Annotated in this window: 40 protein-coding genes, 1 tRNA gene, 1 pseudogene and 1 riboswitch (1 of these 43 only partly in view); of the genes and pseudogenes, 13 read left to right on the forward strand and 29 right to left on the reverse strand. The window is 47.1% G+C overall.

Features of this window, described 5'->3' with window-relative positions; genetic code table 11:
- A protein-coding gene (locus BEL05_RS15245; RefSeq protein ID WP_069671683.1) for a cobalamin-binding protein crosses the window boundary here: on the reverse strand, positions 1–622 show its 5' portion. Its footprint begins 191 nt before the window's first position; only the first 622 of its 813 coding nucleotides appear in the window; it begins with the start codon at positions 620–622; its stop codon lies beyond the left edge, outside the window.
- A 236-nt stretch (positions 623–858) separates the two neighbouring features.
- On the opposite strand from BEL05_RS15245, the gene BEL05_RS15250 reads away from it, so the two are divergent.
- The 3 genes from BEL05_RS15250 (at position 859) to BEL05_RS15260 (ending at position 4,010) form a co-directional block, all read left to right on the forward strand.
- A complete protein-coding gene (locus BEL05_RS15250) occupies positions 859–2,412 on the forward strand; it encodes a DUF3369 domain-containing protein (RefSeq protein ID WP_069671684.1) in 1,554 nt (517 codons plus the stop codon).
- Positions 2,413–2,457: 45 nt separating this feature from the next.
- Positions 2,458–3,801, forward strand: a complete 1,344-nt coding sequence (locus BEL05_RS15255; RefSeq protein WP_069671685.1) for a sensor histidine kinase — start codon at positions 2,458–2,460, stop codon at positions 3,799–3,801.
- Between the two features lie 122 nt (positions 3,802–3,923).
- A tRNA-Leu gene (locus BEL05_RS15260) sits at positions 3,924–4,010 on the forward strand.
- A gap of 41 nt (positions 4,011–4,051) precedes the next feature.
- On the opposite strand, the gene cobO is transcribed toward BEL05_RS15260, so the two are convergent.
- From cobO to BEL05_RS15300, 8 genes are all read right to left on the reverse strand, one after another.
- Positions 4,052–4,684 carry a cob(I)yrinic acid a,c-diamide adenosyltransferase gene (gene cobO, locus BEL05_RS15265; protein WP_069671686.1) on the reverse strand — a complete coding sequence of 211 codons (633 nt, stop codon included), beginning with the start codon at positions 4,682–4,684 and terminating at the stop codon, positions 4,052–4,054.
- A gap of 97 nt (positions 4,685–4,781) precedes the next feature.
- Positions 4,782–6,314, reverse strand: coding sequence for a cobyric acid synthase (locus BEL05_RS15270; RefSeq protein ID WP_069671687.1), 1,533 nt, complete (start codon positions 6,312–6,314; stop codon positions 4,782–4,784).
- A 108-nt stretch (positions 6,315–6,422) separates the two neighbouring features.
- Entirely contained in the window at positions 6,423–6,950 is a 528-nt protein-coding gene (gene cobU / locus BEL05_RS15275) for a bifunctional adenosylcobinamide kinase/adenosylcobinamide-phosphate guanylyltransferase (protein ID WP_069671688.1), read from the reverse strand.
- Complete coding sequence (locus BEL05_RS15280) at positions 6,947–7,714, reverse strand: adenosylcobinamide-GDP ribazoletransferase (RefSeq protein WP_069671689.1); 768 nt, start codon at positions 7,712–7,714, stop codon at positions 6,947–6,949. The genes cobU and BEL05_RS15280 overlap by 4 nt, the downstream gene beginning before the upstream one ends.
- Positions 7,715–7,761: 47 nt before the next feature.
- Positions 7,762–8,790, reverse strand: coding sequence for a nicotinate-nucleotide--dimethylbenzimidazole phosphoribosyltransferase (gene cobT / locus BEL05_RS15285; RefSeq protein ID WP_069671690.1), 1,029 nt, complete (start codon positions 8,788–8,790; stop codon positions 7,762–7,764).
- A gap of 42 nt (positions 8,791–8,832) precedes the next feature.
- Complete coding sequence (locus BEL05_RS15290; RefSeq protein WP_083250371.1) at positions 8,833–9,861, reverse strand: FecCD family ABC transporter permease; 1,029 nt, start codon at positions 9,859–9,861, stop codon at positions 8,833–8,835.
- A gap of 20 nt (positions 9,862–9,881) precedes the next feature.
- Positions 9,882–10,706 (reverse strand): ABC transporter ATP-binding protein, encoded by an 825-nt coding sequence (locus tag BEL05_RS15295; RefSeq protein ID WP_069671692.1) that lies wholly within the window; start codon positions 10,704–10,706, stop codon positions 9,882–9,884.
- Positions 10,707–10,816: 110 nt separating this feature from the next.
- A riboswitch (cobalamin riboswitch) is annotated at positions 10,817–11,009 on the reverse strand.
- An 80-nt stretch (positions 11,010–11,089) separates the two neighbouring features.
- A complete protein-coding gene (locus BEL05_RS15300; RefSeq protein WP_245687006.1) occupies positions 11,090–11,719 on the reverse strand; it encodes a histidine phosphatase family protein in 630 nt (209 codons plus the stop codon).
- A 364-nt stretch (positions 11,720–12,083) separates the two neighbouring features.
- Between BEL05_RS15300 and metH the strand changes: the two genes are divergently transcribed.
- The gene (metH, locus tag BEL05_RS15305) at positions 12,084–15,809 is read left to right on the forward strand and encodes a methionine synthase (protein ID WP_069671694.1); all 3,726 of its coding nucleotides are present in this window, start codon (positions 12,084–12,086) and stop codon (positions 15,807–15,809) included.
- A 416-nt stretch (positions 15,810–16,225) separates the two neighbouring features.
- Positions 16,226–16,888 carry an SDR family NAD(P)-dependent oxidoreductase gene (locus BEL05_RS15310; RefSeq protein ID WP_069671695.1) on the forward strand — a complete coding sequence of 221 codons (663 nt, stop codon included), beginning with the start codon at positions 16,226–16,228 and terminating at the stop codon, positions 16,886–16,888.
- A gap of 77 nt (positions 16,889–16,965) precedes the next feature.
- Here BEL05_RS15310 and BEL05_RS15315 read toward each other — a convergent pair whose 3' ends face one another.
- From BEL05_RS15315 to BEL05_RS15340, 6 genes are all read right to left on the reverse strand, one after another.
- Complete coding sequence (locus BEL05_RS15315) at positions 16,966–17,334, reverse strand: response regulator (RefSeq protein WP_028763106.1); 369 nt, start codon at positions 17,332–17,334, stop codon at positions 16,966–16,968.
- A 168-nt stretch (positions 17,335–17,502) separates the two neighbouring features.
- Positions 17,503–18,984 carry a protein adenylyltransferase SelO gene (locus BEL05_RS15320; protein ID WP_069671696.1) on the reverse strand — a complete coding sequence of 494 codons (1,482 nt, stop codon included), beginning with the start codon at positions 18,982–18,984 and terminating at the stop codon, positions 17,503–17,505.
- 162 nt (positions 18,985–19,146) lie between these two features.
- The gene (locus tag BEL05_RS15325) at positions 19,147–19,458 is read right to left on the reverse strand and encodes a ribbon-helix-helix domain-containing protein (protein WP_028763104.1); all 312 of its coding nucleotides are present in this window, start codon (positions 19,456–19,458) and stop codon (positions 19,147–19,149) included.
- An 86-nt stretch (positions 19,459–19,544) separates the two neighbouring features.
- Positions 19,545–20,102: a DJ-1/PfpI family protein gene (locus tag BEL05_RS15330; protein WP_028763103.1), complete on the reverse strand. Its 558-nt coding sequence runs from the start codon at positions 20,100–20,102 to the stop codon at positions 19,545–19,547.
- 145 nt (positions 20,103–20,247) lie between these two features.
- A complete protein-coding gene (locus BEL05_RS15335; RefSeq protein ID WP_069671697.1) occupies positions 20,248–21,330 on the reverse strand; it encodes a rhomboid family intramembrane serine protease in 1,083 nt (360 codons plus the stop codon).
- 66 nt (positions 21,331–21,396) lie between these two features.
- Positions 21,397–21,984 (reverse strand): hypothetical protein, encoded by a 588-nt coding sequence (locus BEL05_RS15340; protein WP_028763101.1) that lies wholly within the window; start codon positions 21,982–21,984, stop codon positions 21,397–21,399.
- A gap of 302 nt (positions 21,985–22,286) precedes the next feature.
- On the opposite strand from BEL05_RS15340, the gene BEL05_RS15345 reads away from it, so the two are divergent.
- Positions 22,287–23,138, forward strand: coding sequence for a pirin family protein (locus BEL05_RS15345; RefSeq protein WP_069671698.1), 852 nt, complete (start codon positions 22,287–22,289; stop codon positions 23,136–23,138).
- A 212-nt stretch (positions 23,139–23,350) separates the two neighbouring features.
- Positions 23,351–24,823: a sodium:proton antiporter NhaD gene (nhaD, locus tag BEL05_RS15350; RefSeq protein ID WP_069671699.1), complete on the forward strand. Its 1,473-nt coding sequence runs from the start codon at positions 23,351–23,353 to the stop codon at positions 24,821–24,823.
- 109 nt (positions 24,824–24,932) lie between these two features.
- On the opposite strand, the gene BEL05_RS15355 is transcribed toward nhaD, so the two are convergent.
- Positions 24,933–26,315 (reverse strand): Na+/H+ antiporter NhaC family protein, encoded by a 1,383-nt coding sequence (locus BEL05_RS15355; protein WP_069671700.1) that lies wholly within the window; start codon positions 26,313–26,315, stop codon positions 24,933–24,935.
- A gap of 882 nt (positions 26,316–27,197) precedes the next feature.
- On the opposite strand from BEL05_RS15355, the gene rihA reads away from it, so the two are divergent.
- Positions 27,198–28,190: a pyrimidine-specific ribonucleoside hydrolase RihA gene (rihA, locus tag BEL05_RS15360; protein ID WP_069671701.1), complete on the forward strand. Its 993-nt coding sequence runs from the start codon at positions 27,198–27,200 to the stop codon at positions 28,188–28,190.
- Positions 28,191–28,245: 55 nt separating this feature from the next.
- Positions 28,246–29,166, forward strand: coding sequence for a ribokinase (rbsK, locus tag BEL05_RS15365; protein ID WP_069671702.1), 921 nt, complete (start codon positions 28,246–28,248; stop codon positions 29,164–29,166).
- Between the two features lie 6 nt (positions 29,167–29,172).
- On the opposite strand, the gene BEL05_RS15370 is transcribed toward rbsK, so the two are convergent.
- Positions 29,173–29,694 (reverse strand): hypothetical protein, encoded by a 522-nt coding sequence (locus BEL05_RS15370; protein ID WP_069671703.1) that lies wholly within the window; start codon positions 29,692–29,694, stop codon positions 29,173–29,175.
- A 126-nt stretch (positions 29,695–29,820) separates the two neighbouring features.
- Positions 29,821–30,282 (reverse strand): hypothetical protein, encoded by a 462-nt coding sequence (locus BEL05_RS15375; RefSeq protein WP_069671704.1) that lies wholly within the window; start codon positions 30,280–30,282, stop codon positions 29,821–29,823.
- 213 nt (positions 30,283–30,495) lie between these two features.
- Here BEL05_RS15375 and BEL05_RS15380 point away from each other — a divergent pair, with 213 nt between their 5' ends.
- Positions 30,496–30,720, forward strand: a complete 225-nt coding sequence (locus BEL05_RS15380; RefSeq protein ID WP_028763093.1) for a ribosome alternative rescue factor ArfA — start codon at positions 30,496–30,498, stop codon at positions 30,718–30,720.
- Positions 30,721–30,842: 122 nt separating this feature from the next.
- Positions 30,843–31,763, forward strand: coding sequence for a DMT family transporter (locus tag BEL05_RS15385; RefSeq protein ID WP_069671705.1), 921 nt, complete (start codon positions 30,843–30,845; stop codon positions 31,761–31,763).
- A gap of 2 nt (positions 31,764–31,765) precedes the next feature.
- On the opposite strand, the gene BEL05_RS15390 is transcribed toward BEL05_RS15385, so the two are convergent.
- From BEL05_RS15390 to BEL05_RS15425, 8 genes are all read right to left on the reverse strand, one after another.
- Positions 31,766–31,993, reverse strand: coding sequence for a hypothetical protein (locus BEL05_RS15390; protein ID WP_069671706.1), 228 nt, complete (start codon positions 31,991–31,993; stop codon positions 31,766–31,768).
- A 232-nt stretch (positions 31,994–32,225) separates the two neighbouring features.
- Positions 32,226–33,116 (reverse strand): hypothetical protein, encoded by an 891-nt coding sequence (locus BEL05_RS15395; protein ID WP_069671707.1) that lies wholly within the window; start codon positions 33,114–33,116, stop codon positions 32,226–32,228.
- A 61-nt stretch (positions 33,117–33,177) separates the two neighbouring features.
- Positions 33,178–34,305, reverse strand: a complete 1,128-nt coding sequence (locus tag BEL05_RS15400; RefSeq protein ID WP_069671708.1) for an AI-2E family transporter — start codon at positions 34,303–34,305, stop codon at positions 33,178–33,180.
- A gap of 1 nt (position 34,306) precedes the next feature.
- Entirely contained in the window at positions 34,307–34,981 is a 675-nt protein-coding gene (locus BEL05_RS15405) for a potassium channel family protein (protein WP_069671709.1), read from the reverse strand.
- 36 nt (positions 34,982–35,017) lie between these two features.
- The gene (locus BEL05_RS15410; RefSeq protein ID WP_245687007.1) at positions 35,018–36,340 is read right to left on the reverse strand and encodes a BamA/TamA family outer membrane protein; all 1,323 of its coding nucleotides are present in this window, start codon (positions 36,338–36,340) and stop codon (positions 35,018–35,020) included.
- A gap of 94 nt (positions 36,341–36,434) precedes the next feature.
- The gene (locus BEL05_RS15415; protein WP_069671710.1) at positions 36,435–37,475 is read right to left on the reverse strand and encodes an endonuclease/exonuclease/phosphatase family protein; all 1,041 of its coding nucleotides are present in this window, start codon (positions 37,473–37,475) and stop codon (positions 36,435–36,437) included.
- Positions 37,476–37,535: 60 nt separating this feature from the next.
- Positions 37,536–39,131, reverse strand: a complete 1,596-nt coding sequence (locus tag BEL05_RS15420; protein ID WP_069671711.1) for a diguanylate cyclase domain-containing protein — start codon at positions 39,129–39,131, stop codon at positions 37,536–37,538.
- 70 nt (positions 39,132–39,201) lie between these two features.
- On the reverse strand, positions 39,202–40,029 hold the full coding sequence (locus BEL05_RS15425; RefSeq protein ID WP_069671712.1) for a hypothetical protein: 828 nt from the start codon (positions 40,027–40,029) through the stop codon (positions 39,202–39,204).
- 318 nt (positions 40,030–40,347) lie between these two features.
- On the opposite strand from BEL05_RS15425, the gene BEL05_RS15430 reads away from it, so the two are divergent.
- Together BEL05_RS15430 and BEL05_RS15435 are read left to right on the forward strand one after the other, a co-directional pair.
- A complete protein-coding gene (locus BEL05_RS15430; RefSeq protein WP_083250370.1) occupies positions 40,348–41,007 on the forward strand; it encodes a DNA-J related domain-containing protein in 660 nt (219 codons plus the stop codon).
- 155 nt (positions 41,008–41,162) lie between these two features.
- The gene (locus BEL05_RS15435) at positions 41,163–41,819 is read left to right on the forward strand and encodes a thiol:disulfide interchange protein DsbA/DsbL (RefSeq protein ID WP_069671713.1); all 657 of its coding nucleotides are present in this window, start codon (positions 41,163–41,165) and stop codon (positions 41,817–41,819) included.
- Positions 41,820–42,671: 852 nt separating this feature from the next.
- On the opposite strand, the gene BEL05_RS15440 is transcribed toward BEL05_RS15435, so the two are convergent.
- From BEL05_RS15440 to BEL05_RS21135, 3 genes and pseudogenes are all read right to left on the reverse strand, one after another.
- On the reverse strand, positions 42,672–43,256 hold the full coding sequence (locus tag BEL05_RS15440) for a hypothetical protein (RefSeq protein WP_139151898.1): 585 nt from the start codon (positions 43,254–43,256) through the stop codon (positions 42,672–42,674).
- Between the two features lie 12 nt (positions 43,257–43,268).
- Entirely contained in the window at positions 43,269–43,625 is a 357-nt protein-coding gene (locus tag BEL05_RS15445; protein WP_028764764.1) for a DUF1420 family protein, read from the reverse strand.
- A gap of 193 nt (positions 43,626–43,818) precedes the next feature.
- Positions 43,819–44,011, reverse strand: a pseudogene (locus BEL05_RS21135) (transposase); the annotation flags it as partial.

Raw genomic sequence — 44,011 nt, forward strand, 5'->3', positions numbered from 1 at the left:
GCTTTAGCAGCACCGCTTCTAAGCTCACTTGCGGGTAGGCATTTTTTGCATCATTAAATACATTATCACCATGGCACACATCAATGATCTGCTGTATCCAGCTTCCTTGTGCCACCGTCATCAATGGCGTAGACCAGAGCTGATAAAACACTTTTATCGGCGCTTTACTCGCATTGGCTTGACGCACTTGCTGTAGCGAAGTGAGATAATCAGCGGCAACCTGTTTAGCCTTCAGCTCATGCCCTGTCAACGCCCCCAACTGTTGCAGTTCGTCGGCGACGGCTTCTAATGAGTTAGGGTCGCTATTAAACAGAGGAAAGCCCAAGCTTTTTAGCCTGTCTATATCCTCCTGTTTATTGCCACTCCCCCACACCACAATAAGGTCGGGGTTAAGCGCCACCACCTTCTCTATTTGGATACCATAGTATCCACCAACACGTTCAATAAACTGAGCTTCTTCTGGGTAGTCGGCGTGATCCGTGGTCGCTACAATCGACTCCCCAGCGCCAATGGCATACAGCATTTCTACCGCGTGGGGCGAGAGAGCAATAATGCGGCTAGCAGGCTGGGCGAGTAATGCGGTAGGGCAAAAAAGTAGCCCCAATAATATCCATTTATTCAACTTATCCTCACTGATCGGCGGCTCAACTTAATAACCAACTCATGCATATGTTGGCTGGTAGCCCAAGATACTACTATGGTAGCGAATGATCGCAAGCGAAAGTCACTGGGTTAATTGACAAAAGCACAGCCGAAAATATCAATCAAAGTTAACACTACATAGTTAAAGATAATGTCTATACTTTTAAGCAGATGACAACGGTTCACTAATATTCTAATGCTATCGGAGTAGACTCTTTGGCTACATCACTTAAATTCAGCAGTAAACCTAAACCACAAGCAACACCAAACACCTTGCCCCCTTGGCAAGTGCTGATCGTTGATGATGATGCTGCCGTTCACCAAGTCACTAAACTAGTGATGCGAGGGTTTGAGTTCAGCGGCCGCAATATTGAATTTATCTCAGCCTATAACGCCGAAGATGCCAAACAGATCCTACAAGCCAACCCTGATATCGCCATGACCCTGTTAGATGTTGTTATGGAGAGCAACGACGCAGGATTGCAATTAACCCGCTGGATACGGGAAGAGCTAGGGAACCTTAATATCCGAATTGTCCTGCGCACGGGGCAACCAGGCCAAGCACCTGAAGAGAAAGTCATTCGCGACTTTGATATCAATGATTACAAAGAGAAAACAGAACTCACCCACGCTAAGCTTGTGACCGTCTTCTATGGTGGATTGCGGGGCTACCGCGATATCATTAAACTTGAACGCGCTAGGCAGGCACTGAGGCGCGCCATCAGTGCGATCTCGTCAGTTTATGATGTGCAAAACCTAAGAGAGTTTGCTTCGGCGGTACTCGACCAGCTCAACGATCTGCTTAATTTTAATGGCGATGGCCTATGTGCCAGCCTATCTGAAAGCTATACCGCAAGCTCAAATGAAGGCCACCTTAAAATTTTAGCGGCGACCGATGCCTACTCTGAACTCCATATCGACAGCAACATTGATACCCTTCCCTCCCAAGTTAAAGGTGCGATAAATAAAGCCTTAGAGGAGAAACAACATCACTTTAATGACTTTTCTGTGACCTGTTATTACCGCAGTAAAGTGGGCAGCGAAACCGTTGTTTACCTCTCTTTCGACAATAAACTTGAACCAGAGGGTCGAGAACTGCTGGAGATCTTCACCGCCAATGTCGCCATTACCTATGAGAGCCTATTACTGCGTGACGAGATAGAAGAAACCCAAAAGTCGACCATCTACATTCTTGGAGAAGCTGTTGAAAAACGTTCAAAAGAGACGGGGGCCCACGTTAAACGCGTTGGTGAAATCGCGGCATTACTGGGACGGGGTCTTGCACTGCCCGAGCGCTATATCAACGATCTTTTGCAAGCTGCCCCGCTGCATGATATCGGCAAAATCGGCATTCCAGACGATATCCTTAATAAACCCGGTAAGTTTGAACCCGAAGAGTGGGAGATCATGAAGCAGCATGCTTTTTTAGGCTACGAACTCCTCGCCAGCTCAGACAAACGCATTTTACAGCTGGCAGCGGTCATCGCCCATCAACACCATGAAAAGTGGGACGGTAGTGGTTATCCACAAGGTTTGTCAGGCGAAAATATCGATATGGCGGGCAGGATATCTGCGCTTGCCGACGTGGTCGATGCCCTAGTCAGCAAACGTTGCTATAAAGAGTCTTGGCCGCTCGCTGATGCGCTAGACTATGTCAAATCACAACGTGGTATCCACTTTGACCCTGCACTCATCGACGTACTGTTTGCCAATTTGGATAAACTCGACGACATATACCAACGCTATCCCGACGCACCAGGCGCTCCCTAAGCTAAGCGAAACCAATAACAGAAGAGACTTGAGCAGGCGAACTAAATGGAAAAAAAGCTGTTTGATGAAAATGAAGGTCGGACGTTAGCCGAAGCTGCATTACGCCAAATTACAGAAAACACCTCACGGGAAACCGGTGATCAGTTTTTTCGTGTGCTCGTGCGAGATCTCGCCAAAGCGTTAGATGTCTATTATGTGATTGCCGGGCGTATCGTGATCGATGAAAACATGAAAGAGCATAATCAAACCTTGGCCATCTGGGCCGGTGATGATTTTATGGACAACATATCATACCCGCTCGATGACACCCCTTGCAGCAATGTTTCATCGCAAAACATGTGCTTTCATGCCAGTGGAATATGCACCCTATACCCCCAAGACCAACTGTTAGTCGACATGGCAGCTGAAAGCTATATTGGCATGTCGATGATTGATACCCAAGGTAAAACCTTGGGCATACTGGTTGCACTGGACAAAAAGCCTATCGACCAGAATAAACGCCTTTTAGGACTTTCGTTACTGTCGATATTTGCAGCCCGATGCGCCGCTGAATTACAACATCAAGACCGTGAAGCGCAACTAGAAAGCCTTGTGGAGCAGCGTACCCAAACCCTCAAAGCTGCGCAAAAAAAACTGCTAGAGCAAGAAAAAATGGCCGCACTAGGCTCATTGGTTGCTGGTATTGCCCATGAGATCAACACCCCCATTGGCGTGGCGGTGACAGGTGCATCTAGCCTGATTGAGTTCTCCAATACTTTAGATAAACGCCTTAATAGTGAAGAGGTCACCATAGAGGAGTTACAAGAACTTATCGACTTGGTGAATCAAGGGGCTAAGCTAATTGATAGCAATTTACAGCGCGCTGCCAGTTTAATCAGTAGTTTTAAACAGCTCGCTGTGGATCAGAGTAATTTGCACCAGTCTAAAATCGAGCTAGGTGAATACATCAATAGCATTTTCATTGCCCATGCTGCCGCACTGCGCAGGGCTAAAGTGAGCTATACACTCTCCGCCCCCGATAAAATCATCATGTACCTTCCCGCAGGTAAATTGGCGCAATTACTCTCTAACCTAATAATGAACAGTCTCACCCATGCCTTTCCCGATGAGCAAGGCGGGCAAATAATGGTTAATGCTGAACAAGAGGGTGACCAAGCGGTGATCACGGTAGCCGATGATGGCATTGGCATCACTGATGAGATTAAGCATCATATTTTTGAGCCCTTCTTCACCACTCGCCGCGGTGAAGGTGGCAGCGGCCTAGGGATGCATATTGTCTATAACATAGTAACGAGCCTAGGGGGCACAATAACCATCCCACACAGCCCTAAAGGGCTAACATTTGTCATCACCTTACCGCTATCGATAACTGACCAGCCTTCACCATAGTGGACTGAATCACACACGAGTAAATTACCTGCTTACAGCGATTGACAGTCTCTAAAGTACAGCAGTAATATCAAGAGACTAGGCAATTGAACGCCTGAAAGTTTAATCGAAAGTCATGCCTTGCAGATGTGGTGGAATTGGTAGACACGCTAGCTTCAGGTGCTAGTGCCCGCAAGGGCGTGGGAGTTCAAGTCTCCCCATCTGTACCAACAATTTAACGCGCTAACCTCGCGCGCAACAAAGCTAAGGCTTAATAATCAAACCCTATTTGTGCTTTAACTCCGGCGTCAAACGCATGTTTAATCGGTTGTACTTCACTCACAGTATCGGCTAGCTCAATAATCACACGGTGACATGCCCTGCCAGTAATGATCACATGCTGCATTGGCGGGCGATTATTAAGCGCATCCAGTACACGCTCAAGCTCGATATAGTGATAGCTCACCATATAAGTGAGTTCATCGAGCAAAATAATATCGATGGTTTCATCTTTGAGTAATGCTTCAGCCGCTTCCCACGCACTCAGCGCTGCTAAAGTGTCCTTCTCTTTATCTTGGGTTTCCCAGGTAAAACCTGTTCCCATCACATGGAACTCAACACCGACTTTCTCTAACACTGCACGCTCACCGCAAGGCCAGTTGCCCTTAATAAACTGCACCACAGCCGCCTTTTTTCCATGCCCTACTGCGCGGGTAATATTGCCAAATCCCCCCGTAGACTTACCTTTACCATTGCCGGTCAAGACCAGTAACACGCCTTTCTCTCGTTGCGCTTTAGCGATTTTGGCATCCACGGCGTCCTTCACTTTTTGTTGGCGCGCTTTATGACGCTCGGCTTTTATTTGGTCACTGGTTTTTGCTTGGGTATCGGTTTTATCATTCATGGTAAATTCTCTAATTACGCTTTATTTATCAGGCTATTTGCATGTCAGGTGCTAGGCCTATTCTCTACTGGTGCTTCGCGTCAATAGCGAGCCCTATTTAACTCGTTTTCTCGGTCAAAATATCAGCCAGTTTGTTCATATCCATATGCTGCGCAAGCATATCGGCGAGTCTATCGAGCTGAGTCATGCGCTGAGCATCAAGATTAATGGCTTCAACCTCTTTCATCCCAGCCCACTTAAGTAATAATTGCGCCGCCTGCGGCTGGTCAAATAGCCCATGCAAGTAGGTACCCAAAATCTGATTATCTGTCGACAGAAAACCATCATGCACGCCCAGCCTTCTTTCATCAGGGCGCAGTGATATCGGGGCGGCTTGGGTCGTTAAGCACTTTGTTTGGCCACAGTGGATTTCATACCCTTTAATTGGCACCGTTTCACCTACCAAACTGAGCTCACCCACGACCTGAGTTAACTGCTTCGTGGGCGTTAACCTTGTCACGAGAGGCAGCAAGCCTAATCCATCACTCTCACCCACTTGCCCCTCGACGCCAGTGGGATCATCTATCGCCAGTCCCAGCATCTGGTAACCGCCACAAATGCCAATCACTTTGCCACCATACCTGAGGTGAGTGTTGATCAGTCTGTCCCAACCATTACTGAGCATGGTCGTGAGATCTTGGCGCACACTCTTACTCCCCGGCAGAATAATCAGGTCGGCTTGGGGCTGTTTTCCATCAAACGGAGCGGTTACCGTTTGATAGGTAAACTCAATATCATCATGCAATCTTAAGGGGTCAAAATCTGTATGGTTGCTGATCCGGGGCCACACCAGCACCAACACCTTAAATTTGGGTTGCTCGGTTTTAATCGGCGCTACCATCAGCGCATCTTCAGCGTCCAGATGCAGGTCATTAAGGTAAGGCAACACCCCCAGCACAGGTTTATCAATTTTGTTTTCTAGCCAATCGAGCCCCGATTGCAGCAAACTAATATCACCGCGAAACCGATTAATGACCACTCCTTTTATGCGTGCCTGCTCGGATGGTGACAGTAACATCAAGGTACCAACAATATGGGCAAATACCCCACCTTTATCTATGTCAGCAATTAAAATTACTGGGCAGTCGACTGCTTCGGCAAACCCCATATTGGCAATATCACCTTCACGCAGATTGATTTCTGCCGGACTCCCCGCCCCCTCCACCATCACGAGTTCATATTGAGCTTTCAAACGAGATAAAGAATCTAACACGGCCGCCATCGCCTTGGTGCGATAACCCTGACTGTCTTTACCAAAATAGGTTTGACCATCCATATGCGATAGCGCTTTACCTTGGACAATGACTTGTGAGCGAGTGTCAGAACTTGGCTTAAGCAAGATAGGATTAAAATCCGTATGTGCAGCCAGTCCACACGCTATGGCTTGCAGCGCCTGAGCTCGGCCAATTTCGCCCCCATCACTAGTGACAGCGCTATTAAGTGCCATATTCTGAGGTTTAAAAGGCGCAACATTGACACCTTGCTTAGCAAAGTAGCGACACAAGCCCGCCACCAGCGTACTCTTACCCGCATCAGACGTGGTACCCTGCACCATCAAGAGCTTCGCTGGTTTTTCACTTTTATTTGGCATAGTTATTCGGCATAGTTTTTTGACATAGTTAGTAGACTCATTATCTTGCTGCTATCGACGAACCATGCGCCTTTCGCTTTATTGGCGAATGATTTGCCGCTTCCATTGTTAACCTTTCAGGGTCATCGGCAGCCCTGCCGTAACCAGCACGACTTCATCAGCAATGGCGGCAATGGCCTGATGCAGCCAACCCGCTTCATCGACAAATTGACGGCTTAAAGGATCGGCCGCAACAAGCCCGCCCCCCACCTCATTTGAAACAAAAATAATCGTTCCTGGTAACTGAGATAATGTGGCTAAAAACTCACTTCTTACCTGCGGCCAATCACTGTTTTTTGATAACAGTTGATTGGTCAACCACAGGGTTAAACAATCGACGAGGATCACTTGGTTGTGCCGCGCATTCTCCGTTAGGCAATCACTTAAATTTAGTGGGCACTCTAAGGTACGCCAAGGTAAATCATCTTCTGTGCGTTCCTGTTGATGGCGCTGAATACGACTCGTCATCTCTTCATCGAACGCCTCTGCCGTAGCCACAAACAGGCAATCATCACCTAGCGCTACTCGCTTGGCTGCCTGGGCTAACGCGTGGCGAGACTTACCACTGCGCGCACCACCTAAAACAAAATGGATCATAAACTCACCGCCACAATAAACAGATAACAGCACAACTCACTCACCTGCTGCGCCGCGCCTAAGGTGTCCCCCGTGTAACCACCAATCTGCTTTCTAAACCCGAGAATCAATAGGTAGCGCAAGACGACAAGTACTACACATAAACTAAGGGCGAAACTGACACCTGATAACCATAAGGTAATAATTGCTGTGAGCAGTAGTATTCCTAACTCATTGACGGTTTGTGATTGCGCCAGCGGCTTACTCTTGCTGCTGGCATCCTCACGAACATATTGCTCAGAATAGATAATCGACGCAGCAAGCACTCGGCTAAGGCAATGTGCACTGACTAACGCCGCCATCACAAGTTCCTCCTGATACAGTGCAATTTCACTAAGCAGCACAAACTTAAGCCATAGTGCGAACACCAGCGCCAGCACTCCATAAGTGCCAACTCGAGAATCTTTCATAATGGTGAGCTTATCTTGTAGCGTCCAGCCACCGCCAAAGCCATCTGCGGTATCGGCCAAGCCATCTTCATGAAAGCCGCCAGTCACCAACACGCTAGCTATCATGGCAAGCACAATCGCCACACTGCTAGGCAGTAGCATATTAGCCAACAAGTAAATGCCAGCGCTAATGAGGCCAACAAGCACACCAACTAAGCCAAAGTAGCGACTGGCCTGATTGAGTTTTTCACTATCGACCTGCACCCAGTTAGGCATAGGAATGCGCGTAAAAAAGCCCACCGCAATAAAAAATAGGTTTAATTGCTTTATCACCACCTAGTGTTCACTCCTCATCCCAGCTCTGCAACCTTCCAATCTTCAAGCTAAATCTCAATACCTAAATCTTGCAGACTTGCCATCTCGTTATAAAAGCCGCTTGCTGCATGCACCAAAGGCAGCGCCAATGCCGCCCCAGTCCCCTCACCTAAGCGCATGCCCAATGAGAGTAGCGGCTTAGCCTTTAGATGTTGCAGCATAAGCTGATGACCACGCTCATCAGACTGATGCGCGAAAATCATATAATCACGTGCCGCAGGGGCGATGGCGACTGCGACCAAGGCAGCCGCCGTGGCAATAAAGCCATCAACCAAGATCAACATCTTATGCTCTGCGGCGGCAAGTATTGCCCCTGTCATTTGCACAATTTCAAAACCGCCCACTGCCGCTAGCACACCATAGGGATCGGTTAGCTGATCTCGATGAAGGTGTAACGCCTGCTCAATTAGCATCTGCTTTCTGGCCATGACCTGAGCATCGATGCCAGTGCCGCGTCCGACACATGCAGCCACATCCATATTTAACATTGCCGCCATAATCGCTGCCGCCGATGACGTATTGCCAATACCCATCTCACCAAAAGCGAGTAAATTAGAGCCTTGGCCATGATGAAAGGCAACCCGCTCTTTCGCCATAGCAAAGCCTTGCTTAACCGCCCCTAAGGTCATGGCGCTTTCTCGATGAAACGGCTGAGTGCCAGCACCAAGTCGTTGATTAATTAATTCCGGTTCATCGACAATAGGTGATGCGATGCCGCAATCAATCACCTCAAGGGTAAACCCCGCTTGACGACAAAAGACATTGATCGCCGCCCCACCACGTAAGAAGTTGTAAACCATCTGCGTGGTCACTTCACTCGGCGCAATCGACACACCGGATGCGGCTATGCCATGATCGGCGGCGAACACCAGCATTGCTGGGCGATGAATTTGTGGCCGCACTTCCCCCAACACTTGGGCGATTTGCAGTGCCAGCGTTTCTAATTCACCTAACGCCCCAAGTGGCTTAGTTTTACTATCGATATTGGTTTGTATCTGCTGATCAAACTCATGATTTACGGGGGATATCGCGAACATCTACACCTACCTTTAATCAAACGACGAGTGGGTAATCACGCCCTAACGGCCGCGTTTACCCCCTAAGATAAAGAGAAAAAAAACACTACCAATAACAGCGGTAATGATGCCGATGGGCAACTCTTGATAGCTGAGCAAACAACGAGCAAGTACATCGACCCAAATCATAAAAAGACCGCCAACAATCCCTGTAGTCAACAGTGCAAATCGCCCTGGTAAGAGTAGCCGCACTATGTGAGGGACCATTAAGCCTACAAAGCCGATACCGCCGCAATTTGCCACTAATACTGCTGTGATCAACGAACATAAAAGCAAGATGCTAAGCCGTAAACGTTGGACGTTAATCCCTAAGGTATGTGCCGTTTCATCACCCGCTTTAATAGCGATAATTTGTCGTTTAAATAACAAGATAGTTAGCGTACACACAGCAACGACAACCAAAGGTAACCAAAGTGTTGTCCAACTGGCTTTTGCAAAACTGCCCAGGCTCCAAAACAGTACCGATGCCGCCGCTTGGGGGCCGGAAAAATAGAGCAATAAACTGGTCAAGGCACCAAACATAAACGAGATGGCAACCCCAGATAGCAACATCCGCTCTATCTGAGTGCTAAGGCTGCGTCCGCATAAGGCCAGCACCATTAATACCGCGACACTGGCCCCTAAAAATGCGCCAACGGGTAAACTGACATGACTCAACCAAGCACCGCTATCGACACTTGCACCGCCAAGCAGGGTGATCACTACTACGGCGCCAAATGACGCACCAGAGGAGATACCAAATAAGTACGGATCGGCAAGCGGATTGCGGGTCACGGTTTGCAATACTGCGCCAGCGATAGCAAGGCCAAAGCCTGCGACAAAGGCCATCATGATCCGCGGCAAGCGCAGTTCCATAATAATCCGACTGCTAATGTCTCCCTGAGATTGGTCAGTTAACTGACCAATCACCACCTGCAATACCTGGCTCACTTGAATATCTGCGGCACCAAAACTGGCGGCAATCAGCGGCGTCATCAGTGCCACCAGCAAAACCAGTAACAACAGCGGCAAGACCCTCGCAACTCGCCCCATCATTTCGACAGGCAACGTCTTCATGGCATCACCTCGTCATGTTCTGTCATGCCATTATCGCTATATCCGTAAAAATAGTTTATCTGCGGATTACCATGCTGAGGGTGCGATGTGACCTGACAACAGACACCAAACACCGAACCAATTTGCTGCTCATTGAGTACTTGTGCTGGAGTGCCCTGTATCACCGACTGGCCTTTATCGAGCAGCAAAAGCTGATCGCATAAGGCACTGGCCAAGTTGAGATCGTGGATGGAGATAATTACGGTTATATCCAAGGATCTTAATAACTCTAAAATCTGGATCTGATAGCGGATATCAAGGTGATTTGTAGGTTCGTCGAGGATCAGTAGCTCTGGCTTCTGCACAATGGCTCTGGCAATTAGGGCGCGTTGCTTTTCGCCGCCAGATAGCTGTTCATAAGGCTGCGAGGCTCGCTCAGTGAGCCCGACAGTGGCTAATGCGTTAGCAATATCCTGTTTATCTTGCGCACTGGTCAGTGAAAATGCGCCCTTGTGGGGAGTTAACCCAAGACCTACCAACTGCTGCGCTGTCATATCAAAATAGTGCGGCGTGTCTTGTAATACTACGGCCACTTGTTGGGCAAATATTTTGGCTGAGAAGGTGTTAATGTCTTGGCCAAGCAGAGTGATGTCACCACAGGTGGGCACAAGATAACGATAGAGGCAACGCAATAGGGTAGATTTACCCGCGCCGTTAGGACCGATAACCCCCAGCATCTTGCCCTTTTCCAGCGAAGCACTAATATCGGCCAAGATGGCTCGTTCACCACTGTGCCAGCTTAATCCCTTGATGGATAAAGCAAGTGGTTGCGGGTCATCCATGGCCTAAACCACCTAGAAATGTAGACCGCTGTGCACAGGCATAAATACGGACGTCGTGACGTCCATCAAACTGGTTCATCATTAGCTCCCTCAAGTCACCCGCTTGAGTCATTAGGCTATAGAGTAAGGCAGGTATCCTGACTTGTGGTTGAAATAAGGCACTACTAGCCTTACTTAACGCACTCACAGTTGCGGGCACAGTTTGGGCTCAAGGCTTTCGCCTCTCCCAATTCCCTTATTAAGTTTGAGTTATCCGCCTGTTTAAAGGATACGGTTCTCAACACCTTTACTCTCGGCATGAGGTATTCACCTTGATGCCTAAATTGCTGGCTATTATGCGACATTTCAAACAAGAGGCAAGTCTAGCGGCGTAAATCACTGTCCTAGATTGACTCTCCCCAATGAAGCCGCCAGTGACAAGTCCCATCTTCATCTCTGAAATGAGTAATTTTTACCACACTGGCATATTCTAAGCTGAGTTGAGTATAAAACCCCACTGCTTGGCTAACACCTAAGGCTTTAGCCATCAAGTGTCGAATCACACCACCATGAGTAATAATCAGTAGCTTCTCCTCGCAGTGCTCGGTGACTAGTTGCTCAACGACCTCATCGAGTCGTTGTTCAAAAGTGCTCATCAGCTCTCCTTCAGGCAAAGGATGCAGCCAAGGGTTTTGCCAATAAGCCGTTAATTCAGCACCATGTTCAGCATAAAGTTTCGGGATCAATTGACCATCCCAACGGCCAAAATAGATCTCTTTCAACCGCTCATCGAGCGACACATTCACATCTCGTTTTCGTGCGATATAGTGAGCGAATTTGGCACAGCGCATCAGTGGCGAACTGACGACTCTATCGACCATCTCAGGCAATTTGGCGTAAGCCAACTGCATCTGCGCGAAACCAATTTCAGTCAATGCCACATCACAATGGCCACGCAAGGTGTTTCCCCCTTCGCACTCACCATGACGCATAAGGTACAGCGTTGTTTGTGCCATATTAATCAATATCGTCAACGACTAAGTCTTTAGAAGGATACGCTTAACAAATCGAAAATAGCAAGGCTCACCAATTTAGCTTTTGATAAAAAATAAAATATTTACAATCTAATCAGTATGTTTCTAAGCGTAACAAACACACATCGACACCGCTCCGCCCATAACAACTCACCAAAACATGAGGCCCTAGCGCGGATACGCAGGCTTATAACAAGCCTAGGTTTATCATGCGCAAAGGTTATACTGTTTTGACTTGCCCTAAGCGTAATAAGTCGCTTATTATAGACGTCTATACGTTTATACATCCAAAAATAGAAAGCGTTAAAGTATCCTTATTACACTGTAAGTTAAACAGTGAGTTAGTTTAAATAGGTAGAATTTTATGGCGACCCGTACCCCTGTTAATCATGTTAGACAGATAGCACCGCAGATCCTTGAGCAGCTCAAATCACAGATTTTGATCCTCGACGGCGCAATGGGCACCATGATCCAAGATCATAAGCTTGAAGAGGCCGATTTCCGCGGCGAACGCTTCAAAGACTGGCCAAGCGATGTCAAAGGTAACAACGATCTACTGGTGCTGACGCAACCTGAGATCATCAAGGGTATCCATAAGGAATACCTACTTGCTGGTGCCGATATCATCGAGACCAACACCTTTAACGCCACGCGGATCGCCATGGCTGACTACGACATGCAGGAGTTATCGGCCGAAATCAACCTCGAAGGTGCAAGGCTTGCACGCGCCGCAGCCGATGAAGTTGGCATAGAAACAGCACGTCCCTGTTATGTGGCTGGCGTCCTTGGCCCGACCAACCGTACCTGCTCTATAAGCCCTGATGTCAATGACCCAGGCTACCGTAACGTCAGCTTTGACGAACTGGTTGATGCCTATATCGAATCGATTGAAGCACTGATTGAGGGCGGCTCAGATATCATCATGGTTGAAACCATTTTTGATACCCTCAACGCCAAAGCGGCGCTGTTTGCCGTCGAAACCGTATTTGATGAAATCGGTCTGCGTTTACCTATCATGATCTCTGGCACCATTACCGATGCCTCAGGCCGCACCCTAACCGGACAAACAACGGAGGCGTTTTACAACTCACTACGCCACGTCCAACCGCTTTCAATCGGTCTTAACTGTGCCCTGGGTCCGCAAGAGCTCAGTCCCTATGTGCAAGAGTTATCCAAAATTGCAGAATGCTATGTCTCCGCGCACCCTAACGCGGGTTTGCCGAACGAATTTGGTGGCTATGATGAAAGCCCCGAAGAGATGGCAGAGGTCATTGCCGAATGGGCTCAAGAGGGCTTTCTTAACATCATTGGTGGCTGCTGTGGCACCACGCCAGCCCATATAAAAGTGATTCGTGACGCGGTCATTTCACATCAAGCACGTGCACTGCCCGATATTCCAGTGGCTTGCCGCCTATCGGGACTTGAGCCACTGACCATAGATGCAAGCTCGCTGTTTGTTAACGTGGGTGAGCGAACCAACGTCACTGGCTCGGCCAAGTTTTTACGCCTGATTAAAACGGGAGAATACGACGAAGCACTGTCGGTTGCCCGTGAGCAGGTAGAAAGCGGCGCGCAAATCATCGACATCAATATGGATGAAGGCATGCTAGATGGCGTCGAGGTGATGCAGAAGTTCCTCAACCTTATCGCCTCTGAGCCAGATATCAGCCGAGTGCCGATTATGATCGACTCCTCTAAGTGGGAGGTGATTGAAGCAGGATTAAAATGCATTCAAGGTAAAGGCATCGTTAACTCTATCTCCCTAAAAGAGGGTGAAGAGAGTTTTATTAAGCAAGCTAAGCTGGTTAAACGCTATGGCGCGGCCGCCATCATCATGGCATTCGATGAAAAAGGTCAGGCCGATACAAAAGCACGTAAAGTTGAGATCTGTACTCGCGCCTATAATGTATTAGTCCACAAGGTGGGATTCCCACCAGAAGATATCATCTTCGATCCTAATATTTTTGCCATCGCCACCGGTATCGACGAGCATGACAACTACGCCGTCGACTTTATCGAAGCAACGGCCGAGATCAAACGCACCTTGCCTCATGCCATGATCTCCGGCGGTGTATCAAATGTGTCGTTCTCCTTCCGTGGTAACAACCCTGTCCGAGAGGCCATTCATGCGGTTTTTCTCTATCATGCCATTCAAGCAGGCATGGATATGGGTATTGTTAACGCTGGTCAACTTGCCATCTATGATGACATCGACGCCGAACTAAAAGAGAAAGTCGAGGCCATTGTACAAAACCTAGCCTGCCCCGTGGCCGACAGCTCCAACACCGAATTACTGCTAGAAGTCGCGGAGAAATTCCGCGGCGATGGCGGACAAGTGGCTAAGAAAGAGGATTTAGAATGGCGCAGCTGGGCAGTGAGCAAACGTCTAGCTCATGCCCTAGTTAAAGGCATTACCGACTATATCGATGAAGACACCGAAGAAGCTAGACAACAAGCGACACGACCATTGGATGTGATTGAAGGGCCGCTCATGGATGGCATGAATGTGGTCGGCGATCTATTTGGCTCAGGTAAAATGTTCCTGCCCCAAGTGGTAAAATCCGCCCGTGTAATGAAGAAAGCAGTGGCTTACTTAAACCCCTACATTGAGCTAGAGAAAGTCGAAGGTCAGTCTAACGGTAAGATCTTAATGGTCACCGTAAAAGGCGACGTACACGACATAGGCAAGAATATCGTTGGCGTGGTGCTGGCTTGTAACGGCTATGAGGTGATCGATTTAGGGGTGATGGTGCCCGTTGAGAAGATTATTGAAGTCGCCAAGGCGGAGAATGTCGATATCATCGGCATGTCAGGATTGATCACGCCCAGTCTAGACGAAATGGTGCATAACGTTAAAGCCTTCCATAAAGCTGGGCTTACCATCCCCTCAATCATTGGCGGCGCGACCTGCTCTAAAATTCATACCGCAGTTAAAATTGCGCCCCATGCTCCAACCGGAGCCATCTATATCGCCGACGCGTCACGGGCCGTGCCTATGGTATCTAAGCTGATCAGCAATGAGACTCGCCAAGCCACTATCGATGCCACCTATGATGAATACCAGATAATGCGCGACAAGCGTAACTCGCAAGAGAAACGCAAACAGATCACCTCGCTGCAAGCCGCACGTGACAACCGCTGTCAACACGATTGGGCCAACTACACACCATATGAACCTAATCAGCTTGGACGTCAGGTGTTTGATGACTACCCATTGGAAGACTTAGTCGAGCGTATCGACTGGACCCCTTTCTTCCGTAGCTGGGAACTGCATGGCCACTTCCCTAAAATCTTGGAAGACAAGGTCGTCGGTGAAGAAGCTCGCAAACTATTTGCCGATGGCAAAGCCATGCTTAAGCAGATCATTGATGAAAAATGGCTTACCGCCAAAGCGGTTATCGGCCTGTTCCCCGCCAATACCGTTAACCACGATGATATTGAGCTCTATACCGATGAAAGCCGCAGCGAACTTGAGTTGACCACCCATCATCTACGCATGCAAATAGAAAGAGTGGGCAACGATAACTTCTGCCTGGCTGATTTTGTCGCCCCTAAAGACTCTGGCGTTGCCGACTACATGGGCGGTTTTGCCGTCACCGCGGGCCATGGTATTGACAAGCATATTGCCCGTTTTGAAGCCAACCACGATGACTACAATGCCATCATGCTCAAATGTTTAGCCGACCGTCTAGCCGAAGCGTTCGCCGAGCGTATGCATGAGCGAGTCCGTAAGGAGTTCTGGGGCTATGCCGCTGATGAAGCACTCGACAACGAGGCCCTAATTCGCGAAAAGTACAAGGGCATACGCCCAGCACCGGGTTACCCAGCTTGCCCAGATCACACCGAAAAGGGCTTGCTATGGGACCTGCTCAAGCCAGATGAAACTATTGGACTTAATATCACCGAAAGCTACGCCATGTTCCCCACCGCTGCGGTGTCGGGTTGGTACTTTGCCCACCCACAATCACGCTACTTTGGTGTGACCAATATCGGTCGCGATCAGGTGGAAGATTATGCCGCACGTAAAGGAATGAGTATTGAGGAAACCGAACGCTGGTTAGCGCCAGTATTGGATTATGACCCAGAGTAAGAAGTGATTCTGATTATTCAGGAGCGACCTTACGCTAACGCGGTCTAAGTCTGTCTTACGACCGATAAAATCGTGGAAATCCATTCCACATTGGGGCAAGAAGGGGGATCAACAGCCCTCTCTTGCATCTCCCCATGCCACCCATAACGAAGTTACATGCATGAGTTAGGCTCCTCATACTCCCATAAAAATCGCAAACGGCTCAAACAGGGCTTACCAGCCCCTCCGAGCCTTAGCCATCAGCTATGATGGTTATACAGCACTTTTATCTACGTATTTCGACAACTTCGATGGGGAATGTTGTTATTTCTAACTGCCACGATTTATCTCGATCACAAGCCTGAGCATCAAACTGAACAGAACCATCATATTGAGGCATAATAGCCAAAAACAGAGCATTAAAATCGGGTATAAACATGATATTAATTACTGGCGCCAGCAGTGGCTTAGGTGCGGCATTAGCAGCCTTGTATGCACAAGATGGCCAAACGGTTGTGATCACCGGACGCGACCAGACACGTCTACAACAAATCAGTAATGGTGCCACAAATATCCAAGCCATCGCAGCCGATTTAAGCAGTGAAACCAGCGTGTTCTCCTTACTCAATAAAGTCCCCCAGCAACCCAGTAGTGTGATTCACTGTGCGGGCAGTGGTTATTTTGGCCCCATCGAAAACCAAACTGCCGATGAGATAACAAAACTGCTCAACAACAATGTTACTTCTACCATCTTACTAGTGCGAGAACTGGTAAAACGCTATAGAGATCAAGAGGTCAACCTAGTGATAGTGATGTCTACCGCAGCACTGGCAGCCAAAGCAGGCGAGTCCACCTACTGCGCGGCTAAATGGGCGGTGCGCGGCTTTATCGAGTCCATACGGCTTGAGTTAAAAGACGCTCCCATGAAACTTATCGCCGTATACCCCGGCGGCATGGACACAGGCTTTTGGCCCAGTAGCGGTAAGGTGCTCGACACCTCAAGCTTTATGTCGGCCGATGAAGCTGCAGGGATGTTGAAGCAAGCGTTAGTGGCCACTGAACATGGCTATATTGCAGATATCACGATTCAGCGCGGCTAACGCTTTAGCGTTAGACATTGTATAGAGTCGCATCAAACACCGTCGGATTTATGCCCCGACGGTACTTATTAACAAACTTAAGCAGCTAGATACTGATCCAACATTGCTTGTATTGCATTGGGCTGAATAGGCTTAGTTAAATAGTCATCGGCACCCAATTTGAGGGCAAACTCTTTATCCGACTCCTCAACGAGTGAGCTGATCACAATTACTGGGATAGTTGCGGTTGAATTATCACTCTTCAGATGCTTAATAACCTGATAGCCATTGATATTGGGCATAGTGATATCGAGTAAAATCAGGTTAGGCCGCATAGCGGTCAGCACCTCAATCGCACCACTGCCAGAATTGGCTGAAGCCACCTCATAATCATCCCCTAAGATGGCCAATAGCACGCCAGTGCAAACAGGGTCATCATCAATAACCAAAATCTTTGCTTTGTCCATCTACACCTCGGTAAGCGATTGTCATGATTCAAATTGTGTATATTGTAACCAAGTTAAAGGCAAATGCCAGTTAGTCGTGATCACGTACAAACGTATGACTTAAGATGGCCTGCATTAGTTCCAAGGCTTTCCCATTAATGCCACCAACTCAGCTGGAACACGCACCACTTAGGTACCGCAATAGCTCACAAATGGACCGAAACCCGCTGGAGCAGGCCCTGCAAACGCTTCTGCACCTTTTTGTTCGGTATAGGGGCTCGCCAATATCGCAGTTAGCTTTTCAAAAGGCTGATAATCACCGCGCTGAGCGGCCTCAATGGCAGCTTCAACTTGATGGTTGCGCGCAATATAGAGTGGATTAACTGCGTTCATCTGCACAACTCGCTCTGAAATCGATAATTGCTCTGTAGCCAGTCGCGCCAACCAAGATTGACGCCATTGGTTAAATTTCTCACCATGGCTAAACAGGTTTTCACTCTCATTAGCCCCCGTTTCAAGGTCGGTAGCTAATTGGCGAAACAGCATAGTAAAATCGACCTGCTCTCCCTCCATAGACTCAAACAGTTGCTCTGCTAACGCCTCATCGCCTTGTTCTTGTGTCGTGAGGCCTAGCTTGGCACGCATGCCCGTGATCCAGTGATGCTTAAACTGTGGCCAAAAATCGGTCACTGCCTGCGTTGCTTTATCTATCGCCACACTCTGCTCATCATCAATCAGCGGTAACAAAGTCTCAGCTAAACGTGCCAGGTTCCATTGGCCAATAACCGGTTGATTATTATAAGCGTAGCGCCCTTCTCTATCGATAGAGCTAAACAGTGCATAAGAGGCATAATCGTCCATAAATGCACAGGGGCCGTAATCAATGGTTTCACCGCTGATGGTCATATTGTCGGTATTCATGACGCCATGCACAAACCCTACCAGCAACCATTTGGCGATCAGTTCAGCCTGCTTATCGCGAACGGCACAAAGAAAGTCTAAATACACTTGCTGGCTTTGTTGCACTTCAGGATAGTGGCGTGCAATGGCATAGTCAGCCAGTTGCTTGACCTTGTCTTGATCCCCCTGCGCTGCAACGTATTGAAAAGTTCCGACCCGCAGATGACTCGACGCCATACGTGTTAGTACCGCCCCAGGTAACTGTTGATTATCCCGTAAAATCGTTTCTCCCGTAGTCACCGCAGCCAATGCCCTAGTGGTCGGAATATTCAGCGCATACATCGCTTCGCTGACAATATACTCTCTTAGCACCGCACCAATCACAGCTTTGCCGTCACCGCCACGAGAAAACTGTGTCGGACCAGAACCTTTTAATTGCAGATCCAAACGTTGACCCGTGCTGTCGAGTACCTCGCCCAATAGCAGGGCTCGGCCATCCCCTAGCTGCGGATTGTAGCCGCCAAACTGATGCCCTGCATAAACCTGTGCCAACGGCGCACTCCCCTGCGGGGCGTGACCACCGGATAATGCGGTTGCCAACAAAGAGGGCTCACTTTGAGTTAACCCTATCTGCTTAGCCAAGGAGGTATTTAGCTTAACCAACGCAGGGGTTGGTGCGGCGTCACCTAGGCAGGCAACATAAAAACCTTCAAGCTGATTGGCATAGCTATTATCAAAGTTTAAGCCAAGATCGATAGGCGTCTGTGTCATGAGGATATCCGTCGTCAAGAAAGTACATCGAGAATCAATGCCCTCTACTGTATACCATTCAGTATAAGAAAGAGACGGTAATTTGCTGATGAAACACTAAGCTAAACCCGCACAAACAAAGGGGATTAAGCATATTCCCCCCAAAAAACGCTATCTGTTCGCTTAGGTTGTGAGTGACTCAAGATCTGATATCGGCTGAGCGAGGACAAGGCGCGTGCCTTGGTTTAAGTAAGTGGTACAGGCGACTCTTAACAGCGACGAGAAATTACTCATTTGCCGATTTTTGAGCAGCACTTCACGGTAAATACGGGTTAGGAACTCAGCAATCGTCAACTCCGCTTCATCAGCGATCTGTTGCAGAATTTGCCAAAAAACGGCCTCTAAACGAATGCTAGTCACAACGCCATCTATGCGAATAGAGCGCGTTTTAAGGGCAAATAGTTCAGGTTCGGCACCGGAATAGATCTCACACATGATTTTCTCCCCGCTTATTACAGAGGCCTAGCCTGAACTTATTTGCGCGCCGAGGCAATTAGACCTTCATCGCCTGTATGATGGTATTACAGCAATGCATTAAATTGCGCTAACCAAGCCGGATGCGCTGGCCACGCAGGCGCGGTCACCAAGTTGCCGTCAGTGATGGCTTCTGTCACCGCAATATCACAATACTCGCCACCCGCTTGGCTCACTTCGGGGGCGCAAGCAGGATAAGCTGATACTCGCTTACCTTTGACAACATTTGCCGCAGTGAGAATTTGAGCACCATGACACACTGCTGCTATCGGCTTATTGCTGTCAGCAAAAGCCTGTACGAGCTCTATTACCGTTGCATTTAACCGCAAGTATTCTGGCGATCGGCCACCCGGTATGAGTAACCCATCAAAATCTGTTGCTGACACCTCAGCAAAGGCACCATTTAGACTAAAAAGATGCCCAGGCTTTTCTGTGTAGGTCTGGTCACCTTCAAAATCGTGGATTGCGGTCTTCACTGTTTCACCAGCCATTTTATCTGGACACACTACAGTCACTTGATGCCCCACCATCTGCAACGCCTGAAACGGCACCATTAACTCGTAATCTTCGACAAAATCACCCGCAATAATGAGTACGTTAGCCATCATTCACTCCCTGTCAGTTAAATACTATCCAAGCTACTTTACCCACCAGCGATGACACGAGGTAATAGCCCATTACTACAAGGCAAACTACAAGCACAAAAAAGCGCCCGCAGGCGCTTTCAACCACTATCGATTTAGTCAGCCATTAGCGAACGATTTTAACTTCAGGTTCATTCAACATGGCCAACAAGGGATTGCTCGCCATTACTTGCGACTTCATCGTGACACCAAGCACTAAGCCAGTAACGAAGCCACCGATATGCGCCCAGTAAGCAACACCTTGTCCCGCAGTGACCAAGCCTAGAATATTAAAGCCTAACCAGATGGCAAAAAATGCCATTGGGCTAAGTTTCTTTTGGTAAATGACAAACATGAAGGTGAGGCTCGCATGACGAAACCACATCAGGTACATACCAAATAGCCCTGCAATTGCGCCGCTGGCACCCACCATATAGATACTCGATGTTGGATCTGCGGCTATTTGCGTTGCTGCTGCCGCTATACCACATAGCAGATACCAACCCAGAAAACGCATCCGTCCCAGTGCATCTTCAAGGTTGTCCCCCACTACATATAAAAAGTACATGTTGCCTGCTAGATGCATCAAATCACCATGAAGAAACATGTGACTGAACAATGACCAAGGATGATGGCCCGCCAACAGATCGCTCGACTGCATAGCAAACTGTTCAAATACCCAATCGGTATTATCGCCGTTAAAGCCATACCCCATAAAGATCAAAATATTGAGTGCCAGCAGTAAATAGGTAACAAGGGGGCGCGTTTTAGGTTTAATATTGAACTCTATTGGCATCTGCGACAGAAATTGAAACACCCAAGTCTTTACGCTGATCTTGGCATCGAGGTCGGCCAGAAGCTGCTTAACTAAAGGCGATTGCACCACTTTTTGTCTCTCATGCTCATCAATCCAAATACCACTACATTGATGGCAGACATCCACCTCAATCTGGTAACCATCCATCAGGTGATAGTGTTCCATGGTGCAGTCACAATGATGACAGCGGCGTGCCGATTCCCCCAAATGTTGGCCTAAGGTCTCCTCAATTCTGACCTTATCATTACCATTGTCAGCGGTTGATAGTGCGCCATTTAACTCGCCGTTTTCAAACCACATACCACCACAGGTTTGGCAGTTATCGACCTCTTCACCATGAAAATCATAGACCTTCATTACTCCCTTATGGCAACCTGGACAACTCATTGTCATCGATTTAAGTCCTTTTACTCTGTGATGGTTAATATTATGCTTGTACGCTTTTTTGTAGCCAAACCATTACTCCACATAAATCTCATGGCGCTTCAACTCATTCGCTAACGCACTGTAGTTAGCTTTCAAGGCCGGTAAGGTGTTTTCGCTCACCTCTTGCGTCAATGCTTTAAGCAAACCGCCTCCATATTTAGCGCCGTACACGCGCGCCTCAACCTTACTCACTATCTCAGAGGCTTGCATATAAAAGCGACGAGTATCAGACAAAATTTGTGACGGCGTCTCTAACGTATTGGGTGAGTAACGCATATTATCCCACACAAAGTTTGCCATGGTCGGGTGGTGACTCTTGATATCGTAAGGCGCTTTACCTGAAATAAAATCCGCATAGTCATTGATAATGCTGACGTTGTCATTAAGCTCATCATATAGCGCGTGGCGTAGATAGTAGTTGTTTTGCTTGTTAGTCAAATTGTCAAATGTGATCGCCTGTGACAAGCCCTCTTGCGCCGCCAAATAAACGCCGACAATGGTAGCGATAATCATAAATACTTGGCTAATCCAAAAACTGGTTTTGACCAACTCACGATTATCCAGTTGTGGAAAACGTTTCACTGGCGCACTGGCCGCGCTCTGTTGCGAATTGATATCCATATCGTGCAATACTCCTTTTGTTGCACAGCCTATTGAGTTTTGCCCCCTTCTAGCCCCATCAGGGATGAGCGGTCTATCATTGAGCGCTCGCGGATACTAACACAAGCCAATAAACCGTCGCAAAAACAATAGTTAAAACCAATATTCTCGACTAAATATGGGTAACAATATCATTCGATTTAATCGAAAGGTATGAGTAGTTTTTAGCTATTTTTGTTCACCTATCAAGTCGCTATGCTAGAGATTGGCCATGAACCAGCCATTAATATCTGACTTACTATTTCTGCTCAAAGGAGTGCTTAATGCACGTTATTAGTCAATTTAACGCGAGACCCGCTATGGATGGTGATGGCGTAAACATTCATCGTGTGGCCGACTTTTTAAATACTAAGTTCGATCCTTTCTTAATGCTCGATGAGATAAAATCCGATGATGAGCAAGATTTTATCGGTGGCTTCCCCCCTCACCCACACCGTGGCATAGAGACATTCACTTATATCCGTAAAGGGGGATTTGAACACAGAGATCAACTGGGGAATGTCAAAGCGATTCGTGCAACCGATACGCAATGGATGAGCACGGGCAGCGGCGTGGTGCATTCAGAAATGCCATTGGCCGATGCTACCGATGGCCTGCATGGCTTTCAAATTTGGGTCAATATGCCCGCCAAAGAGAAGATGCGCCCGGCCATCTATCAAGATAGCACCGAAGAGGGAAACCCTGAGTCACGCAATCAATCGGGTGCCACGTTACGGGCATTAGCGGGTAATTGGCGTTTTGTCGGCGAGCACAGCATTTGTGCGCCTATCCAAGGGCTTGCTGGTGATGCGATGATCGCAGACCTCATGTTAGCCGCAAACGGAAAAGCTGAGTTAAACCTCGCCCATCGCGACTTTGTCGCTGTCTACATCTACCAAGGCAACTTAGTCACGGCACCTCACGCACAGTCGTTTAACCAAGGACAATATTTGGTGTTAGATAGCCAAAGCCTTGTTGGCCTCAATGCAGGTAATGAGGGCGCTGGACTGCTTATTTTTGCAGGTAACCCTATCAGGGAGAAGATTGTTCACATGGGCCCATTTGTCATGAACACTCAAACTGAAATAGAGCAAGCCGTACGCGACTATCAAGCGGGACGTTTTGGCGAAATTTAACCTGTCATGAACTATCGACAGCTGCGGTACTCCTAGCTGCAACAAGACAAATTTATTACCACTTTGTAGGTAAATCGTTATTTACAATGTGGTTTTTAACAACATTTTTGTGACTTAGACGATGCTAATGCACGTAAACTTGAGGCGCATCAACATTTGAGTGGTGACTGCTGTGGTAATTTCTGATCAGTTTCTAACACAGAGAACACTTGATGAACGCACTTCGGCACACTCTAGGTAACTCAGCGAGTCGACTTACCGCGCTGATTTTACTCCTAACAACGCTATTCACACCGGCAGTTTTTGCCAGCACCGCTGTTGCAAGCCAGACCTTGGATTTAACCGCGACCGCAGCGGGCTACGTCGCCTTAGTGGTATTTGTACTCGCCTATGTACTGGTTATGGGTGAAGAAGTACTCCATCTACGCAAGTCCAAACCCGTACTGGTGGCAGCTGGGATTATCTGGGGCATTATTGGCTTTATCTATATGCAACATGGCATGTCAGCGTTGTCAGAGGCGGCTTTTAAACACAACTTGCTTGAATACGCTGAGTTACTGCTGTTTCTCTTAGTCGCAATGACCTATATCAACGCCATGGAAGAACGTAAACTGTTCGACGCATTACGTGCCTGGATGGTAGGACGCGGCTTTAGTTTACGAACGGTATTTTGGCTGACTGGCTTTATGGCATTTTTCATCTCCCCCATCGCAGATAACCTCACCACAGCCCTATTGATGTGTGCCGTCGTCATGAAAGTGGGCGGCGACAATAAGAAGTTTATTGGCCTTGCCTGTATCAATATTGTCATTGCGGCCAACGCTGGCGGTGCCTTTAGCCCCTTTGGCGATATCACCACCTTGATGGTATGGCAAAAAGGAGTGGTGCACTTTGAGCAATTTATCGACTTGTTTATCCCCTCTCTGGTTAACTACTTAGTGCCTGCTGCGATCATGAGCTGCTTTATCAAGAACACAGTGCAACATACTGAAGAGGAAGCGGTGATAATGAAACGCGGTGCTCGTCGTGTCGTTCTCTTGTTCTTACTCACCATAGCAACAGCCGTTTGCACTCACACCTTTTTAGGTTTACCTCCGGTACTTGGCATGATGACAGGTTTGGGTTTCTTGCAGTTTTTCGGTTTCTATCTGCGAAAAAGCTTCTCAAAAGCAGTGCTTAAGGCCCGTGAAAAAGCGGAGCGCGAAAACAACATTAAACGCCTAGAACAACTGGGTAACGTGGTGCCCTTTGATGTCTTTAGCCGTATTGCTCGCGCTGAGTGGGACACACTCCTGTTTTTCTATGGCGTGGTATTATGCGTTGGCGGTCTGGGGTTTATGGGTTATTTAAGCTTGGTTTCTGAAGCCATGTATACCCATTGGGATACCACCTATGCCAACATTGCCGTGGGAGTGCTCTCTGCTATTGTCGATAATATTCCAGTGATGTTTGCAGTACTCACCATGAACCCAGATATGGGCCTGGGACAATGGTTATTAGTGACCCTTACCGCAGGCGTTGGGGGGAGTTTGCTCTCTATCGGCAGTGCAGCTGGCGTCGCATTAATGGGTCAAGCACGCGGTATCTATACCTTTGCAGCCCACCTAAAATGGACCCCAGTGATTGCCTTAGGTTATATCGCCAGTATCTTGGTTCACCTATGGTTAAACGCAGCGCTATTCTAACGTCTGATAAATTTTAGAAAATTAAGCCCTATCGCTTAATAAAAAAGGGCGTCGAATTGACCCTTCGACGCCCTTTTCATCACTTAGCCATCTGCCCACTATCAGTTAATCAAGCCAGCCATAAGAAACCCACAAAGGTCGCTCCTGCCGCAATTAAGGCATAGGGTAACTGTGTCACGGCATGACTCACCAAGTTACAACCAGAGCCTTGAGCCGCTAGCACAGTAGAATCAGAGTAGAAACACGCCTGACTACCAAAAGAGGATGCCGACAACAGCGCACCAATCACTAATGGAATGTTAGCGTCAACCGCTTGCGCCAGAGGCATCACAATAGGAATTGAAACCGCAAAGATCCCCCAGCTAGATCCGGTGGCAAACGCCAATATCGACATAGCTAAAAACACCACGGCAGGCAACAGTTGCGGCGTCATAAACGGACTGAGATTATCAATAACATATTGCGGCAACATTAGTTTGTCGCACACATCTTTAAACACAAAGGCGGCAATCACGGTACCAATGGCTGGCAACATGGCTTTAAAGCCATCAATCATCTGCTCCATCATCTCTGATAACGGCATCAGGCGCTGCACACCATAGTAAGGTAAAGTTATCGCTAAGGTGGCTATAAGACCTTTCAATACATCAATATCGAAATAAACCGTAAAGCCAACCAAAAGGATAATTGGCACAAAAAAATTGTGCAGCTGACCTAAGTTGTCCGCGTGCTTAAACTCATCTTCAATCGCTTTTAGCGCGTATTCATCAGAAGTTTGTACCTCATCAAGATCTGTCCTCGCTAATGCAGGCTCACCTTGAGCGGCAGCTTGTTGTGCACGCTTCATTGGCCCAAAAGCAGGCACAATACCTAAGATGACCAACAACACCATAGCCACTGCAAGCCAAGCGTAAAGCATATAGGGGATCGCTGACATATAAACCGCAATCCCTTGGCCTTCGCCGGCAATACCATTGTCGACCAAGAGGCCGCCAAAGAAAACCGCCCACGTAGAGAGAGGGACTAAGACACAGATAGGTGCAGCAGTAGAGTCCACCACATAGGCTAGCATTTCACGGGAGACCTTGAACTTATCCGTGACTCTTTGCATTGTCGAACCAACGGTTAACGCATTGAGGTAGTCGTCGATAAAAATCACCACGCCCAATATAAAGGTCATAAACAGCGACGACTTAGGCCCCTTAGCCAACTTGAGCGCATGACGACCAAATGCCATTGAGCCACCGGTTTTAACCAGCAATGCGATTAAGGCACCAAACCCACCACAAACCAAGATCAACCAACCTATGGTTTCATCGGCCATAACAGATAGGGAAATATCAGAAAAGTTACCTAATACTTCTGTGGGTTGGTACATCACCAAGCCAACTAGGGCACCAATAACTAACGATAGGATTGGACGGCGTAGCCAGATGGCTAACACCAAAACCACCAAAGGTGGGATAAGACTTAAGGCTGTCGGTTCAGACATGCGATAAGGTCCTTCTTAAATTGAGCCTTTTGGGCTAACTAATTTACTCGGCGTAACACTGTATATGGCATCACGCTTAATTGCTGCTTTTCATGGACATACCACCAGTCATATTTAAACAGACTGATGCCATCTATTGCACCTTAGTAAAAACATCGGCGGCAAAATAATCTGCAATGACCTTTGAGTCAATAATTAATAATTAACTTATCATAAAAAAGTCATTAACGGACTTAAGTAAAAACTTAACCTTATGAAAAGTATTAATATAATAATTTTTTAATGCAATGTTAAAAAAGCAACCACCTATTGATTATTCAGATAATATGCGTAGATAGGTGATACTTGGCATGAGTAAAAGCAGGAAAAGGCTTTTCCTTGCCTTATACCAATCAGTATAAAGTTCTGATCGCTCAGCGAGCATTTAACGCGTCTGAGGCAAGGCTCTTAATTGCTCCTAGGCTCTAGCATCCTAGGCAACCGCTCCATGCGTGAGCCTACCTCCTAAATCCCTTTAGTCGTGCTTCGCCCTATATGTATATAGTCGTGCATTAAGGGCATTCACAAGGTTCCTATTGATTGCAACGAGTGAGGAGCAGTGTCGTTCTAGATTTAAGCTCGTTAACACTGCATCGGGTGCGCTAAAACTGACTTTTTGAGCGTGCTTTTTACCTGCCTATTCCTGCATTGAATAGCCTCATAAGGGACTAACCATTCTATCAGCTATTCGCCTTGTACTCGTTGCCAAAAAACACGTTGAGTCGATCACATTCTTGTACTGATTGGTGTTACAGCGTCTTCAATCACAATTTCTCTCACCAAAGATGACAAGTCTAAATAGCGTGCTACTCTGCAAAAGGTGTCAATCAATGGAGTATGACCATGACAAGTTCTAGTGCCGCCACTAATCCAACAACGGCAATTAAACCTTTAGCATCTGCACGGCCGATAATTCTTGACTGCGATCCCGGTCATGATGATGCAATCTCTCTTATTCTCGCGCTAAGCAGCGACCAACTCAATCCGCTAGCGGTAACGACCAGCGCAGGGAATCAAACCCCTGACAAAACGCTAAATAATGCACTGCGTATACTCACGCTGCTCAACCGCAGCGATATTCCGGTCGCTGGCGGCGCCATTAAGCCGTTAGCCAGAGAGTTGATTATTGCCGACAACGTTCATGGCGAGACTGGCTTAGATGGTCCTAAGCTACCCGATCCCACTTTTGCCCCAGTAAGTGAAAATGCCATCGAATTGATAGCACAAAAAGTGCGTCAAAGTAGCGAACCTGTCACGCTAATTCCGTCAGGCCCGCTGACCAATATCGCGCTGTTTTTGGCAAATTATCCTGAGCTTCACAGTAAAATTGATCGCATCGTCTTGATGGGAGGTGCCGCTGGCGTAGGCAACTGGACACCTGCTGCCGAATTTAATATCTTTGTTGATCCAGAAGCTGCCGATATGGTGTTCAAATCCGGCATTGCAATCACCATGTGCGGCCTAGATGTGACCCATCAAGCACAGATCATGGATGAAGATATTGAGCGCATTCGTCAAATTCAAAACCCTGTGGCGCAGTGTGTCGCAGGGTTATTAGATTTCTTTATGATCTACCATAGAGATCCTAAGTGGGGCTTTACTGGCGCGCCTTTGCATGACCCCTGCACTATCGCTTGGTTGTTAAAACCAGAACTGTTTACCAGTATCGAATGCGCCGTCAGCGTCGAAACCAAAGGCGAACACACTCAAGGCATGACGGTGGTGGACCGCTATCAACTCAGTGGACAGCCAGCCAATGCCACAGTGCTATTTGATATTGATAGACAAGGCTTTGTTGACCTAATCGTTGAGTGTTTAACCGCCTATAACCAATAATGGCAATCGCTATGAGGAGGGGCTTCCCCTCCTTTTTATCGGGAAAGAAGAGATCATGAGTAGACTGTTAATTGTGGGCAGCGCCAACGCCGATCACGTGATGAATTTTGAGTTTCTGCCAGCAGCCGGGCAAACGCTAATGAGCCAAAACTATCGCTTGGAACATGGTGGTAAAGGTGCAAACCAGGCCGTGGCTGTGGCACGTTTATGCCAAGAGCATACTCGAGTCGATTTCATCTGCCATGTGGGCGACGATACCATTGGTGATGCGCTATCTAATGCTTGGCTCAGTGATGGTATTTGCGAAGATGGGGTCACAAAGAAGGCTGGACAAGCAACAGGTACAGCAATGATTTTTGTCGGTAAGAATGGCGAAAACATGATTGGCGTTTCGGCGGGAGCGAACGCCTCATTAACCCCTGAAGCATTAGGCTATCATCAACACCTTCTTCGCAAAGCTGACTGGCTCTTAGTGCAACTAGAAACACCGGGGCCGACTGTGCTTAGCGCGCTAACCTTAGCCAAAGAAAATGGCACAACCACCATACTCAACCCAGCCCCTGCTAGTGTCATAGGCAAAGACCTGCTGCGTTTAGTCGATATCATAACCCCCAATGAAACCGAAGCAGAGGCAATAACGGGGATTGAGGTCACTGACGCCTCCAGTGCAAAGCTAGCCGCACAGATGTTACATCAGTTAGGCCCCAAAACTGTCATCATTACGTTAGGTAAACAGGGAGCCTACCTCAGCCATGATGGTTTCGAAGGCATCATCCCAGGTATAGCAGTTGACCCCGTCGACACTGTGGCCGCAGGTGACACCTTTAATGGTGGCCTAATGGTCGCCTTGAGTGAAGGTTTAGCAATGACAGATGCCGTCAAATTTGCCCATCAAGCGGCTGCCATTACCGTCACGCGTTTTGGTGCACAACGCTCAATTCCCTATCGCCATGAATTGAGTACAGCAAGCCTGTAAATAACACTAGCCTTGCTCGCGGCAAGTCAGCAGCAGTTGTTGAAAGTGGGCGCCGAGATCCTCTGATGCCCACTGACCACTCGACTGCGCCAACTGATCAAGGGTTTGCAAGGCTTGATCTAAGCCTTGCTGGTCGACTAACGCTTTGCCATAAGCCGCCAAGTCAGCACCTTGTTGCACAAGATTAATCACCTGTTCGATACTAACGTCTTGCTCTATGGTGCCTTGGAGCTGGCTCATCAAATCGGTAATTTGCGCCGACTCCACCAACGCGCCCTCTACGCTGACGAGCTGGCCAAGCGGGTCATCGCTGAGCCGATTAGCCACGCATGCAGAAATCGATCCTGCCTGTGCGCTGCGAGCAACAACATCGATCCCCTGAGTGCGGATCTGTTCAATCACGCTTTTAAGCTGTTGATCTTGTTCAAGCCATGCCTGCTCTATTTTTGCCTTGTCATCACCAATAAAACCACAGGCAGACAGTGACAACAGTGCCGTTCCCACCACGATTTGAGGTATTTTTTTCATCGATTATGACTCCTTTACAACGCGATATCTTAAGGTAAAAGAGACTATAGCAAGCGTTAGTTAAATGATAATTAATTTTATTGAGCCAACATAAAGGGCCAAGAGAAGGCCCTTGCAGTAAACAGACTATCGACACACGCAACGTGCAGATTGTTCACAAGGCGGTGCTTTAGCCACCTCACACCTACCGGTTGTATTACCTTCCCCGACACACCAAGCATTACAATCAAACGTATCAGGATGACCCGTATCGTTGCCGTGAACATGGACCACATCTTTGCCTGGGTTTGACTCCACTAGCATACCGTCTGGCAAACAAGCTTCGCCAAACATGCGCCCATTAGCAACACCGTACTCGTCGGTACCAATATGACAGCCTGCGACACCAGGCGCTACGCCATCAGAATCTTTCCACCATGTTTGCTTTGCCGCTATCCAATCTGCTGGCTTAAAGGCAAAGGTCCCTTTAGCACCAGCCATCTGTTTTGCCCCACTTGAGGGCTGGCCAATATCACCATGGCCAGCGGCCGGCAAAGCAAAGAATAAGCCTAAACAGCTTATTAGCAATAACGTTTTAAAAATATTCATAACCGCTCCTTGTTAGTGTTGCACATAAGTGTAGAAGCTAATGAAAAGCTCTGCTTGGGCCCAGCGATCATTCAATAAAAAGTAGCAATATAGTGGTTGATTAATCGCCAAAACAGGCGTAATGTTCGGCGATCTCGGTAGTGGCACAAAGCCGTTAAAAAGTGCCAGCCTGCCGTGAATCAAGATGCTAGGTAACTATAAAGAGGACACCCAATGGGTAACAAAAACCAGCGCAACGTCACTATTGAACATGATAGTGGTCGAGGCAAAATAAAGGACAACGCCTTAAAGGCTATCGTCACCAGTGAATTATTTAAGATGCGTACTGAAAAACCGAGAAAAGGTAAAGGTTCATACAACCGCAAACAACAAAAGGGGCAAGCGCTAAAGGGCGTTGCCCCTTTTGACTTTCTAGCCCTACAGTTCATGGCCGCCTAATTAGACTCGTTAATCTTTGACATAAATAGTTTCAATCTCGGCCCACTTTCCCATAGTAATATTGACTAATATAAGTCAAAATCTTGCTCTGTTTTTGCTCGCTAACTCTGAGTTGTATTGCTATGCCTTCCGCGACTGTTCTGCCCAAACTCGTGCCCATCTCATTTTTGGCCGTCGTCCTTATCTGGTCAACAACGCCACTAGGCATTGTATGGAGCAGCGAATCGGTACACCCAACCATGGCAGTCCTGCTTCGCATGGTGATCGCTTTAGTCATAGGCTCATTGATTATCTTATTTAGCCGCATCCGCCTGCCTTGGCATAAACGCGCCTTTAAACTTTATGCTTTTTCCTCTATCGGCATTGTCGGAGGCATGTTGCTCAGTTACTTTGCCGCTCGTTATCTTCCCTCGGGCACCATGTCGTTAATCTTTGGTTTATCGCCGCTACTGTCTGGGATACTGGCCCAAAAGCTACTTAACGAACCTAAATTTGGTCCACTGAGAGTATTGGCGCTATTGCTGGCATTTACTGGGCTTGGTGTAGTCTGCTCCACCAAACTATCACTGGGCAACGACAGCTGGATAGGTTTGGTATTAGTGTTGAGCGCAGTGTGTCTATTTAGCTTAAGTGGGGTGTTAATTAAAACCGTTAAACTGCAGATCCATCCTATTGCGAGTACTGTAGGGGCATTATTGTTTTCTACACCGATGTTTGCCATCGCTTGGATTATATTCGACGGCACTGTGCCGCTAGACACATGGTCAATCAAGTCGATGGGGGCCATTTTATACCTAGGTATCTTTGGTTCACTAATCGGCTTTATCGCCTATTTCTATATTCTACAACACCTCAATGCCAGTACCGTGGCGTTAGTCACCTTGATCACCCCAGTGTTTGCCATGGCGCTTGGCGCACAACTCAATGGTGAGACGATCAGCGAGACCCTGATCATTGGCGCAAGCTTAGTACTAGGGGGATTAGCCATTTATCAGTTTGGGGACAAGCTGGCTAAAAATCGACGTCGCTCCCAACAGATATAGTCTTAAAACGCCATTTTATACTGATTGGTATCAGCGGGTTTTTCATGTTGTTTGGCGGTCAACTCACGCCGCGTTTTACTGGGCTTAGACTGCGACTCAGTGTCTGGGTTAAGTGCCATCAAGGTTCGAATGTAATCCACCCGTTGTCGATAAGCTTCAGAGCTGAGATAAAGGCCTTTGTTGACCACAAAATATAAGCTATCAATGGGCGCTTTTATGCTGCTATTCATACTGTACTCCTCACCCTTTTATCGGCCGTTATCGCGATAGGGATAGGTTTATCCTGCAATATAAACACAGCATAAGTCGTACCAAGAAGGGCAAATGAGCGCTAACGCCCTCATTCATTTATGATTAACGCTCAACCATAAGACTCGTCGTGAAAGGCAAGCGTCAAATAATTGCAATGCAAACTCTGGCTCGATTGATATTTAAAATACTTACAGAGTCTGCAAGGCAAGCCTAGTCATCGGCCTTAGACAGGTGCATACGGGTTACGTCTCGGTTCCACAGCTGGATGATCTTTCGTGTTTTGTCTTTGTTCCAAAAGCATTTACCAAAGATGATAATCCCTGCTCCTTCAAGATCTCGTCGGTCTTCGATACCAAAACGCTGTTGTAATGCCCCCTTAAAGCTGTCGATAGGAATACCGACATCTTTGCTATCGGCAGGGTTTAGCCACAACATGGCTTTGTCGCTATGGGATAGCGTGCCCCAATACATACGTGGAGAGCCATTATCAGTAGGCTCTGCGTCGACAAAATTGACGAATAAATTCTTGGCGCGCCATCGATATTTATCGTCGGTGTAGACCCACAAGTCGGAGCTGGCCAGATCGCTTCCTCGTAATAAGCTATTGAGTAGTTTCTCTAACCCTTGGCTACCGATACGTTGATCAGGCTGATGAGCCCTCTTATCGTCCAGATACTGACTTTGAGGCTCTGCAATCTGATTAGGCAGCTCAAGTGCATTATTAGACTGAGCTTTCTTATCTAAAACGGCAGTTTGCGGTGAAGACGGTTTAGCCTTAGCGGTTGAAGGTGAACGGCTGAAATCAATTTTTAATGCATCACTTTCGGTGATGAGCTGATTCACCTCTGTCGCATCTTGCTCTTCACGTTGACGACTAGCAGAGGGCTTAAATTCGGCGCAATCAAGCTGATGATAACGAGAGCCAAAACAGGCCGTTTTACCATCTTTAGATGCTTTACGGAAATAGGCTTTACCATCACACACAGGGCAAAATAGATGCTGGCGTAAACGCTCTATCTCAGCATCGTTTAATACCTGAAACTTAAATACCGAGTAGGTCATGTCAGGTTGAAGATCTATTTTGCAAATAGCGTCAAGCATGTTTCTCTCTGATTTATTTTAAGTTGTAGGCGGTAATTTAAGGCAAGTTACCGCCAAGCAATCAATCAAGTGTTTCACTGGAAGTCGGCATATCTTCAGGCGCTAAGGCTGCTTGTTCGCGACGATCACTTTGCAACCAATTGATAAAAATCTCATACCAAATAGCCAGAATAACCGCCCCTAAAAAGAGGCCGATAATCCCTGCGGTTAACATGCCGCCAATGGCGCCAATTAAAATCACCGGCATAGGCACATCAACACCTCGTCCCATCAACATAGGTTTCAAAAAGTTATCAGAGAGCCCAGCAAGCACCACCCAAATCGTAAATATGGTTGCCGAGATGGTCTCTTGTGTGGAAAACACATAAGCGATAACAGGTAACACAACAATAAGTGCTGGAAGTTGTGCAATACCCAATATCAATACCGCAAAGGTGATAATACCTGCCGCAGGAACTCCAAACACAAACATCGCCGAGCCGACCAACATAGATTGAATAAAGGCTACACCCACCACACCCAGTAACACGCTACGTATCGTCGCGGCAGTCAATGTACTCCACGCTTGCGCATTGGGACCAACCGCTCTCACCGCGACGGTTTGTACCGCTTTAGTACAGGCATCAGCATGAGCCATAAAGCCTCCCGCTATGGCTAAGGAAACGATAAACATCACTAAGGTGGCTAGGCTGCTGCCAATCACTCCGGCCATTGCCGATGCTGCATGTCTAATCTCAGGTAAAAAATGTAAAATTGCTTTTTCTAGGTTAGTAGAGACCAAACTCCATATTTCAAAAAGATTGTCACCAATTATTGGGATATCTGCCACCTTCTGTGTTGGACCGGGGATTTTCACCTCGCCACTTTGCAACACTTCTAATGTCCGCGTCACGCCCTCAAAAATGGATCCAGATACCACGACCACAGGCGTAATTAACAATATGATCCCCACTAAGGTCAACACTGTCGCCGCTAGGCCCCGACGACCCTTTAACATTCTCTCTAGCTTTTGCGTGACAGGCATTAGCGCGACCGCAATGATGGCGCCCCACAGTACAGGAATAACAAACGGCCTGACAATGTCATAGGTCCAAAACAGTAAAACCAGCAGCAGGCCAATTTTGATGGCTGACTCTGTCATGTTGTTGACGAACAGTTTGCTCTGCTCTTTTTGGGTTAAATGGTCCATATTAGTTTCCCTGACTATCTTGTGTTTGCGCTAATCCAGCGCTGACTAAGCTTGCTACCACAATCGCCATATAAAACACACCAGCAATTGCCTCCATATAAACAATCACCTGAGCAAAGGGCGTCGCCGGACTAATATCGCCGTAGCCTAATGTGGTTAAGGTGACAAAACTAAAATAGGCAAACTGCGACATCATCTCTCGCCACGGTGCGGCTTCTACGCCATTAAATGCGTGGGGAGAAAGGGCAACAATCAAGATATAGATAATCGCCCACATTAATCCCATTAATAAAAACAGAGCGATAGACCCTATCACTTTGTTTGCATCAACCTGCCCAGTAAACAGAATTTGCCTTGCTATGGAACGAAATGTCCCACCATAAAATAGAAACATCAATATCAATATGATGTTATCCATCATCTCAATATCAGTAACATTACGCACTATGATGGCCACCATCCAACCACCTAAAAGGGTTGCCATAAAGCGATACCAAGCGCTATCGAAGCGTAGACTAAAGATACAGACGATAAATGTCACTGCCGTGAACGCTTCTATAATGAACTCGAGAACCCCATCTGGCATCTCTTTTACCAACGACGCACTTAACAGCAACGCGATTAAGGCCAGTGTGGTGTAAAAGAAATTATTCTGTTGGGTAATTTTTCTTGCCATTCATGACGCTCCTTAGTCTATAAGCTATCCCCACCCTTAAAATGGATGGTCCACCATTATCCACAAGTTTGTTCCCTCCTCTGAATGGGCAATATCGCTGCGCACCACAAGACCCGCCATCAAAGCCCTCAAAGAAACACCAAAGTCATATTTAATATCACTGAATAATTCGCTGGCTTTAAACGATGGCGCTACACGACCAGCCTCGACAAACCCAACCAATTGAAACCAATCTAAACGTAAGAAGCGTAACCAGTTAATGTCCTCAACGGGGTTGGCTTTAAATGTATAACGATATTCCGCAGTACCATAAATTGCAGCCTTATCGTGAAAGCGGCTTTGATCGAAGCCTCGCATACGATAAAAGCCGCCTAAGGTTGCGCCCTCATTATAGGGGGCATTTCCGATCACACGCCTGCCCCCCAGCTCATCATATTCAAGCGCCCAGGAGGGGCTATATCCTGTCCAAAAATTGAGCGCGATAACCCGTTGACTTGCATAGTCTGAGCTACCTAAAGAGAAGTATTTGCTCATATCTAGATTGATAAATGTCCACTCATGATCAGATTCTAGCCAAGCCGAATCGTGTGATATCGATAAATATTGGCTACTGCCATAGGAGGGATTAATAGGAAAGTCGGTATTGTCATACAAGATACCGAGTTCAAGCGCATGGATAGCGCCATCTAAAGTATCCTCTTCAAACTCAAAGCTTTGATAACGATTAAACTGTCGCAGCACCAACACGGTTGCCCCACTGCTCAATGGATTCCATTCTTCACCACCACTCGGCGCAGACACCAATAAGCCATTTTCTATCTGATATTCAACTCGGCCGCTCTCTTTGGTTGCTCCAAAAGGAAGCGCATACTCAAGCTTAATATCAAACCAGTTGGAAGCCCCATCGGCTTGTAGAAATTGCTCATTTGAAGAGCCGTTACTCCCCGGTAGAGGCCTATCATAAGGAATATACTCATCGGTACTGCCAGCATAGGCCTTTTGCTGCGGGTAATAACCTAGCATGCCATACACACTTAAAAAGAATCGCTCGGTTTTTGGCAGCTTATAGTTCCATACGCCACCGCCGATACCACGGCTTACCTCACCACCAAATACCGTCCCCCCTATGGTCATCTGTTCTTGATAATAACCACTTAACATGCCGCCGACACCAAGATTAACGCCCATGGTATCAGTACTAAAAAGGTAGGGCAGCACAAGGTTTTCTTTCACTTTTGTTGAGGTTTCGGCGCGATTAACCGCACTCTTAACATTTGCGGCAGGGACAGCCAAAACCTGATTAAGCATAATGGCCCATAGCAAGGCGATCCCTATCGTGTTTAGGTAACACTTGCCCATAATCTTCCTCGTTGCTAACCGATGGTGTTTATCCAAAAACAATATAACATCAATAACTTGTAAGGCTAGTGTTAAACATACCATCACGCTTGGCTTATAGCCTGATTTTTAGGGTGATCATTACAGGTGCATGGTCCGTGCTATGACTATCTTGCTCATAAATTGGATTCAGCAGATGTCGGTCGTAGGTGTGATAGCGCTCAACCTCAGCCAAACATTGGTCGTTATGCGGGTCAAACTCATTCGACAGCAGGATATAGTCGAGCACTGAACCCGATGCCAGATGGTAGTGCGTAGGTTGACGGGCAACGGCGATAGGACAGTACTGCGATCGCTCGAAGAGGTGATAAGCATCTTGCAGACGATAAAGATTGAACCCCTGCTGTGATAATCCGCTCACTAAACGGGTATCGCTGGAGACCAAGCTGGCGAGCACGCCATCGCTAAGGTGGTCATTAAAATCCCCCATTAAAATGACGGGATGAGATAACTTCACTCGCTGCTTAGCTATCTCATAGCGAAGCAACATAGCTTCACTGCCTCGTACCATCGCCGCGCTCCACTTGGCAGCGGCTTCAATGGCAAAGTGCTGGCCCACCTGCTGAGTGCTCACTCCCAAGGTATCGACGCCCTGTTCAACGTCAAACTGACCACGTTTAGATTTAAAGTGCACCACGTAGCAATCACAAGCTCCGAGATTTGGCATATCAATGGTCGCCATTAACGGTTTGCGACTGAAACTAAAATCAGCCTGCAGCCCCATCATCGTCGCCAACTGCGGGTCGGGTTGCACAGGCTTAAAAGCTAAGATCGGAAACTTGGATGCCAGAGCAACAACAGGGCTACGATAGATAAAGCCATCGGTGACCAAAGGAGCATCAACAACCGCAAAAAACGGATAACCAGCATCATTAACTAAACGCTGCAACGCATCGATGGAGAAGACTTCCTGAAATCCAATGACATCTGGTGTGTGCTGTTGGAGATATTGAGTGATCCACGCCTGTTTTTGCAACCACTGGGGGTCAGTGTAAATATTAACAAAATCGTAGTAGGCATCTGGCGGCGCCATATAATTAAACAAGTTTAAGGTGGCGACTTTTAACTGATAGCGACTCTCGGATAAATTGGACACGCGGCACCTATTGTTTAATTGAATTGTTGAGCGCGATCGCAAGGCGCACCCAGCCACGCGCTACAAACTTAATAGCGCACCATCTGCTATCTCTACCCGATTACGGCCGCTGCGCTTCGCTTCGTACAACGCAATATCAGTTTGATGAATAAACGCTTCACTTCTGCTGTCTTGTTTAGGCAATGCGATAGACACACCGATACTGACCGTAATGTAATTAGATGTTGGCGATGCACGATGAGGAATGGCGAGCGCCTCAATGTTGGCCAAACAACGCTGAGCGGGTACCACACAATCTTTGGTATCAGGCAAGAGCACAACAAACTCCTCTCCCCCATAGCGTGCCACAACATCGGCTTTACGGTTCAGTGTCTGCTCTATCGCCTGCGCCACCGCAGCCAAGCACTCATCACCGGCTTGATGACCATAGGTGTCGTTATAAAGCTTGAAATGGTCGATATCGATCATCATTAACCCTAAGCTCGAACCTTGGCGCACCGCTCTTAACCATTCGTGATTAAAGGCTTCATCAAAAAAGCGCCGATTGGCAATTTTTGTCAGCGCATCAGTTTGAGACAACTGCTCCAGCTTTAACTTTGCCTCCTCTAATGCCTGAGTACGTTGCGCCACCTCCTCTTCAATTAAGGTTGTGCGGCGCAATAAAGCATAGACGTAAGCACTGCCTAGCAGCACAAACACCCAGCCAATAGCGGTGATCAAATAGGGCATCATTGATCGGCGCTCGGCGATATAACCAAGACTTGGAATAGCGTTAATTGACCAGTTCCGCCGCCCTACACTAGCAAGAGGCTTGGTATAGCTAAAATCACTTTGGGCGACAGAAAACTGCATTGGGATCGTTTGGTTACTATAAAGCACCTCAATCTCGCTGCCTAAGGTACGATCTTCCAAAGTAAAATAGATCCCTTTTGCGGCCGTGCGTTGTACGGCTCGATCAAACATGTCACTGACCTTCAACACCAACAAGACAAACCCCTTTATTTGTTCGCGTCGCTTTATCACATTTTTAGGCAAGCCTTGATATACCGGGATTGACACTAAAGTGCCGTATTGCTGACGGCCTTGTCCCAGCAGCGGCGTACTGGCACTGGCCACCACCAGATCTAGATCGCGAGAAACCGCTAGTGCGGCCATACGTGTCGAGTTAGACGCCAAGTTATAGCCTAAGGCAAACTCATTACCTGCAACGGGCTCAACATAGGCAATAGGGAAATACTCGCTGTGTTGTTGCTCCGCGACTAACATGCCTGATGCCAGCTTCTGGGTGATCTCAAAATCGGTGAATAACCGCTGCTGCGTCAATTCAAATGGCTCACGCTGTTGATGCGTAATACGGGGGGCCCACTCAATCGCATAGATATCTTGATGACGGACAATGAAGCTCTGTGCAATACGAGCAAACTCTTTGGCGGTGACATGTTCAGAGCTATCAAACAGCCCCCTAAACGCATAAAGTACTTCGATATTAAGTAGGATCTCACGCTCAAGCGCTGATGCCTTGTCGTCGACATCTTTTCGAAATTCGGTGGCTATGGCCGCTGACTCTTTCTCATGGAATCGCTGCCCCAAATAGCCAGAAAAACCTAGCCCAGCCACAACGATTAATAAGATAATGTACTTCGAGTAGATGTTCATACTCCCCAACCAACAAGTCAAAAAAACCACCAACAGCTAGCATACCTGTAGTGGTTTTATAGCAAAAATCTTACCAAGGCATATCAAAGTAGACGCGCACAAAGGTGTCTTTATTCCACGGCAAGATAGGCAGATAGTCTGGGTCATCAACTGAAGTATTCGCATAAGGATCAAGGTTATACTCAGTATATTTCACGCTCATGACTAACAAGCTATCTTTAACCCATGCATTGGCATCATAGCTAAGCTCGGCTTGTAACTCATTTTCTAACCAATCACTGCCATCGTTCCACTGCTGAGCTGAAAGCGCTAACTCAAAAGATTGCCCCAAGGCAAAGTGCGTATCAGCGGCAATCGTATAGGCACCGGTTTTATTTTGAAAATCTTCACGATCGTAACCACGGGTGCGCGGCACATCATCATCTATCTCTAAAAAGTAATAGCCGCCACCCACTTTTACTCCAGCACTAAATGTATCGGTTTGATACTGGTAAGCCACTGCAGGAAACACTTTTGCTTGCTTCTCAACTGAACTCACAGTGTTACGCTTACCCTCTAACACCACTTCCCAATTGATGCTGCTGGTATCAGAGAAGCTGAACAACTCGCCACTGGCACCATAAGCCGAACTAAACCAGATAGGGATATGATCGGGATCTAACTCATCGACATCATGATCGATATAAATATTAATGTCACCGGTCAGTAAAATATCGCTCTGTGTCATGTACTCAAGGCCAACCTGCACCCCAGCACCAAAGGTATGCGAGTCAGCCTCATCAACATAATAATCATGGGCACCGATCGCTAAGCGCCAATCTATCTCATTTGCAGAGGCTGTCGCCCCCATGTTTGCAGCCACTAGCGCACTTATTAGCAATATCTTTGATCTGTTCAAAACGTTTCCCTCTGTTTATTGCCCAAACTCGTCGATATCATTGAGTTCTGTTCCCGTTGAGATTAAGTCAAAGTTAAGCATAAATAACCAATATTGTCAGTAAATTAAAGCGTTCGTAGCCGATGAAAATCTTCATGTTCTCCGTGAAGGTGCGACACGCTTTTACCTATTTGCCAGCGCACATCTGCGACGACATTTATTGGCTTAGCATCGCCTAAATTTAAACGCACCAATAATGAGCAACAATTTAAGGCTTGCGTTCCAAATCAGCTGTTGCCATAGTAGAAAATATCGCCAATCACGGATGAGTGAAATTGCATGTTACTAGCCAAACAGCCACCAATGACACCGCGACTCGATGATCAAACCGCTTCAGCGGATCTGTTTGCGATCAAAGGTGACAACCCCCTCATCTGGCCACTCTTGTCACTATTACAAAGCTCCCTAAGCAGCTGGAAGGTACATCACCTTGCCGCTGAACTGCAGCAAAAAGGCTTAATGCAAAACCTCGATAAAAACCCACAAAAAGCGCTATTCAAACAAAACTTTCTCTTGATGAATGCCCTGTTCGAACTGCAGCAGATCCTATTACCTAAAAGTTGGCTGCAAGTGAAATCGATGGAGATACAGATTTTTAGAATCGTCCCCTGTAACCTCGACCAACAACTTGCCGAAGATGACCCCCTCAGGGATTACTACAAAGATTGGCGTAACTACGATACCTGCCCCGATATCATTCAAGAGATGCTGGAGTCTTTCTGGAACCGTTATGAAAACTATATCGGTACTAACCCCAATTTGATGCATCAAAGCCGAGCCTTGGCTGTTTTTGAGCTTGACGATACCGCCACCAATAAAGAGATCCGCAGACAATGGCGACGCCTCGCGTTAATGTGGCACCCCGACCGTGATGGCGGCGATGCCTCCAAGTTTCGAGAAGTTTGTGAAGCTTGGCAAAGTTTGCGAGAAAAAAGCTAAACGAGCCGCTGAAACTCCAACCTGCATCACATTCTCAGCGCAGATTATTGCGCTGACTTCAGTCATACTTAAGCTTTCGCTATTATGCTAATAAAATTGAATTTTTCCGTTACGATTTAGTTATTTCGCAACGACTTCGTCATTCTGAGGACATCATGATTAAACATATCGCATTAGCTCTAACCCTTGCCATTGCTCCCCTAAGCAGTTTTGCTGCCCAGTTTGTTGAAGGTAAGCATTTCACTACCGTTTCTGACAAAGCCCCTAGCGCTGAACCTAAACTTACCGAGTTTTACTCATTCTATTGCCACAACTGTTTCAACATGGAAACTCAATATTTAGGCGATATCAAAGCCAACCTGAATAAGAAAGTGAGCTTTGACAGCAAGCATGTTGACTTCATGAACAGTGAAATTGGTACCGAAGTGATGCGTTCGCTTGCCGTTATCCAAGAGCTAAACGTGCAAGACACTATGATCCACGCCATGTTCGCGGCGATCCAAGGTGATGAAAGTGCCCACGGACACGACCATGATCACAGCGCTCATGAAGAGCCAGCTATCAACAACCGTGCAGACATTAAGAAAGTGTTTGCCGATAAGGGCATCGATATCAGTAAGTATGACGCTATTGCAGACAGCAAAGCGGTCAACGAGAAGATCGATCTTTGGCGTGCGCAGCAACGTGAATTCCGCATTCAAAGTGTACCCACCTTCATCGTTAACGATAAGTACGCCGTCAACCTTAGCCAAGTACGTACCCTTGGCGAGCTCATTGACCTGATCAATTACTTAGCTGTAGAGCATAAATAAGCCCAGTACTTATTATGCAATACCTATCAAAGGCTTCTTCGGAAGCCTTTTTTATTGTTCTGTTGTCACCATGCCACCAACGCCACTGCCATGCCTAAACCAAGTTATCACTCGCTTTGACTTGGTCTAATTGAGATGCCATCAACGTCCGCCCCGGCATCTACACCGAGTTTTCTACCTCTTCGATTTGACCTTGTGAGAAGCTTTTGGACAAAAATAAGCTGGCCTTCGAATGAAGGTGTTGGCATTTTTTGTGGTTTAACATTTCGCTGTTTTGGAATTGGGATTTGTGTTTAAAGTCGAATCTTCATTGTAGTTAAAAGCCTGCGGCTCGCTTAAGTGCAGATACTGCTTCGGGACGCTATACGTCATCCCTGACCGCTTAACGAAAACATCCATGTTTTCGATACCCTCAGCCGCATCTACACAGGGTTATTTTATCTCTCCGATTTAGCCTTTCGGGTATCAATCTAACAATCAAAAGTTAAATCGGTTTTGGACAAAAGTGTGTTTACCACTACACTAATAGGCTCTGACCCCATGATCTACAAAGCTTGCCTCATAGAGAGTAAACCCTGTAAGAGCTAACATGGTTAGTCACCCTAGCGAATACACTTGGTCAAGCTATCAATCTAACGGCATAGGCATAAAAATCACTTGCCTGACACCGCATCCGATCTACCAAGCCCTTGGGGCAGACTCCAGAACATCGCCAGTATCAATATAGTGAGTTATTCAATAGTGCATTACCACCAGAACAACTCCATAGCAGCAGAAACGGCACTAACCACAACTTTCCTTTAGGTGACACTTTTCCTCTGGTTCTAAGTTTACTTTGCCCCCCACTTATCATTATCTAATCCTGATACTGCCATAGGATACATAATTAGCCGAATCAGATGGACCTACTACAATTATTTTATAGCTGTCCTTATTTGAACTCGCAGTTTCAATGACAATAGGCCCCCCAGCGCTAGGGAGGTAAACGTTATTAGAAGGAGAAAAATGCATTAAAAATCGGTCTGCCAAATAATAGTGTTGAGTCACACTTAAGCTGCATACATCCTCGTTTGTTTTCAACACCTCAAATGAGGCCAACACAGCAGCATAATAAGTCGCATAATCGGTAAAATGCTCACGCATATAATCAGGTATCTCTCTGACATAAAACTGAAAATAATCATTATCAGTCTCGTACGAATAGATATCATCCTCATTAATGACTCGATGCTTTAGCGTGACTCCTGCGAGGGTATATGTCCTCAAATCACCTGCGATTTTTCCGGATATAAGGCTGTGATGGGCTAAGTAATCTTCCGATGTCATATTTTTGAAGTTAAGGTTTTCCATAAACGCCATGTCTTTTTCATTGAGCAGGCAGCGCTCACACCCCGTACCCAGCAATAGTACTATGAATAAAATAGTATACGTTCGCAACGGTTTCATCCTCTAAAAGTTTTCTGCATAGAAAGACACGGCATTATTACTCACATTGTCTAAATACTGTGTAAGACTAGCATTATCATCGGCCATAAAACCTGCAAAAGACAACGCCGTTACGCCAAAGGAAACTGCCCCTGTGACTTGTGAATACAGACCCAAAGTGGGTATTTTGGTTGCACCTATCGCTAGCATTGAATTATTACTTGTCAGTGAATGTCCTGATCCTGCCAAGTGACCAGCCATCTTAAGCGCATCGGGAATATAGCCCCTATTTAAGTTATCTAGAATCATCATTTGATAGTATTCTGCCGTTGCCACACTTTTAATGCAGATAATAAGCCACCCATAGTTAATCAGTAACATAACACCATTATTTGCTGATTACTCCTATGCTGCCCATGATAGGCATCATAAATGAGAACACCCATTGAGATGGTTTCTAGCGGAGCGTCAGATAGGTTGGATTTGATAGAAAAAAGACAAGAAGGCAGAGTTTAAGGCATCACCAATTGACCTGAGTGACAGGCCTAGTGCAAAAGTGGGAGGTGACTAAATGCTAACTAAATGGCAGATGCTGACAACTGCTTGCAAAATGCCTTCGTCGTTTTTCTAGGTGGGTATAATAGTCATCAAGCTCTTGCACTGAGCCAACAGGCCCCCTAAAGAGCTTGCCAAAATCAATCGTTAATTTGAGCCAGGTTGCTGCTGGAACATTAATTCGTTGCAAGATATTCTCTGCACTTTTTGAG

It is taken from the genome of Shewanella colwelliana (assembly GCF_001735525.1).
Classification (GTDB): domain Bacteria; phylum Pseudomonadota; class Gammaproteobacteria; order Enterobacterales; family Shewanellaceae; genus Shewanella; species Shewanella colwelliana.

Bases quoted from the DNA above. Each gene is read 5' to 3' on its own strand.
- BEL05_RS15255 (WP_069671685.1), top strand. From the start codon at position 2,458: ATGGAAAAAAAGCTGTTTGATGAAAATGAAGGTCGGACGTTAGCCGAA.
- cobO (WP_069671686.1), bottom strand. From the start codon at position 4,684: ATGAATGATAAAACCGATACCCAAGCAAAAACCAGTGACCAAATAAAA.
- BEL05_RS15270 (WP_069671687.1), bottom strand. From the start codon at position 6,314: ATGCCAAATAAAAGTGAAAAACCAGCGAAGCTCTTGATGGTGCAGGGT.
- cobU (WP_069671688.1), bottom strand. From the start codon at position 6,950: ATGATCCATTTTGTTTTAGGTGGTGCGCGCAGTGGTAAGTCTCGCCAC.
- cobT (WP_069671690.1), bottom strand. From the start codon at position 8,790: ATGTTCGCGATATCCCCCGTAAATCATGAGTTTGATCAGCAGATACAA.
- BEL05_RS15290 (WP_083250371.1), bottom strand. From the start codon at position 9,861: ATGGGGCGAGTTGCGAGGGTCTTGCCGCTGTTGTTACTGGTTTTGCTG.
- BEL05_RS15295 (WP_069671692.1), bottom strand. From the start codon at position 10,706: ATGGATGACCCGCAACCACTTGCTTTATCCATCAAGGGATTAAGCTGG.
- metH (WP_069671694.1), top strand. From the start codon at position 12,084: ATGGCGACCCGTACCCCTGTTAATCATGTTAGACAGATAGCACCGCAG.
- BEL05_RS15310 (WP_069671695.1), top strand. From the start codon at position 16,226: ATGATATTAATTACTGGCGCCAGCAGTGGCTTAGGTGCGGCATTAGCA.
- BEL05_RS15315 (WP_028763106.1), bottom strand. From the start codon at position 17,334: ATGGACAAAGCAAAGATTTTGGTTATTGATGATGACCCTGTTTGCACT.
- BEL05_RS15320 (WP_069671696.1), bottom strand. From the start codon at position 18,984: ATGACACAGACGCCTATCGATCTTGGCTTAAACTTTGATAATAGCTAT.
- BEL05_RS15325 (WP_028763104.1), bottom strand. From the start codon at position 19,458: ATGTGTGAGATCTATTCCGGTGCCGAACCTGAACTATTTGCCCTTAAA.
- BEL05_RS15330 (WP_028763103.1), bottom strand. From the start codon at position 20,102: ATGGCTAACGTACTCATTATTGCGGGTGATTTTGTCGAAGATTACGAG.
- BEL05_RS15335 (WP_069671697.1), bottom strand. From the start codon at position 21,330: ATGACAATGAGTTGTCCAGGTTGCCATAAGGGAGTAATGAAGGTCTAT.
- BEL05_RS15340 (WP_028763101.1), bottom strand. From the start codon at position 21,984: ATGGATATCAATTCGCAACAGAGCGCGGCCAGTGCGCCAGTGAAACGT.
- BEL05_RS15345 (WP_069671698.1), top strand. From the start codon at position 22,287: ATGCACGTTATTAGTCAATTTAACGCGAGACCCGCTATGGATGGTGAT.
- nhaD (WP_069671699.1), top strand. From the start codon at position 23,351: ATGAACGCACTTCGGCACACTCTAGGTAACTCAGCGAGTCGACTTACC.
- BEL05_RS15355 (WP_069671700.1), bottom strand. From the start codon at position 26,315: ATGTCTGAACCGACAGCCTTAAGTCTTATCCCACCTTTGGTGGTTTTG.
- rihA (WP_069671701.1), top strand. From the start codon at position 27,198: ATGACAAGTTCTAGTGCCGCCACTAATCCAACAACGGCAATTAAACCT.
- rbsK (WP_069671702.1), top strand. From the start codon at position 28,246: ATGAGTAGACTGTTAATTGTGGGCAGCGCCAACGCCGATCACGTGATG.
- BEL05_RS15370 (WP_069671703.1), bottom strand. From the start codon at position 29,694: ATGAAAAAAATACCTCAAATCGTGGTGGGAACGGCACTGTTGTCACTG.
- BEL05_RS15375 (WP_069671704.1), bottom strand. From the start codon at position 30,282: ATGAATATTTTTAAAACGTTATTGCTAATAAGCTGTTTAGGCTTATTC.
- BEL05_RS15380 (WP_028763093.1), top strand. From the start codon at position 30,496: ATGGGTAACAAAAACCAGCGCAACGTCACTATTGAACATGATAGTGGT.
- BEL05_RS15385 (WP_069671705.1), top strand. From the start codon at position 30,843: ATGCCTTCCGCGACTGTTCTGCCCAAACTCGTGCCCATCTCATTTTTG.
- BEL05_RS15390 (WP_069671706.1), bottom strand. From the start codon at position 31,993: ATGAATAGCAGCATAAAAGCGCCCATTGATAGCTTATATTTTGTGGTC.
- BEL05_RS15395 (WP_069671707.1), bottom strand. From the start codon at position 33,116: ATGCTTGACGCTATTTGCAAAATAGATCTTCAACCTGACATGACCTAC.
- BEL05_RS15400 (WP_069671708.1), bottom strand. From the start codon at position 34,305: ATGGACCATTTAACCCAAAAAGAGCAGAGCAAACTGTTCGTCAACAAC.
- BEL05_RS15405 (WP_069671709.1), bottom strand. From the start codon at position 34,981: ATGGCAAGAAAAATTACCCAACAGAATAATTTCTTTTACACCACACTG.
- BEL05_RS15410 (WP_245687007.1), bottom strand. From the start codon at position 36,340: ATGGGCAAGTGTTACCTAAACACGATAGGGATCGCCTTGCTATGGGCC.
- BEL05_RS15420 (WP_069671711.1), bottom strand. From the start codon at position 39,131: ATGAACATCTACTCGAAGTACATTATCTTATTAATCGTTGTGGCTGGG.
- BEL05_RS15430 (WP_083250370.1), top strand. From the start codon at position 40,348: ATGTTACTAGCCAAACAGCCACCAATGACACCGCGACTCGATGATCAA.
- BEL05_RS15435 (WP_069671713.1), top strand. From the start codon at position 41,163: ATGATTAAACATATCGCATTAGCTCTAACCCTTGCCATTGCTCCCCTA.
- BEL05_RS15445 (WP_028764764.1), bottom strand. From the start codon at position 43,625: ATGTTACTGATTAACTATGGGTGGCTTATTATCTGCATTAAAAGTGTG.